A 56023-nucleotide genomic window follows, 5' to 3' on the forward strand; every position below is an offset into this window, starting at 1 on the left:
TGGGTTCTTCTTGGTCGATGAACCATCTACCGGAGACCTCACTGCGTCCGGCTCACAACACGCCGATGCTCACCCCACTTCGAAACACGCCCTAGCGGGCGATCTCCATCTCCTTCGAGAGGTCGCGCCGACCGGCGAACAAGTGATGCTTGACCGAGCCCGACGAAATCCCAAGGGCGTGAGCCGCCTCGGCGGTCGTGAAGTTCAGAAGGTAGTGCAGCACGACTCGGTCCTGCTTCGCCTGCCAGGAGGCTCGATCGTCGACCAATGGGCGCCATGTTGATCATTGATTCCTGGGCGACGTCCGTGGCGAGCCCGAGATCACTACTCAGGGGCGGTGTCGTGGCTGGTCGCGCAGGTCGGCCAGCGCGGCACCGGTCGTTGGAAGGGAGCCCAGCGGCCGCTCGGCCTTCGTGACGCCGTCCAGCCCGGCAACCACGCAGGCCGGATGCTCGCCCAGCGCCTTGATAAGAGAAGATCGAATGCTTCTGATCTCGGTTTTTTTTTCACGGAAATCGGGGTGCTGAGCGCCGAACGCGGCCGGCCTCATGCCGACGCCCCGGCCCGGTTTCACGGGGGCGGCGAGACGGCGAAGCGCCGCCCCCGCGCACTCGGCGGGCGGGTGCTCCGGCCGCGACTTCGGAGGAAGACGTCTGCAGGCCACGTCCGACCGGCGCGTTGCACCCGCGCATTTCAGGCAGCTTGGGGTTTTGGGCTTGGGGGCGTCACGTGTGTTCCTGCTGACCCCGGGAAGAAGCCCGGATGAAGCCCGCCTCCATCCGGCCTTCACGGGGCGTATGCCGAGTGGCGGGCGGCGGTCGCTCAGACGGGTGGCATCAGATCGCTCTCGCTGATGGTGTAGGTCAGCAGGGGGTAGACGAAGTCCGTTTCGCTGTTCTCACGGCGCCGCAGCCGGTAGAACTCGCGCCTCTGCTCCTCGTCGACCGTCGTGAGGCGCGCTCCCTGCGGGAGATAGACGTGTCCGTCGCGAAACCGGACGACGGTCTTCGACGTCCGGAAGGTCACACCCAGCCATGGGTTGTCCGTCGGCGGGGCGGACGCGTCCAGCACGATCCTGTGCTTGAATCGCCGATTCGAGTCGACGGAGAACGCGACGACACTGTTCTCGACGAGGGGCATCTCGAACGTTCCGCCACCGGAGACCTTCGATTCGAAGATCAGCTTCCTGCGCGGGTTCCCTTCGGGACGCTCGTAGCAGGAGAAGACGGCGATGAACGAACCGTCGGCCAGATCGAGGGCCTGGTCGGAGTGGCCGCCCATCGTCTTGTAGGCGTTCGTGTAGCTCTCGATGAGAGCGTTGTTGAAGGCGACCGGAAGCGCCGCACACTGCTGGATCCGCTGCGCCAGCCGTTCGTGCACCGCCCGGAAACGCTGAGCCGGACTGCTGTAGCGAGTGGTGGTGCGCACGAGAGGCACGCCGCCCGCCTCGTCGATCCTGGTGAGTGTGGCGCCGCGCCGCCCTTTTCCCACGTCCTCGAGGCGAGCCGACGCGGACAGTTCTGCGAAGAGATCCGTTTCGGCCGGCAAGGTGCACGAGAAGATTTCATCGGAGATGTCAGATGCGGGGGGCAACGTAGTCTCCCTTGTTCATGCTGAAAAGGAACTCGTCGCCGTAGTCGACGAAGGACGTGGTCCTGTTCTCCTCGGCGTACAGCCCGCGCAGCTCGTTCATGCCCTCCGCCGTCGGCGGTTCCAGCCTCACCAGCCCCTCGTCCAGCTTGAGGAACGTCTGGCCTTCTTTGTGGACGGCCTCGGCGCTGGAGCAGCGCACAACGTAGCCCAGGCGGGTCGGAAGCAGCCCGGCGTCCAACGCCGAGGGTCGGATCTCGTGCGTGTAGAGGCGGTTGGTGGACAGAGGCATGAAGAACACGGAGCCGGGGTGGAGAGTGAGGGTGAACTGCTGGGGGAGCGCGACCCCGTCGCGTTCCCCGGTCGGCTCCTTGAGGCGAAAGTGGAGCCTGGTCAGCCCGCTGGTGCCCTTCACGCCGTAATCGAAGGTGTCTTCGGCGAGAGGGCGCAATCGGTCGAGCCGGTCATAGAAGGTGCAGAAGGCCATGATGCCGTTGACGGGCATGTCCTTGGTCTTGTCGGCATGAGCCGAGATCTTGGCCTTGGACTGCTTGCGCTCGGTCGCGGCGGGAGTGTTGTGGTAGATCTGGGCGAGGACGTGATTCAGCGGCGCCTGGTTCCGGAAGACGGCGGCGGCCTCGCCGTTCAGGGCCTCGACGATGCTCGTGTCGGTAGGCCGGAAGCCCTCGGTCGGCCCCGAGAGGTTCGTGGAACAGCGGAGCAGGCGGAAATGCAGTCCGTCGCTTCTTTGGGTGACGGGCGTCAGATAGATTCCGCTGCGATGAGCTGTTCCAGGTTTCGTGGACTCCGTCAAAGACTGGAACTCGTGCTCCGCGCGGATCCGGTCGAAGTAATCGCCGTCGAGGTCGAAGAAACGGCGGTAGTACACACCGGCGCCGTGGACACGGAGGGGAAGCCTGCCGAGGCCGACGGGGACCCAAGGTCCGTCGGCACCCTCGCGGTAACCGTGTGACAGCTCCCGGACGACGAACACCCGTGCCGCCGCGTACAGCCGGGGGCCGCTGATCCCGGAGACGTCGCCGCACAGGTAGACGGTCTTCTGCGCAAGGTCGAGCGAACCCGAGGCAAGGTCCTCCGGCGTGATCGTTGAACCGAAGAAGCCTCTGATCGAGTCATCGTCGTGCAACGCCGCAGGTGCGACCAGGACGTTCCCCGCGTCCTCGATGCGGGCTTCCGTCGGCTCCTTTGCGTGCATTAACTCTGACCTACCATTCGCACCCTGCGCCACGAACCCGCAGAGCCGACCGGATGCCCGCCGGTCCGTGCGCCCATTCCATGAACTTCCGGACAGTAGAGCAGGCAAGGTTATCACCCTAAAGCCGACCCTGCCCTGGTCGTAGGGCGTCCACATCCTCGAGGTCTTTTCCTCCTACGAAGTCATCTCATTTGGCAAGTCGGTGGTGGCAGATGAGGGTTGCGGCGATGGCGACGAAGTGCTCGGGCTTGGGTTCGTAGCGGCGGTGCAGTCGGCGGCAGCCGCTCAGCCAGGACACCGTCCGCTCCACCACCCAGCGGTAGCGCCCGAGCCGGTCGGAGGACTCGATGCCACGGCGCGCGATGCGCGGGGTGATGCCCCGCCTGCGTAGCCAGCGCCGCAGGTCGGCGTAGTCGTAGCCCTTGTCGCCGTGCAGCGTCGGAGCGGGCGGAGGCCATCCATAGGCCCCCGGGCGAGGGAGCTACGGGGCGCACGACCCCTTGCTGTCGGCGACCCGCAGCCTCAGTGTCGTGCCGTAGTGCTGGCGCATGCTCTGGCCGGCGGGCGGGTCCTGGGTGCAGACGGTACGTTCCAGATGCGAGCTGTCGTCGTATCCCTCGGTCACGATGGGCTCACTGCTGACGAGCGGGAAGCCGAGCCGCAGGGCGGCTTGCTTTGCGTCAGTGCCGGTCTTGCCGACGAAGTTGGGCACGACGGGCCAGGTGGTCACGCGGCCGTCGGGTGGGCAGGACACCTGCGGGGGCAGGAAGCCCAGTTCCACCTTCTTCCCTTGGGGGTCCTCGACCTGCGTGCAGACGACCCAGGTACCGGAATAGGACTCGCCGTCGAACAGGTGACCGTCGGGCAGGGCTCTGAACGCGCTGGTGTAGGCGGGCCAGGAACGCTGCAACTCGCCGCTGACGGCGTCGAGCGTCTTTCCCCTGAAGGAGGGCAGTACAGGTGAGGGACGCTGCGATTCTGCGCCGCTCCCCGCGCTTCCTGCGGCGGAATTGCTGTCGCCGCCCGAGCAGGCCGCAAGGCCGAGCACGGGCACCATCAGCAGACCGAAAGCCAAGGGCCGGATCCCCACCATGCGCCGCTCCCGAACATGATCAGACATGAACGCGGTGATCGTAGCCGTCTCCCCGCCGCCGCGCAGACTCTCCGGCACTCGCCCGATGGATGTCGAGACTGCTGAGGCTCGGCGTAGTTGTGGGGGTGCCCTGGGTGGTGCCTAGAGCCCGCCGTCATCGAAACCGTTTTCAACCCGGTCCGCTACGCGAGGCGGCCAGCGGTGCCCAGCGCCGGGCTGGCCGCGTGGTGGCCTGGGTCGGGCGAGCCAGGGAGCTCCGCAGAACCCACGGAACCCACAGAAGGCCCAGCAGCCGGGTCGGTGGACGGCGGGGAGGTTGGGTCCTCCCCGCCGCAAATGCGGAGTCAGCCAGGTCACTTCCTGTGCTGACTGATCGCAGCGCCGACGCCGGCGGCCGTGACCATGGAAATGCCGATCCAGGACGCCCAGTTCAGCTGTTGACCTGCGATCAGTCCCAGGATGGCACCGCACGCAGGTTCGGTGGGATTCAACAAGGCCACGGCGAAGGGGCGGATTCCCCGCTGCCATGCCACGTTGGATAACACCGTCGACAGGAAGGTCAGCGCCCCTGCCGCCAGGAAGATCAATAGATCATTCCTGCCTAGACCGAAGACCGCGTCTGACCCCTCCCATAGTGAAGCCAACACGAACATAAGGAGAATATTAGGGATTCTTGCCAAAGTCGTGCAGGTGGTGATGTCGCTTTTCTTGATGCTGGACATCATTTTCATGCCGACCAAGAAATTCGCCGCCAAAACCGCAACGACAGCGAATCCCCAGTAGTTGATCTCGCCCTCCCAGGAGGGTGTGAGCACGACGACACCAGAGAAACCCGCCGCCGGCCACGCCAGGTCCCGCCACCGGCGGGACCTCAGGATCTCGATGGTGACGAGCAGCATCGGGCCTCCGACATAGAAGGCCGCCAGCGCGATCCCGAGGGGCAGCATGCGGATGGAATACTGGAATGAGACGAACCCCACGCTAAGGCAGAGCCCCAGAATCAGCGCCGATCGCCAGATCGGCCAACCCGCCCGCAAAGACGGCCTGTACGTGATCAACAATGGTGCGATGCCGACTATCGCGACCCAGAGAGCAGCCGTGAACGGGCCGACTCTGCCAACCAGTCCCAAGGCGATCTGAACGGTGCCCGCCGTCACGCCCAGGGCAATTGAAAAAATCAACGCAAAAACTGCAATATTAGAATTCCTTGGGAGTTCTGCTGCACACATGCACCTCTCCCCCTTCTTGTTTGAGTTGCCCCCGCATCCTTTGGATGCAGGCATAGAAGACCGTCCGTGTTCACCACGGAACGGCAAGTGGATACGCCGTCTCGGTGCCTGCTCTACCGGACGGGTCGCACCGTGCGCCTGCCGGCCCCGTGTTTCCAGGGCCGGCAGGTTCGCGGTCCAATTTCATTCCGCCCGGAGCGGAGTGCCTACGGATTCGCGGTCGTCCGAACCACGGAAGGCGATGGACCTTTCCGCTGGTCGGGAGCCGGAATCAGATTTTTGGCAGTGTGAGGGCCGAATGGGCTTGGGGGACCTCCGAAGTGATCCGGGCCCGACTGCCTGACGGCGGTTCCTCGATGAGCGCGGGGAAGATCCGGTCCATGGCCGTCGCGCCCTCGTCCATCGCGGGCCTGGTCTGCTGCCGGTAGACCTTCTCGGTGACGGTCGTGCTCTTGTGTCCGACCGGGGGGAGATGTGCTCGATCGGCACGCCGCGGTCCGATTCCTGCGGCGTCCGCTGCTCGGCATAGAGGCCGACCTGGGCGATGACGCGCCGGAACTCTCGCCGGACGTCCCCAGCGTTGAGCTGCGCGCCGGCTCGGGGCGCGAACGCTAGGCCATCGCGTGCTGACCCGCTTGGCCTTGCGGCTTCCGCTGCGACGGTCGACCGTGCCGAGATGCAGCCAAAGTAGGCTACAGATTGTGACGATTCAGAGACGTGCTGTCCTTGTGGGTGTCGCTGGCCTTGTCGGCGCGGGGGTCTGCGCGTCGGCTACCGCGGCTGCCTGTCCTCTGACGTGGAATTGCTGGACTTCGCCGATCTGGGCATGTCGGCCATCATTCGTTAAGTTCTCGGTGAGGCACGCGGCGGGTCGGTGGTGAGCATGCACCCCGGCCACACTGGAACGGTCGAGGCGTTGGCGGCGGTTCTGGACGGCCTGCGTCGGCGTGGGCTTCGGGCGGTGACCGTCGCTGAGCTGGTCCGAACATGAAGCGCCGATGGGCACCGGCTGTGACCGCCGGGCTGCTGGTCGCAGGGTGCTCTTCAGCTGGCCAGCCGGGCGGTGCTGATTCGCGGAAGCTCACGAGTCACGCTGTTGCCGGCCCGCTGACGTCGCCGACGGACCTCTACGAGCACGACCGGCCGGGCATGCTCAGCCCACAGGTGCGGGACCTGCCGGCGCGTGTGTATGTGCCGAATTCACAGAGCGACGACGTGATCGTGCTAGATCAGAAGACGTTCACACGGGTGGGGCGGTTTCGGGTCGGCCGTAAGCCGCAGCATGTCGTCCCGTCCTGGGACATGCGGACGCTGTGGGTCAACGACAACGACTCCAACGACCTTGTCCCGATCGACCCGCGCACCGGCCGCCCGGGCAAGCCGGTCTCGGTCGACGACCCCTACAACATGTACTTCACGGCGGACGGCCGGTTCGCGATCATCATGGCGGAGCGGCTGCAGCGCATCGACTTCCGGGACGCCCACTCGATGCGGCTGCGCAAGCACGTGGACGTGCCGTGCCGCGGCCCCAACCATGCCGACTTCTCGGCTTCGGGAGACTTCTTCCTCACCGCGTGTGAGTTCTCCGGCGAAGTGCTGCGCGTCGACACCCGTGGGCAGAGGGTCACCGGCGTGCTCAAGTTGGCGAAGGGCGCGATGCCGCAGGACGTGAAGACCTCTCCCGACGGCCGGACGTTCTACATCGCTGACATGGCCTCCAACGGCGTCTGGACGATCGACGCGTCGACGTTCCGCGTGACCGGCTTCATCCGTACCGGCAAGGGCGCACATGGGCTGTATGTGAGCCGTGACTCGACCACCCTGTACGTCACCAACCGGGCTGAAGGCTCTATCTCCCTGATCTCGTTCAAGACGGGGCGGGTAGCGCGGCGATGGCGGCTGCCCGGTGGCGGCTCGCCCGACATGGGCGGGGTGTCGGCCGACGGGCAGGTGCTGTGGCTGTCGGGTCGCTACCACAGCGAGGTGTACGCGATCTCTACGGTCACAGGCCGGTTGATTCGCCGCATCCGTGTCGGTGACGGCCCGCACGGTCTGTGCGTGTTTCCGCAGCCTGGCCGCTACTCCCTTGGCCACACCGGCGTTTTCCGCTGAACATGGACGTCCGCCCTGGCCGAGCTCGTCCTCGGCTTTGCGGCCTACGCGGATATCACCTACGGAGAGGCATGAGCGTAGCCGCGTTCGCGAGGTCCTAGCCGTCAGGGGCTGGCGATCCGGCGGAGGGCGTCGGCGTATCGGCGGACTGCCTGCGCCGGGAGCCGCCCGGCGGGGAGCTCGACCACGAACGCGCTACTGCGGACGACGGTGTTCTCCCAGCCGGTGACACTGCCTGGAAAGTGGGTGAGCGAGCGCAGCGGGAGCCCGACGTCGCGGGCGAAGCGCCGCTCGACGTCCTTGGGTCCTTCGGAGTCATCGACGACGGCCAAGTGCTGGTGGAACCAGATGCCGATGGTCGGGCGGATCCGCCGGATGAGGTCGGCGGCGTACCGCGATTCCGGCTCTGAGAGTGGCCGGGGGCCGGAGTAGGTGACTGAGCCGCGCGAGTCGATCGGTCGCCACCCAGCTGGGAAGTTGCGGTTGAGGTCGACGCCGTGCGCGTTTCCCCGCGTCCGGGCCGCCATCCCGTCCGGGTTGAACGTTGGGACAACCCACAAGTTCGTGTCCGTCGGCCCGGTTCTGGCGGCCAGTGCATGTGCCACCGGCACGCCGGCCGGCTCGTCTCCGTGCAGGCAGCCGACGACCAGCACTCGTCGAGCCGCTCGCGGGTTCCCCAGTTCGACGGCGACGATCGGGCGTCCCTGGACGGATCTGCCCAGTAACACCGTCCTGCGGGCCCCATATGTCGCCGCCGACCGACCGGCTTTCCCGGGCCTGCTGCACGCTGCCGAGAAGATCAGAGTGTTGAGGAGGGCAAGTCCAACGGCGAGCAAGATCGTCGGCCGCCGACCCGTCATGAAGTGTCCCCCCCAGACATGTGCCTCGACTGATCTGGGGGACGCAATACCAGATACCCAAGTCACGAATAGTGACACTTTGAATGCATGTAGTCGCCTAAGTGGCATGACGCTGTGCCAACCGCCTCGTGCCCGTGGGCAGGATGGGCGACGGGAGCCCTCGTTTGTTCGATCGGGCTGAAACCGCGTAAGAGCCGACGCGCCACGGCGCCCGCCGGCGCCCGTGCTCGCCTTACTCGCGTTCGGATGCGCTACGGCGTTGACGGCCCTCACCGTGGATGTCGCGGCCGGTGAGGCGGGTCGGTGGGAAGCGCCGGTCCACGCCTGGTTCCTCGGGCACCGTCTCGGGCCGGTGACCGTGTTGATGGAGACGGTGGCCTGGCTAGATTCGAGGATGCTTTTGGGGCGTCGCGCGCTGGCTTGGCAGATCGTCCGGACAAGGCGCACCGGCGCCGTCCGCCGATACGGCGGAAGCGCCGGACTCTGGGTGGTGCCGGGGGAGTGGTCTCGGTGGCACGCTGACCGGGGGCAGGGTGGCGTGGGCCACGGCAAGCGCAACGAGCTCAGCTCACCGGGCGCGGACGTCAGCTTCCGGCTGTGCGGCGGATGTACAGGGTGAGCCGGATGCTCCCGAACCGCCTTGAGCTGGTCGCTCGGAGACCTTTGTCGTTCTTGAGGATCGCGAGATCGCGCGGAGACGCTGCGCTGCGGTACCGGTGATCGTGGGGGAGTATCTGGACGAGCCAGATCCGGGACTCGGCTGCCAGAGCCGACCGGAAAGAGCCGGGCTGCAGGTTCGTCTCGTGGTGTTGCAGGGTCGTCGTGTTCAACCGGGCGAAGGCGTCGGCGTAGGCGGTCGCGAAAGCCTGCCGATCCGCGGGCAGGTACAGGACCGCGTCCCCCGGGTGCGAGTGCCGCCGCAGGGCGGCGGCCAGGGAGCGCAGGTCGTCCGGACGGCTCCGCGGTTCACGCTCAGCGAGTTGGGCGGGGAGCGTCACCAGCGCCAGGACCGCCAGCACGGTGACCGCGGCCGCTACGGGGAACCAGGATCGGCCAACAGGCAGCCGCCCGACCACGGTGTCCAGCGCTACCCCGCCCAGCAGCGCGAGAGCGCAGACGGAGTAGAGGATGTATCGGGGGTGATAGACGGGATGGACCTGGGACACGCTCCACGCCAGGACGAACGGTAAGCACATCCACGGGACGGTCAGCGCGGCGGCGTTGCGATGATCGCGAACGAGCAGTCGTGCCGTCCCCACCACGACGGCCGCCACCAGCACGAGCAGGAGGACGCGTCCGCCGCCGGTGACCCACAGGCCGAGGCTGTAAAGCGCCCTGGTTCCGGGGCGCTCCAACCAGGACACCTGGGCGGCCTCTTGGCCGCGCGCGACCACTGCGAGCGGTGACACCAGGAGTACCGCAGCCAGGGCGGCCAGCCCCCAGCTCGCGCGGTGGCGGCGCCGCCACCGGGGATGCCTCCACATGCCGACGGTCGCGGCGTGGGCGGGTAGGAGGAACAGCGCGTAAAGGTGAAGCCAGCCCACCAGGCCCATTGTCGCCGCGTATGCGGCGTACCATCTGATCTGGGGACGCGAATCCTGCAACGCCCGGACCAGGAAGTAGGTGGCCAGGACGGCGCCCGCGCTGACCATCGCGTACTGGCGAGCCTCCTGCCCGTACCGGCTGGTGATCGGCAGCAGGCCGTACAGCAGCCCGCCGTAGAGGCCCGCCTTGGCCGAGTACAGCCGCCCGCCGATGGCGGCGATCCCCATGGCCGTCACGCCGGAGGCCACCGCCGAGGGCGTGCGGGTGATCACCTCGCTCGTTCCCAGCCTGGTCACCAGGTGCATCAGCAGGTAGTACAGGCCGTGGACCGCGTCGATGCGGGAGATGAAGCTCGTCAGCGCGCCGAGCCCGCCGCGCCCGACGGTCACGCTGACCGACTCGTCCCGCCAGTACGAGGGCACGCTGATCCGCCACATGCACATGCCGAGCGTGACCACCCCTGGAATCACCAGGTACGGCCACGTCGCGGCACGATGCCCCGCAGTGTCGGACAGCGCGGTGGTCGTGCTCTGAGTGCCGGTCGGCGCCATGTCTCACCCCCCGTCGACCGAGTCGAGGACGTCAGGAAGGTCTTCACCATTTGTCACGACCCCTAACCGAAGGTCGCCGCCAAGGGTCCCAGGGCGACGTTCAGGGCGCGCCCACTCGCGGGGTGCCGGGATTCCGTGCCCACGAAGAACCGCGGGCTGAAACCTGATGAATTGACCAGAGTCGACAACCATCGAGCAGGCCCTCGGAGGCGGGTTCCCTGGTGGTCGACCTTCTCGACGGCGAGGGGCCGGTGCAAAGCGCAGGCTCGTCGGGATCGTCGCCGCCTGCGCCGCCCGCGAAGATCGCCTCAAGGCCCAGGACTGCTTCAACTGATCGGCCCAGGCATCGCGTCGTGCGACGCCTAGGCCGATCTCGCCGTCGCTCAAGGCCGTTCCGGCCGTGGGTTCCGAGGGCCGACCACATCATTTGCCTTCGGCTGTCTCCGTGGAGTCCGTGACGCGGTCGAGCCGGGCGACCAGATCGCGCAGGGCGGCCAACTCCTCTGCCAGCGCACGTGACCCCTTCGGGGTCAAACTGAGCCAGGTCCGGGGACGGCGTCCGTGGTAGCCCTTGTGGATCTCGACATAGCCGGCCTCGTCCAGCGTCCGTAGATGGCGGGACAGATTGCCGTCGGTGAGGTTCAGGGTGTCGCGCAGATACCCGAATTCGGCACGGTCGATCTCGTGCAGCACCGTCATAATGCCGAGACGGGTGCGATGGTGGACGGTGTCGTTGAGGCCTTGCGTGGGGTGCGGTGCCCCTGGCTGCCCGCTGGTCTCCCTCATGCCTGGACTGGGGCCGCTGCGGTGACCGAACGCAGTCGCGCCCACGCCCGCAACTGGACGACCAGCGCGCCGACCAGCAGGACGGCGGCCAGCAGGATCAGGTTCTGTGCCGGGTTGAGCATTCCATCGATCATGCCGCCGGACGGGGGCACGAGCCAAGCAGGGATTTGGCCGAGGCCGTAGCCGTTCATGATGACGCACAGCCCCCCGTACACGAGAGCGCAGACCGCGACCCCCAGGCTCCGCTCCACCTTGGCCAGGACCAGCAACCCGAGCGCGATCGCTAGCAAAGGACTGACCACGGCACTCGCCACGAAACTTTCTCCCAGGGGCGGAGGCGCCTTCTGGGCGCCGTGGTTCTGTGCGAATACGGCGAGCAAGAACACGGCGAACAGCGCCGTGCCCACGTACGCCCAGGGCTGCCACCGCGCGGTGAGGCCGACGCGGGCGGCCCGTCGCTGGTACCACAAGGCGCATGCCAGGTAGCTCAGCGGCCCTGTGATCAGCCAGAACGCGATCGAGAGGGCCCCCGATCGGTCGAACCCGTCCAGCCCCGCGTAGCCGCTGGTCGAACCGGGTCTGCTCACGCTGCCGCCGTCCGGCAGGGTCTGCATCGCGTGGAAGGGGTGGGAGTACAGGGGGATCGAGGCCAGCGTCAGCAGGCCGAAGATCATCAGCGGGACCGCCGCCCCACGCGCACGGGCACGGGTGAGCCGCCGCAGCCTGGCCACCTCGTCGAGCATCTGGTCGGGGGACTGTGAATCCACGATGCCTCCATCGTCTTGCGCTTGCGAAGTACTTTGCAACAGCGAGTACTTTCAAGTCAAGAGTGCGAGCGACGCTCCCGGAGCAGGAGGACGGTCAGGGCGGTAGGTCGCTCGCGCCGCCGCCCACGGAACCGCGCAGGTCAGCCCCAGCCAACGCCGGTCGTTCGGGAACTCGCTCCAGGCGCGGTTGTCGAACCCGATGACGAACAGGTCGAGGTTGCCGGGGGCGCGGGCCGGAACCGCCGGCTCGACCATGTCCGCGCGGGTGTTACAGGCCCGCGAACGGGAGCCGGACGTCCGGCCTGGGGGCCTGTTGCCGGTGACCGGCACCAGGCGCTCTGCATCGCCCTCCGCCAGGCGTCTTGACCAGCGTCCCGCAGGTCTTTCCCCTGATGCGATCGGGAGCATCGGAGCTGTATTTGCTCAGACCTGCGCAAAACCTGTCCATAGACAGGTGGGTAGCTCTCGGAGCGATATAGGGGTTTTCCCCCTCCCGGTTTCTCGGGTCCGCTGAGCATGCTGGAGAGGAGCCGGTTCCTATGGCGGAGCCAGGCGTCTTGTTCTAGATCTTTGGAGCGGTTCGATGAGTTTCGGAAGGGACGACTTCCCCCTGTGGGGTTCCTTGGCCACCGTGATGGTCGAGAGGCCCGAGTGCCTCGATGCGGCCCGGCGCGCTGTCGACTCGGTGGTCGCCGACTTCGATGCCGCGTTCGTCCAGGAGGGGTCGGATCTTGCGCGCGTCAACGCCGCCAGTGGCGCTCCAGTGCGGGTCAGCGCCACTTTCCTGGCCGTGCTCTGGACGGCGCTCCACGCGTTCGACCTGACGGAAGGGCTCGTCGATCCCGTCGTTGGCGATTCTCCCGCCGGAAACCGGAGTGTCGTGATCGACGAACCGCCCGGCACGGTGATGACGCCCCCGGGGACGACTCTCGACCTGTGGGGGATCGCGCAGGCGTTCGCCGCCGACAGGGCAGCCGAATCCGCGGCCGGACTGGCTGGATGCGGAGTCTGCGTCTGCCTTCCGGGCAGCTTCGCGACCGCGGGACCGGTGCCCGTCTCGGGCTGGCCGGTGCAGGTGACCAACGGTCGCCGTGAGCAGGACGACGGAGCTTTCCGTGGCATGAGCCTCGTGCTGCGGACGCCTGGCGGACTGGCCACCTCCGTCCTGGCGGCGCAGGCTCGCGAGCCCGGACAGGCACCGGCGCGGTCGCTGCCGGCCAGTGATCAGTCCTGGCATGCGGTGTCGGTCTTCGGTCTTCGCTGCGTCGCCGCCAAGACCGCCAGCATCGCCGCCCTCTCCTTGGGAGACGCTGCCATCACCTGGTTGGAGGCCCGGGAGTTGCGTGCCCGCATGGTGCACACGAACGGCACGGTGACCAACGTCGGATGCTGACCCAGGCGTACTCAGCCGCCAGGGCTCGCCTCGTCTCCCCGCCCTTGCCTCCAGACCCAGGACGCGATCTGCACGCGGGAGTTGAAGCCGAGTTTGTTCATGATGTGCTCTATGTGCCCTTCGACGGTGCGCGTCGAGATCACCAACCAGGCGGCGATCTCCTTGTTGCTCGCTCCCTCCGCCACCAGGCCGGCGATCTGCGCCTCCCGTGGGGTCAGCGGCGAGGACGTGCTGGGATCAGTGCTCTCGGTGCCAGCGGCCGAGGACTCGCCCAGGGCATAGGCGACCCCTTCCTCGAAGGGCATCTCCAGCCCGCGGTGCAACTCCTTGAGGAATTTCGAAGGGCCGAGTGCGCGCCGGACTTCTTCCTCGCAGGCGTCGTGGTATCGCACCAGGTGCCCGTACCCGGAGAGGGGAGCGCCGAGTGCGTTCCACAGGGCTTGGGCGATTCCCAAGAAGCTCGCCGCTCGCGCATGCCGCCCCTCGGTGGCGTCCACCCAGGCCAAGACCTCCAAGTTGAGGCCCATACCGAAAGGGTCCTCCAGGGAGCGGTTGGCGCGCAGGCTGTCCTGCTCCAGCGCGGTTGCGCGGGCCATGTCGCCTTCCAGCCATCTCTCGACCCCAAGGGCCATCATCGTGTACGACCGATGCCAGGTCTCCCCGTGGGCGTCACAAATGGCGAGCCCCTCTTCACCAAGCGAGACGGCGGCCGCCGTCTGGCCCAGATAGGAATAGGCGAGTGAGAGGCGAACCAGGGCGAGCACGTGGCCGACCGGGTCGCCCGTAAGGGTGTGCCGGTCGATGCCCTCCTGGTACAGGACGATCGCCGTCTTCACGTCCTGACGACCCATGGCGACCATTCCGGAGAACACGGCCACATATCCGAGCACGTGCTCGAGATCGAGTCGCTCTCCGATCGCCTTGCTCTCCTCCAGCATCGCGGCCGCGGTCTCGAGGTCGCTCTGGATGATCGCCAGCCAGCTGGCGCACCACAAGGCCCGGGCGCGAGGCTCGTCGGCAGCGGGGGCGCGATCCAGGGCCCGGTCGATCCAGTGTCGCCCTTCGGTCAGGTAGTAGCTTGTGATCCAGTGGTAGAGCAGGTCGGCGACCATGCCGAGTGCTGCGCGGCCGCCGGAGCGGTCGGACAGGTAGTGTTCCAGGGCGGCGCGCAGGTTGCTGTGCTCCACTTGGAGTTTGCTCAGCCATGCGATCTGGTCAGGGCCGAACAGGCTGGCATCCGCCTTGGCCGCCAGCTTCCGGTAGTAGTCGCGATGGCGGCGTCTCAGCTCGGCATCTCGCCCGGATTCGGCCAGTCGTTCTCGGCCGTACTGCCGGAGCGTCTCCAGCAGCCGATACCGGACCCTGCCCGCCTGCTCCTCACGGCTGACAATCGACTTCTCCACCAGCGCGGCGACCACGTCGACGACGTCCGCTCGCTCGACCCCCTCGCCCGAACACACCTCCTCGACGGCCTCCAGATCACAACCCCCGCTGAAGACCGACATTCCCGCCCACACGCTGCGTTCTTGCTGGTCGCAGAGTTGGTGGCTCCAATCCATCAGCGCCTGCAGCGTCTGGTGCCGCGGCAGTTCCGCCCGCGATCCTCGGGTGAGCAGCCGGAAGCGGTCGTCGAGTCGTTCCAGCACCTGCTCCACCGAGAGCCCGCGCAGGCGTGCCGCCGCCATCTCAATGGCCAGCGGCAACCCGTCCAGGCGCCGGCAGATCAACTCCACCGCCTCCTGGTTGGCCTCGGTGAGCGTGAACTCGGGCAGCACTGCCCGTGCGCGGTCGGCGAACAACTCGGCCGCCTCCGTGGCGCGCGGCGCGGCGGCGTTCCGATGTGAAGTCCGCTGGTCCAGCGGCAGTGGCGGGACGGGCAGGGTCTGTTCCCCGGCGATCCCCAGAACCTGCTGGCTGGTGGCGAGAATTCGCAACCCTGAGGCCGAGCGCAGCAAGTTCTCGGCCAGAAACGCACACGCGTTGTGAAGGTGCTCGCAATTGTCCAGCACCACCAGCATGTGCTTGTCGCGCAGATTCTCGATCAGCGCTTCCAAGGGCGGCCGGCCGGACCAATCCCTGATCTTGAGCACCTCCATGACCGTGGTGGTCAGCAGCTCGGGCTCATCGAGGTTGGCGAGTTCGACCATCCACACCCCGTCGGGGAACTCCCGCTCCAAGCTCGTGGCCATCCGACCGGCCAACCTGGTCTTGCCGACTCCACCCGCGCCCGTCAACGTCACCAATCGGGACGCGGACAGCAGACGCTTGACCTCGGCCGACTCTCGGCTTCGCCCAACGAAGCTCGTCGACTCCGCGGGGGGCTTGGACAGCTGCCATCTGGTCGCCTCGTTCGGTCCCGCTGAAGCCATCACCATCCCACCCGGCGTCGCCGCCCAGGTTGCTCTGACCGATGGCCACCCACACTATTGGCGTAAATCCCCATGCAAACCCATGAAAGGGTTAAGTTGCGGTCTGGTGGTGTTTGCCGGCCATCGGCCACCGGTCGGTGACGACTGGCCCGACCTGTGCGCGGAGGCAGCGACCGGAGCGCGGTCACCCCTGGAGCCCGACGCGCTGCTCCTGGCGCAGGCAGCGAGGCCTGCGCGGCGCCGAAGCCGACAATCCGCCGAGTCAAGATCGTCACCGGCTCCAGGTGACCTCGGCCGACCCCCACGGCACTGCCAAGCCCGCTTCGAGAGAAACGCGGAAGCCCGACCTGGCGGTCGGCGCGGACGGCCTCCGCTCCGCGGTACGGAAATCAACCGGCCTAGACCACGAGCGTTGGATTGCCCTCGACATGTCGCGGGTGGCCGCCATGTCGGCGGATCGCCGCTGGCAATGGTCGGTGACGGGCCGTTCCGGCCATCACCACCGGTCCAGCGCGACGCCATCTCGTCGTCGTCGCCATCCGCCTCGGTGGCGGTGACCGCCAGGGTGTAGGCGTCGGACATCGTGCAACCGGCTCCCTGCGCCAGAGCAGGGCACCTCGCCTGCGCCGAGTCGCCCACCAGGGCCTCCATCCGGACTTCACGGGTCGTACGCCGAATGGCGGAGTCGCTCAGACGGGCGGCAAGGGGCATCTCGAACATTCCGCCACCGAAGTCCTTCGCTTCGAAGATCAGCTTCCTGCGCGGGTTCATTTCGGGACGCCCCTAGCAGGAGAGACGGCGATGAACGAACCGTCGGCCCGCTGCGAAGGCGCCGTGGCGGACGCCGCGGGGGAGTCCGGCATGCGGGCGGTCGTCTGGGTCACGGCTGGGCACTCGCGGGACCGATTGGTGAGATCGGTCGCCAGGGTGGCGTCCACGGGCTGCGGCCCGCTCGCCGCCAGCGGCCCGCATCGACGCTTCCCGGCTCTGGTCGTGAGGCCGAGCGCCGTGACGGCGCTAAGGGCGGCGGCAGGTCGACGGTGGCGGCGGCGATCACGCTGGGCAGGGCCAAGCCGCTACCGACGCCTATGACAACCCAGCCGGGCAGGACCTGCGTGACTTAGCGCCCGTCAGGCGAGGCGCTGACGGCCAGCAACACCGCACCGGCGCAGAACAGCAAGGTCCCCAGTGCCACGAAAACCCCACCGGCATGCGCTTGGCCAGCCGCTGACCGACGACAACGAAGACCGGCCCCGTCAGCGGCCCGGACGGCATGGGACAGGACGGTGACAGCGGCGGTCAGCGCCTCGCTGTTGAAGGCTGGGCGGGGGCCGGCTCCGTGGCAGGTGTCGACTGGTGGGCACCGTGTGGACGTAGCAGCCCATTGACCCGCTGACCGGATCCTGCCGGGGCCTGGTGCGCAGGTCGACGGCTTGGTGTTACCTGGGCGGGACCCATTCCTCGAAAGGGACGCGGGTGCCGTCGGGCCGTAGGTGTAGCGCCTGCGGGCGTGGGTGCGCATGAACTCCTGAAGTCAGCCTGGGGGCCGCCCGGCGACGGGGACCCGAGATCCCAGCAGGCGAATGGCTTGAGCGTCGATGTCGGTCTCTCGGCGCCCGCCTTCGGTGCCTGCCCGGCGCGGCGGTTAGGTGTGGTCCGCCTCGTCGAATGCGTCCCGTGCGGCCTCGATGGCCGGCAGGTGCCGGTCCGCCCACGCCAGAAGCACGTCGACCGGGCCGCGGAGGGTCTTGCCTAGCGGCGTGATGCTATAGGTCACGGCGACCGGGCGGGTCGAGGTCACCTCGCGTTCGACGACGCCATTGCGCTCGAGCCGGCGGAGCGTTCCGGTGAGCGACTTCTGCGTGACCTCCGGGATGGCGCGCCGGAGCTCGTTGAAGCGGCAGGGGCGTTCGCACAGCTCGTTCAGGATGCTGAGCGACCACTTGTCGAGCACCTGGTCGAGGAGCTCTCGGTGCGCGGTGCTGATCCGCAGCTCTGCAGGGGTATCCATCGTGAAACCTGGTCTCGTTGAAGTGTCTTCTCGCACCTAAGTATCTTGACGATACCTAAGGAAGGGACATTCGTCATGACCGTTCAGCGCTTCACTCCCCTGGGGATGCTTCAGCCCGCCCCGTATCACCACGTGGCCGTGGCCACCGGAACCCGGCACGTCTACGTCGCAGGTCAAGTCGCCCACCAACCCGACGGTTCGCCGATCCCGTCCGACCTGGCCGGGCAAGTCGCGCAAGCCCTGCGGAACACGGCGACCGGACTCGCCGGTGCCGGTGCGACCTTCGACGACGTGGTGCGGTTGACGTTCTACGTGGCCCGTTGGAGCTCGGAAAAGATCGCGGAGTTCATGGCCGGCGTCGAATCTGTGGCCGACGAGATCGGCATCGGCTCGCCCATGCCGCCGGCGTCGCTCATCGGCGTTGAGGTGTTGTTCGAGCCGGGTGTGCTCGTCGAGGTGGAGGCCACCGCGGTTCTGGACTGAGCGCCGCGGCATGGCACGGCCCACGAGGTGCACGGAAGCGGCGGCGAGGGCCACCTCGCTCGCCGCGTTCGGCATGTCAGTCAGGCAGCGGAATACCGCACGGCGATGTCGAGCGCCCAGTTCACGCCGGAGCGGTCGGTGAGCTGTCCGTTGAGCGGAGCCCACAGCGAGGGATTCAAGGCTGGACGGTCCCGTCGTCGGCCAGATTCTCAGAGCCCTGCAGCGCGGTGGGACCCGGTCACGGAGCGAGCCGCCAGGCGAGCGAAGTGGGCCGGGACTTTGAAACACGGCCTAGTCGGAGGCGAAACCGGCCGATCGTCACGCAGCGCCCCGCGTCCAGCCGGGCCTCGCGGATGGCTCTTCCACTGTCTGGGCAGGGGAGCGCGGTCGGTCTTCCTCGCCGACGCCACACCCGAGAGCCACCTGCGCGTGCTGACAAGGTCCGCGCCACGCACATGCTGTGCGTCCCGGTGGCCGTCCAGACCCTTGTGCAGCGTCCGGCGCTGCGGGAGAGATATACGTCTGCTCTTTTGAAGGTCAGTTCGACTTCGATGACAACGTCTTCGCCCGGGTCGCGATGTCATCATCTTCCAGGCGTACATGGCGGATGGCGAGGTCCGATGTGATCCGGCGTAGTACTTTCAGCCACTCGGCTACGAAGGACTCGATCCTTACGGTCAACTGGCTTCTCTCGTTGAGAAGAAACTCGTAGCTTCCATGAATGCTGTCCCAGCGCGAATCGATTCTGAGGGAATCTCCATCGCGCGCGATGTTCCATTCGGTGGAAAATGTGTCGGATCCCCAATGGATCTGTGTCTGGGAAAACTCCGGGTTCTGGACCTCTTCTAGCAGCGGGACCAAATCATCAAGTAGGACGGCAATATCGTAACGGTATTCGAGTCGCACGGGGACCCGGTTCCAGAACAAGATGGCGTCTTCGGTGTCCATGGGATACATCTGCCCTGTTGCGTCCGCCATGTCTTCGGCCGACCCTACTTTCAGGGTCTCAGGGTTTCCGGTTTGCAGCCAAAAGTTCATGCATCTCCCTCTCGAGTCAGCGGGTAAGCGTGGACCTTGCCGTTGGGGTACACCTTGACGAAAATGCTGTCCGGTGTGCTTGTCGAGCCGTCTGGATGATACTCTATACAGTCATGCCCTTCAGGGAGTCTGAAGAAGCCCGTTTTCTTCGGTCCTAATTCGGCCCCGCACTCCGTCGCGTACCGGACGTCTGCTGCGCTGCCGAACTGCCCTTGCGGTCGACCATCTCTTACCGCGCGAGCCATTCCTTCAGACCAATCTACCCCGTGCTTCGCGGCCTTGAGGAGAGCAGCTTCAGGCTTGTATCTCTGGCCGTCTCTTTCGAAGCCTTTACCGACTTCCTCGGACTGTTTCTTCTTGCTGAGACCGTCGAGCTGCTGCTGGCTCTGCTCGAAGGATCGTTGTTGCTCCTCGGTTACGGGAATCGTTTCTTCCGACTTGGGTCGCGAGCCAGGGCTGCTCGCGGCGTCCGTCTTTTCCTCAGGCAGTCTGTCGTCCTTGCCGACATTGTCGCCCCCGTTGTTGTCGGTGCCTTCGGGTGGTGTCTCGGTGACAGGCGGCTGTGCTTCTGGCCCGGGTTCCTGCCCTTCCGTGTTCTCGTGTTGGGACGGGGCATGTTGGTCGCCATGTTCGGGGAGCGGTTGTTGTCCGGTGTCGTTGGGGAGTTGGGTGTCTTGGGAATTGGTGCGTAGCTGTTCTGCGTATTCGTGTTGTGCTTCGCGGGCGCGGGCAAGGCTTTCCAGGCGAGAAGGCGGTTGCTGGGGTGGTTGGGGGCCGTCGGCCTTGTCGCTGGTGGAGCCGCCGGTCTCTTGGGGGCGTGGTTCCTTGTTGTCTTGGTGGTCTTGGGAGCCGAGGTTGTCGGTTTCGGGTTGACCGGTTTTGCCTTCGCGGTCGTTCTTGCCGCGCTCGCCCTTGTCCTGGCCCGGGTCCTCGAGCTTGGCTTGGCCTGGCTTTTCCGCTTCCGAGCCGCCGTTGCTGGTCTGGGCAGGGTCGGTTTCGTCGTCGTCAGGTTCGGTCGGCGGGGGACCGGAGTCGGTTTCATCGGTCTCGGTGTCTTTCTGGGCGTCCGGCTTGGCCTCGGCCTGGGGGCCACTCTGTGTCTGTGGGTTGTCGCGAGGCGGGTCGGCGATGGATGCGTTGGTCGGATCGCGGTCGCCGGGCTGCCCAGCGCTGGTTTCGGGGCGTCCGGGAAATTTCCAGCCCGCTGCGGCGAGACTGTCCATGCGGGGCGTTCTACCGTCCGCTCCAGGATGGTCGTGCGATGACGTGCCGCCGGTGTCGGGTGGGGTGGGCTTGTCGGTGGTCTCCGGGCCTTTGCCCGGCCCACCAGGGGGATTGTCCACGCCCACGCTCTTCTGCCCTTCCGCTGGGGGAGGCGGGCCGGCTCCAGGGCATCGGTCAGGCGACCCGCCAGGCTCGGCCCTTGACGTGCAAGCTGTCAGGGCAAAACCGCGCCCCATGTAATCGTGCACGTGCGAACTTTGCACGTGCACGAGTCGATGATCTGAGGGTCGACCTACGTGCTAGGTGGCCCGGAGCTAACCAGGAACCCAGGTTTCTTCGGGATTGGAGGCTTGTGTAGGCGAATATTGGGCATCGGCAGCTTTATTCAAGTGATGCGAAATTTGTCTTTGTGAGTTTGCGGTGTCCTGCTGGGCGCCATCGCGGTCTGGGTCATCCGCTTGACGAAGTCACCCTGCGCGGACGCTTTCGGCACCCACCCGGACCACTCGTCGCCCCACAGCAGCAACAGGTCTGGAGGGACGTGCCGATCATGGTGCCCGTCCTGAGCGGGACCAGGCCGCGTCCGACGTCGATCAGCGGAGCTGCCTTGCGTGGCAGCGCCATGCGCGCAGTGACCGCCAACAACGTTGTGGCTCGGTGGTGACCATGGTGCGGCGACATGAGTTGACTGATGTGGTCTGGGCGCGGATTGGGCCGGTGTTGCCGGTCGCTTCCGGTCCTGGTGGGCGGTGGCGTGACCAGCGTCAGGTGGTCGACGGAATCTCGCGGAAGGTCCGGACCGGCGCGGACCGGCGGGACGTGCTCGAACGCTATGGGCCGTGTGGTTGACGCTCGGTCAGCGATTCTGTCGCTGGAGCGCGGCGAGACCTGGGAGCGGCTGCTGGCGCACGTCCAGGTGCACGACGGCGCGATGGGGTGGTGGACTTGACGGCGGACCAACTTGAAACGACCATCAGCCACCTCAGCGACGGCCGATCTCCCGCAGTCGAACGATCTCCCATAACGATGTCCGCAGGGGACTTGTTCGGGGGTGTTTCCGCTACGCGCCGGTAGGAGAGTGGGTGGGACGGCACCGGGTTTACGCAGGTGCGGAGGGGGCCGCGCCGGCCCGGACGCCCGGGGAGAACGCGATGAGAGTCATGCTGAGAGCGGTCATGGACACTCAGGTCTCGAACGGCGCGATCAAGACCGGCAGGCTGCCGGAGATCGTGAAGTCACTGATGGACCGGCTCGATCCCGAGGCGGCGTACTTCGGCCCCGGCGACGGCGGGCGGTGCTGCATCCTCGTCTTCGATCTCCAGGACCCCGCTGCGATACCCACCATCGCCGAGCCGCTCTTCCAGGAACTGGGCGCGAAGATCGAGATCAACCCGGTCATGACCCGCGAGGACCTGCAGAAAGGCCTTGCCGCGTTGCAGTAGCGCGGAACAGCGCCGCCGCCTCCTACCACCTGCCGGTTCGGGGCCGACCCAGGCTTGCTCAGCCGAGGATGAGGGGACCTGGTCCCCATCTCGGCCCACTCCGCGGCAGTCGGTGCCCGGCGTCCTTTCCGGACTAAGGGAAGGCGGCCTGAATCTAGGAGAGGCAGCTGCGGAGCCGCACAAAGGACCAGTGGGCCAACCGTCCCGGCTAAGTCTGCCACCGCACCGTCACCGTGGCTTCGATCGACCTTTGCTCAAGCCTTGATCACTTGGCCTGCGTGACAAGATCTGGGCGTGACGACGTTGTTCCTGACAGTCGGCTTGCCCGGGGCCGGAAAGACCACGAGAGCTCGTCAGCTGTCCGAGGAGCACAACGCGCTGCGGCTGACGCCTGATGAGTGGATGCGCCCGCTGTTCGGCGATCCGCAGCCGGCTGGGAAACGCGACGTGTTGGAAGGACGGCTGCTCTGGCTCGGTCTGGAGGCGCTGAAGCTGGGAACGAACGTGGTCCTGGATTTCGGATGCTGGTCTCGTGTCGAGAGGTCCGCGATCCGCTGGTTGGCGATGTCTGTGAGCGCGTCCTGTCAACTCGTGTACGTGCCGGTGGACCATGAGACCCAACGTGCTCGGATCGCCCATCGCCAGGCGACCACCCCTGATCAGACCTTCCTGATGAGCGAGACAGACCTCTTGCACTGGAGAACGCTGTTCGAGGAGCCCGACGCCACGGAACTCGATGGACAAGAGCTAGGAGGTCCACCTCCTGGATGGCCGGGATGGCTGGAGTGGGCCGCCGACAGATGGCCAACCCTCGCGTGAGCCCGACCTGAAGTCGGCCAGTAACGCAGCCGTGCCAGGAGCGCCGAGCCCGGAAAGATTCGCCGGACAGACCCTGGATTAGAGCGGGCCCTCAAGGGGCGGGGCTGGGATGCGGGGCCTCGGCGATCCGGTCGCGGAGATTGCCGATGATCTCGATGAGGCGCGGCTTCTGGCGAGGGTCGACCTGCGGGACGGGGCTGTAGCCCCCATGGCCCCCTGCTCGCTCTGCCGCGAGGCTTACTGAGGCAGCTGACCTGCTACGGGAGTCTCAAAGTCGTCTTTGCCCTCTGGTGCCGGGCTCTTGCCCTGGCGCAGGCTTTGCCTCACCGAACGATGCGTAGCGTGAAACTGTGTCGGATGAGATCGCGCGCTCACACGTCCTTGAGGTCGCCGCCCGCCTGTTCGGGCAACTCGGCTATGACGGGACCTCCTTGCAGCTGATCAGTGACGTCCTCGGCGTCGGTTCCGCGGTTGTCGCCGAGGTGGCTGGAGACAAGCGCGCTCTCTACCAGGAGGTCATGCGGCAGGCATTCGAGGCGGAGCGGGAAATGCTGGAAGCCGCCGTGTCCCGGGCGGACTCCGCGCGGTCGGCGGTGCACGAGATCGTCGACGCCTATCTCGATTTTCACGTGGCGAACCCGCAGAACCGTGCACTGTGGGCACATCGTTGGGTGGCCGACGCCGCCGACTTCTCCACCATGGAGGATCAGTACGCTCGGCCGCTGCTCCAACTCGCCGCCCGCAGGATAAAAGACGCGGTCCCCCCGGACGTCAACACCTACTACCTTCTCGGCACCATGGTCTGGTGCGTGCACGGCTTCCTGGGCTCGGGAATTCTCAGCCCCAACCAGGGAATGAGGGACGCGGCTCAGCCAGAGGTCGTCGAGTCATTCCGCGCGCACCTTCACGTCCTTATGGATCGGCTGCTCGCCCCGTGGTACCCGGCGCCCGATGCCCCGGGCTCACCGACCAGGCTGTGTGCCCCTCCTTCGGAATAGCCGACCGGGTTGGCGCACTCGCCGGCTCACTGGGCCGGGACGATTCGCAGCGCATCCTGACCATGGTCACCGAACTTGCCGTGCTGCGCTGACCCCGAGGACCACTCCAGCACGGGGCAGCCCGCCCTCGGCAAGGGCATCGACAACCGCGGCCCCGGGCTGGCGGCATCCGCGGGGTGCGGCGTCACTGCGGGACGGGTCCGTTGATCTCGACCAGTGGGGGTGCGACGAAGCAGGTGCAGGGCGAGGTCGTTCCGACGGCCCAGATCGAGGTGCCTACGCGGGTGAGTCCCTCGACGGTCCCCTCGGCCTCCTCGCTGGTGCCGGTGGTCCAGGCGGTGCCGTTCCAGTGCAGGAACAGCGGTCTGCTCGTCACCCCGCCGTCCGTCATGCGGTAGCCGCCGACCCAGATCCCGCCCCTGCCGTCCGGAGCCGCGGCGCTCAGCCACGACTCGGTCAGCGCGGGCTCCGGCAGGACGCGCCAGCGAGTGCCGTTCCAGTGCATCACCAGCGGTCTGCCCTCATGGTTGCCGACCGCCCACACATTGTTGGCTGAGACGGCGGTGACGCTTTGGAGTTCAGTGTTGCCCGACGGGAGGGTCACTGGGCTTCTGGTCCAGGCGCGGCCGTCCCAATGCAGGACGAGCGCGACATTGTTGCCCGCGTCGCTGAGGTACCACCCGACCGCCCACGCGTTCGTCGCCGAGAGGGAGGCAACACTTTGAAGAGTGTTGCTGAGACGACCCGGGTTCGGGGAGGTCATCCGCGACCACTTCGTCCCGTCCCAGCGTTCGACCAGGGTGACCGGGCCGGGGGTGTTCCGGTCGGAGAAGGATCCGACCGTCCATGCCAGCGTCTTGGAGACCGCCGCTATGTCGTTGAGCCGGTCGGCCCCGACATGCGCTCCGTTGGGTGGCGCGGCGGGCTGGACCGCTGTCCACGCGGCACCGTCCCAGTGCCGGATCACCGGTCCGAGACCGGTGCTGTCGCCGACGGCCCAGACGTCGTCGGACGCCACGGCGCTGACACCGTCGAGGCTGCCCGTGCCCGTCGGCGTGTCGGGAACCGTCACCTCCTTCCAAGACGTGCCGTCCCAGTGCTCGGCGACCGGATCGGCGGATTCGTACGGAGGATGCTTCTCCCCGACCGCCCACGCGTCGCTTCCGCCGAGCACGGCGACGTCCTTGAGAGTTCCCTCCGCGCTTGAGTGCGGCACCTTCCGCCAGTCCGCCTCCGCTCCTAAGACGGGCGGCGCTCCGGCGAGCACCACTCCCGCCACCGCCACCATGGGAATCGCGAAACGCTTCACGAACCGCATATGAACTCCTCCCCGCTTCCGCGCTGTGCAGTGGGGACGCCCCGGCGATCACCTCGGTTGCCGTGGTCGGCCAACCAATCCGACCGAAACCGGCCCCCGCACCACGCATGCCGCTTCGCGCCCCAGGACGCGGAACGGGGAGAGAGAAGGACACGGCTCCGTCGGAGCCAAGAGGGTGGGCGAGGTTCCTGCATCCTCCGACCGGAAGCGGTGAGCTATCGCGGGTGCAACGGTCACTGCCACCAGCGCGCGCCTTGTCGTCGCCGGCGGCATCTTGATGCGCAGGGTGACCTACGGGTAGTCGATCGTGTTCACACCAGCTCGTTGACCTCTGGGAGGACGGCGTCGGCCACTCTGACCGGACGCTCGATCAGGCCGTTGGCGTGGAACAGGTCGGCGGCGTGCTGCTGCTCGGCGACGAAACCGTCGTCCACCGGCAGCAGGCCCCATGGGCGGGTGCGCAGCGCGTGCTCCCATGCGTCGAGGCTCCCTCCGTCGTCGGAGGCGAAGAGTTCGGCCGCCTCGCGGGGGTTCTGCCGCACCCACGCGTCCGACTCCTGCAGCGCGGAGACGATGGCGGCGAGCTCGTCGCGGCGCTTGGTGGCGAACGCCCGGCTGGTGAACCAGAGCGAACGGTGGCTGAACAGACCGTCGGTCTCGATGACCGTGCGTACCGGGACGCGCCGCTCCACGCCGGTCAGGTACGGGTAGGAGCCGACCCAGGCGTCCACGTCGCCCTTCAGGAACAGCTCAGCGGCGTTGCCGTAGGCGTCGACCGGTTCGATGTCGCTCCAGTTGAGCCCGGCCTTCTCCAGCGCGAGAAGGACGAGGGTCGTCTGCCAGGAGCCGTGGCCGAGGGCGATTCTGCGTCCCTTGAGGTCGGCGGGCGAGGTGACGGGGGAGTCCTCCCGGACGACGAGCCGCCCGTTCTCGATCCGCGGCCCGGACACCGCGACGTACACCACGTCGTGCCCCTTGGCCTGCGCGGTGACCGGCGGCGTGGAGCCGGTGCCGATGAAGTCGTAGCCGCCGTCGAACAGGTGGTCGCCGTGCGCGGACGGCAGGCCGCGGGTGGGGTCGGGCCGTTCGCCGGCGGGCAGCGAGCGCAGGTCGACCCACTCCACGTCAGGGACGGCGCGCTCGAGGATGCCCCGGTGCCGCAGTACCCAGAGCGAGTTGTTCTGCGGGAAGTAGCCCACACGCAGGCTCATGACTTGTTTCCTTTCAGCAGTGGGAGGACGTGGCGGCCGATGCGCCGGGCCTCTTCCAGGTGCGGCACGCCCGCGAGGATGAAGGCGTCCACACCGAGGCCGATGAGCTCGTCGAGCCGTTCGGCGACCTGGTGGTAGTCGCCGACCAGGCCGAAGAGGGGGCCTGGCCGGAGCCGGTTGAAGCCGCCCCAGACACCCGGTTGGACCTCCAGGTCCCGGTAGTCGACGGCGCCGGCGGTGAAGGAACGCCCGCGCTGCCAGCCGACGGACTCGCTCGCGTCCGGAGTGCGCTCGGCGTCACCGGCCCGTGCCCAGCCCTCGCGGATCTCCTCCCAGGCCTCTTCCTCGGTCTCCCGGGCGAGGACGTCCACGCGCACCGCGAACTTCGGCGGCGTGTCGCTGTGCTCGCGGACGAGCGCGAACTTCTCCGCCAGGGCGTCGAACGGCTCCAGCCATGAGAGGTAGTAGTCGGCGTGGCGTCCGGCCGCGGCGATCGCCGCGGGGGAGGAGCCGGAGAAGTAGACCTCCGGGAACGGCTGCTCGCGCAGATCGGGCGGCAGCGCCGCGCCCGCGACGCGGTAGAACCGGCCCTCATGGTCGTAGGGGCCGTTCCACACGCCTTTGAGGACGTCCAGGAACTCGGACGTGCGGGCGTACCGGTCGTCGTGGTGGACCTTGTCGCCCCACCAGAGCTGCTGCGGCCCGCCCCCGCCGGAGATGATATTGTACACGACCCGCCCGCCCGTCGCGGCCTGAAGGGACGCCGACATCCGCGCGGCCTGCACCGGATGCAGGAAGCCCGGCTGGAACGCGATCATGAAGCGGTAGGCGGAGGTCTCACCGGACAGCGCAGCGGCGGCCGCCCACGGGTCGTCGGTCACCGGGAACGAGGGCATCAGGCCGCCGACGAAACCGGCTCCCTCGGTGGCGCGCGCCACCTCCGCCATGTAGTCGAGCGGGCCGTGGCCGTCCGGCTCGCCGCCGCGCAGCCCGGGACCGAGCGCCCCCGGCAGGTACGGCCCGAAACCGCCCCGAGTGATGTCGCCCAGGCGAAGCGCCGGAGCGTCCCCCTCCATGGCGATCCGCCAGTAGACGTCAACGGACATGCCCGGCCCCCTCCTTCTCCACGAGCGGCAGGACGCGCTGCGCCAGCCTGTAGACGTCGGCCACCGGATCGGCCGGGTCGAGGAAGAACTCCGAGACGCCCTCCTCTCGCCGGCGCGCGATGGCGCGGGCCAGTTCCAGGTCGTCGTCCTCCGAGGCGAGATGGAACGGCAGGCGGAGGGCGGCGTCCACGCCGTCCGGTACCAGCGAGACGTCGCCGTCCGGGTCCAGCAGGTGTGCGTCGGCGTGACGGGCGGACAGGTCGAGCGCCTCCGGTGACGTGCCGGAGAGATAGACCCGCGGGAACGGGCTCGGCGCGCGCGAAGCGAGCAATCCGCCGTCCTTCACCTGGAAGTACTCGCCTTCACGGCTGTAGCCGCGCTGGTTCCAGACGCCCTTGGCGATCGTCAGGAACTCGTCCGCGCGCGCGTACCGGGCGGGGCCCTCCAGGAAGTCGCCGTGGGCGCGGGCGACCGCCGGAGGCAGGTCGACGACGAGCCGCCAGGCGAGCCGGCCGGCCGCGTAGCGCTGCAGCGACGCCGACAGCTTCGCCGCGTAGACCGGTGTCGCGGTCCCCGGGTGGAACTCCGCGGTGACCTGCAGATGGCGCGAGTCGCGCAGGAGCGCCGGCGCGAGGATCAGGGAGTCGTGGCCGTCCGGGGCGAACGGGACGAAGGCGCCGTCCAGCCCGCCCAGTTCGGCCGCGCGGGCGGTGAGCCGGTGCTCGGGCCCGCGTGCCGGCGGCCGGATGTCGGTGACGAAGCCCGGCAGGGCCGACCGTTCCGGCACGCGGGTGGGGACGACCACGTGGAAGCGGGTCATCGCATCGCTCCTTCCGTCGGCTGCCGGACGCCGTCCGGCTCCGGGGCACCGCCCGGCTCTTCGGGGAGGCGCACGCCGAGATCGGTCAGCAGGCGGCGGCGCAGGGCGGTGAGGGCCGGGTCGGCGGGGTCGCGGGGGTGCCGCGCGCCGACGGTCTCGTCGGTGATCAGCGTGCCGTCCCGGAGCACGGCGACCCGGTCGGCGAGCCGCACGGCCTCGTCCACGTCGTGCGTGACGAGCAGGACGGCGGGCCGGTGGGTGCTGACGAGGTCGCCGACGAGGTCCTGCATGCGCAGCCGGGTCAGCGCGTCGAGCGCGGCGAACGGCTCGTCCAGGAGCAGCAGTTCCGGTTCGCGGACGAGGGCCCGCGCGAGGGCCACGCGCTGCGCCTCGCCGCCCGACAGCGTGTGCGGCCACGCGTTCGCGTGCTCGGTCAGACCGACCTCGGCGAGGGCTCGCTGCCCGCGCTCGCGCGACGCGGCGCCGCGCGGCAGCCCGACGAGCACGTTCCCGAGGGCCCGCTTGGACGGGACGAGCCGCGGCTCCTGGAAGACGATCGTCCGGGCCTCGGGCACGAGGACGGTTCCCGAGTCCGGGCGGTCGAGCGCCCCGAGAATCCGCAGCAGGGTCGTCTTGCCCGTGCCGCTCGCTCCGAGCAGGGCCACGAACTCGCCCCGCTCGATGTCGAGGTCCAGGCCGTCTAGGACGGCGCGGGTCCCGAAAACGCGGCGCAGGCCGCGGATGTGCACGGCGACGCTCATCGGGCGGCCTCCCTCGGACGCCACGGCATCAGCACCCGTTCGGCGCCGCGGGCGACGAGGTCCGCGAGGAGCCCGAGGATCCCGTAGATGAGGACGCAGAGCGAGAGGATGTCGGTGCGGGAGAAGCTCTGTGCCTGCGTCATGAGGTAGCCGATCCCGGACGTCGAGTTGATCTCCTCGGCGGCGATGAGCGCGATGACGCTGAGGGTCATCGACAGCCGGAACCCCGCGAGCAGTGACGGGAGCGCCCCCGGCAGCACGACCTCGCGGACCAGCGGCCAGCCGCGGAGCCCGAAGGAGCGCATCGCCTCCAGCAGCCGCCGGTCGACGTTGCGGACGCCGCCCGCCGTCGAGACGTACATCGGGAACGTGGTGGCGACGGCGATGAGGACGATCCGGGCGGTCTCCCCGATGCCGAACCACACCATGAACAGCGGGACGAGCGACAGGAAAGGCAGGGCGCGCAGCAGCTGCAGCGGCGAGTCGAGCAGTTCCTCACCGAGCCGGGAGAAGCCGGTGACGACCCCGAGCATCAGCCCGGCGGCGAGGCCGCAGGACAGTCCCAGCACGGCGCGGGTCAGCGACACGCGCAGCGCGTCGGTGAGCTGGCCGTCCGACCACAGCTCCCCGGCGGCCCCGAGGACCGTCGCGGGGGAGGCGAGCACGTCGGGGCTGAGCACACCGGCGGCCGAGGCGGCCCACCAGCCGCCGAGCAGCGCCAGCGGACCGAGCGTCCGCAGCGCGAGCGTCACCTCGCGGCGCCGCGGCTTCGGCAGCCGCGGCCGCGGCACGACCAGGTCCGGGTACGCCGCCGGGCCGGCCGAGGGCGCCGGGCCGACAGGGACGGCGGTCATGATCCGTCCTCTGCCAGGTCCAGGACGTGCGGCTTCACGTCCACCACCGTCGGTGTGATCTTCTGGTCGGCGAAGAACCGCGCGACGGCGGCGAAGTTCGCGAGGTCCGCCGCGCCGATCGGCGCGGCGGCGGCGCCCTGGCGGACGTTGGCGATGGTGAGCTGCTCGGCGGTCCCGGTCACCGCCTGCGGCCCGGACCTCGTGAACACGTTGACGAAGGGGGCCGGGTCCTGGATCTGCCGCAGACCCTGGTCGTGCACGTACCGGTAGAACGCCTTGACGACCTGCGGGTGCTCCTCGGCGAACTTGGCGCGGACCGCCCAGACCGAGTAGTTCTGCGAGTCGATTTCTCCGCCCTTCACCAGGAAGCGGGCTCCCGTGGACGCGATCTCCGGGATCGTGTACGCGGCCCACGCGGCCCACGCGTCGACCTTCCCGGAGTTGAAGACCGGGGCGGTCTGCGCCGGGTTGAGGTAGACGCGGGTGACCCGGTCCGGCTTCACCCCCGCCGACTCCAGCGCCTTGAGCAGCAGGTACTCCGCCGTGCCGCCCTTGTTGACCGCGACCTTCCTGCCGACCAGGCCCTGCACCGAGGTGATCGTCGAGTCCTTGCGGACGAGGATGCCCTCGCCCGCCTTGTCCGGCGCGACCTGGGCGAAGAGCGCGAATCCCGGCTTCTGGGCCAGTGCGGCGATCGCCGAGGTGATCGAGCCCTGCGCGAAGTCGAGCTGGCCGGCGTTCATCTGCTGCGCGGCCGGGGCGAACGGTCCCGTGCTCCCCGTCCAGGCGACCTTCGCGTGGACGGCCGACAGAGCCTTGGCGAGGCTGCCGTCCTTCTTGCCGAGCGCCAGCACCCCGGAGTTGCCGGGATCGGGGATCCGGAGGACGACCGTCCCGTCGGCGGCCGCCTTCGAGCCCGAGCCGCCGCAGCCCGCGACGGCCAGCAGGACCGCGAGGGCGCCCGCGGAGAGCAGGGGCCTGCGGGAGAGGAAGCGCGTCATGAATACTCCTGGGAGAAGGCGGGGCGCGGCACGAGGCCGCGGGCCTCGGCCAGTGGTGTGGGATCGGCCCAGGCGGACACGTCCACCCGGGCGTCGTGGAAGCCGTGCCGGCGCAGGAAGTCCTCCTGCTCGGCCAGCAGGTCGAGGCGGTCGGCGCCGAGTTCCGCGTGCAGCCTCCGGTGGTAACCCGCGCCGTAGGCTCCGGCCACTCCGGCCGGGCCGGACCCGGTCTCGGCCTGCAGGACCCGGGCCAGCTCCTCCGGGTGGTCGTGGGCCCAGTCCGCCGCGCCCAGCAGGACCGCGAGGAACCGCACGACCAGGTCCGGATGGTCGTCCAGCAGCCGCTGATCGACGGTGATCGGACGGGGCGTGCCGTTGTTGACCCGCGCCCGCCGGTCCGGGAGCGAGTCGAGGTCGATGCCGACCTCGGCGCCGTAGCGGGCCGCGGTCTCCACGGCCACCGAGCCCTTCGTGTAGACGGCGTCGACCCGCCCGTCCCGCAGGGCGGCCAGTTCCGCCTCCCACTGCCCCGGCAGGGCGTCGCCGTCGAGTTCGACCCGCTCGGCGTCGGACAGCGTCAGCCCGGCCTGGCGCAGCGCCCCGTCGAAGCCGCGCAGCGCCATGGCCCGCCAGAAGTCGATCTCGATGGCGCGCCGCGGGACGGCCAGCCGCCGGCCCTTCAGGTCCCCGGGCTCGGTGATGCCCGAGCCCGGCCGGACGGCGATGACCTGCCGCTCCTCGAACCAGGTGAGCCCGATCAGCCGCGTGGGCGCGCCGTTCGACCTGGCCCACAGGGCGGGAACGTTCCCACCCTCCCGGACGAGTGTGGCGAGCCGGTGCCGGTAGTGCTCCCCGCGGACGTCCTCGGTGCCCGCGTCCTGCAGCGAGCGGACCGCGATTCCGTCGGCGGCGAACTCGTCCGCCAGCCATCCCCGGTCGGCGGCGATGCCGGTCGCGGTGGGGACGGGACAGCGGGTGAACCACAGGTTCGCCGGATGCGTGGTGACCATGGCCGGGAGTATTCTCGGTAAAACCTACCAACTCAACATGGATTTCACATGATGGGAAACTTCCTGGTCGATCAGCGTCCTGGCCAGGGTGTTCGCCAATCGACGGCTCCGGTCAGGATTACTGCATCGTGGGCCCCGGCCGGAGGTCTTTGATGCCGACGACGAACCGCGCGCCGGGCAGCCAGACGGTGCTGCGCGCGCTCGAGGTCCTGCTGTGCTTCCGGGACGGCGGTACCGCGCTCACCGCGTCCGACATCGCCCGGCGCCTCGGGCTGAGCACCTCGACCGCCCACCGGCTCGCCCGGGCGCTCACCTCGTCCGGCTTCCTCGCGCAGGATGCGGTGACCGCCCGCTACCGCATCGGCCACTCGGTCACCGAACTCGGCCTGCTCTCCTACCACCAGCACGGGCTTCACCGCGCCGCGCCCGAACTCGACCACCTGACCCGGCTCACGGGCGCGACCGCCGACCTCGCGATCCGCAGCGGCGACCAAGCCCTGCTGCTGGCCGGCGGGACCGTGCGGCGCACCGACACGGGCATCGGCCTGCGCCGGCCCCTGTACTCCACGGCCCTGGGCAAGGTGCTGCTGGCCTGGGCGCCTCCCGGTGAGGACGACCTGGCCGAGCTGGGTCCGCTCCGGCCCCTGACCGACCGGACGATCGCCGACGTGGGCCTGCTGCGCGCGGAGATCGAGAAGGTCCGGGCCGCCGGCCACGCCATGAACGACGGAGAGTCGGCGGAGGGCGTGCGCACGCTGGCCGTGCCGCTGCTCGACCGCGCCGGGTACGTCCGCTACGCGCTCGCGCTGCGCTCCACGCCCGAGGTCATCACCGACACGCGCATCCCCTGGTTCCTGGCGCACGCCCAATCCTGCGCGCAGGCACTGGAGGTCCTTCTCCTGGAGCCCGCAGAACGCCGCCGCCACTGAAGGTCTCCGCGGGCGGGCGGCCACCGGTGACAGGTCCCTCTCGGCCTGTCACCAGCGCCGCATTGACCGGCGGTGGGGCGGGACTTCATAATCTCAACTATGTCAGTAGGAAATATCGACAACAGGGCCGCCGGGCCGGTGAAGTTCGCCTACTGGGTGCCGAACGTGAGCGGCGGCCTGGTCGTGAGCAAGATCGAGCAGCGCACGGACTGGGGATACGACTACAACCGGAAGCTCGCCGTCCTGGCGGAGGAGAACGGTTTCGAGTATGCGCTCAGCCAGGTGCGCTACATCGCGTCCTACGGCGCCGCCTACCAGCACGAGTCGACCGCGTTCAGCCTCGCGCTGCTGCTCGCCACCGAGCGGCTGAAGGTGATCGCGGCGATCCACCCGGGGCTGTGGCAGCCCGGCGTGCTCGCCAAGTTCGTCGCGACGGCCGACCAGCTCTCGGGCGGACGGGCCGCGGTGAACGTCGTCAGCGGCTGGTTCAAGGACGAGTTCACCAAGCTCGGCGAACCGTGGCTGGAGCACGACGAACGCTACCGGCGCAGTGAGGAGTTCATCCGGGTGCTGCGGGAGATCTGGACGTCCGAGCACGCCGAGTTCCGCGGCGACTTCTACCGCCTCCACGACTTCGACCTGCGACCGAAGCCGGTCGAGAGCCCAGGCCGCCCGCACCCGGAGATCTTCCAGGGCGGCAACTCCACCAGCGCCCGGCGGATGGCCGGTCGGGTCTCCGACTGGTACTTCAGCAACGGCAGGGACTTCGACGGCGTGACCGAGCAGATCACCGAGGTGCGCGCGGAGGCCGCGCTGCACGGACGGCGGGTGCGGTTCGGCCTGAACGGGTTCCTGATCGCTCGGGACACCGAGGCCGAGGCGCGCGAGGTGCTGCGCGAGATCGTCGCCAAGGCCGACCGGGACGCCGTCGAGGGCTTCGGGACCGCCGTCAGGCAGGCCGGGCGGTCGACGTCCGACGGCAAGGGCATGTGGCAGGACTCAGAGTTCGCCGATCTGGTGCAGTACAACGACGGCTTCCGCACCGGGCTGATCGGCACGCCCGAGCAGATCGCCGAGCGCATCGTCGCCTACAAGCGCCTCGGCGTGGACCTCTTCCTGCTCGGCTTCCTGCACTACCTGGAGGACGTCGAGTACTTCGGCAAGCGCGTCCTGCCGCTGGTGCGGGAACTCGAGGCCGCGGACGCCGACCGCGGCGAGCCGGCGCGCACCGGGTCCTGACGCGGTCATGCGCCTCGTCCGCCGCCGCCACATCGACCTGCAGAGGACCTGCAGCGCGTTGTGTCGCGACGCCGCGTCCACGACACGTCCGCAGCCCCCTTGAGGAGACACAGCAGCATGTCCGTCGACACCGAACAGCAGACCGCCACCGAGCAGCAGACCGCCACCGAACAGCAGACCGCCAACGAGCAGAAGAGCCGGGACGAGCGTTTCGCCGCGGCCCTGGAGCGCGCAGACCTCGTCTCCGCCGAGCTGCGCGCCACCGCCGCCGAACGCGACCGCGCCAACGGAACTCCCCGCGCCGAGGTCGAACTGCTGCGCGCACACGACCTCCTGCAGGTCCAGGAACCAGTCGAGTACGGCGGCGACGGGCTGTCGTACGCGCAGGCGTCCCTGATCACCCGCCGGATCGCGCGCGGCGACACCTCCATCGCCCACCTCATCGGCTACCACTACGCCCAGACCCGCATCGCGCCGCTGTTCGGCACCCCGGAGCAGGCCGACGCGCTCTCCCGCCGCAACGGCGAGGAGAAGCTCTTCTGGGGCGGTGTGCAGAACCCGCGCGGCGGCTCCGGCATCGTCCTCACCCGCGACGGGGACGGCTTCAGGCTCGACGGGCGCCGCTCGTTCGCGTCCGGTGCGAGCCTCGGCGACCAGCTGTCGGTGACCGCCTCCTACGAGGGCGAACTGGTCTTCGTCTCGCTGCCGGGAGGGCGCGCGGGCTTTCGCGCCCTGGGCGACTGGGACAACATCGGCCAGCGCCTCACCGACTCCGGCGGCGTCGAGTTCGACGGAACCCGCGTCGAGCGCTCGGAGATCCTCGGGCCCGATCCGCTCACCGGCCGGGAGCTCAGCCCGTACCAGACGCTCGTCACACCGCACTGGCAGCTCGCGTTCGTCAACTTCTACATCGGGACGGCCGAGGGCGCGCTCCGCGAGGCCCTCGACTGGACGCGCCTGCACGCGGCCCCGTGGGAGACATCGGGCGTGGACGGCGCCACCGACGACCCTTACGTTCTGCAGACCGTGGGCGAGCTGCGGAGCGAGATCCGCGCCGCCGCCCTGCTCGCCGACCGGGCGGGCGAGGCGCTCCAGGCGGCCCTGGACACCGGCCCGTCGCTCACCGAGGAGGAACGCGCCGAGGCCGCCGTCGCCGTCTACGAGGCCAAGTACCTGACGACGAAGGTCGCGCTCGGGGCGGCGTCCCGGCTGTTCGAGATCCAGGGCGCACGGGCGACCACCAGCGACTACGGCTTCGACCGGCACTGGCGCAACCTGCGCACCCACACGCTCCACGACCCCGTCGCCTACAAGGCGCGCGAGGTCGGGGACTGGACGCTGAACCGCCGCGCCCCGCAGTTCTCGCTCTATCGCTGATCCCGGCGACGCCGGCAGGAAATGCGGGGCGCCGCCCTGGAAACGCACTGATCCGTCCCCCCGGTCCCGCGGCGGTCCCCCTTCCGCCGCGGGACCGGGTCCGCGAAGGGAGACCCATGACGACGACCGCGCTCGTGCACCCCGGACCGGGCCGATGACGACCCCGCACGTGATCCGCTCCGGCGGCGAGGCCGTGGAGACCGCACGCAAGCTCGCCGCCTCGTTCGCCGAGCGGGCGGGCGACCGCGACCGCGACCGGCGACCGCCCGCCGCCGAGGTCGCGGAGCTGTCGGAGTCCGGACTCCTCGGCGTCACCGTCCCGGCGCGGTTCGGCGGGGCGGAGGTGGACGTGGCGACCCTCGCGGAGGTGTTCCGGACGCTCGCCGCGGCCGACGCGAGCCTCGCCCAGATCCCGCACAGCCATTTCGTGTTCCTGGAGGCCCTGCGCCGCCAGGGCACCGAGGAGCAGCAGGCCCGGTACTTCGCCGAGGCCCTGGCCGGCGCCCGCTTCGCCAACGCCCAGTCCGAGCGGGGCGGGCGGACGGCGGCCGAGGACGCGACGACGCTGCGCCGCCGCGAGGAAGGCGGGTACACCCTCGACGGCGAGAAGTACTACAGCACGGGAGCGCTGTTCGCGGATTGGCTGGTCGTGCGGGCGGTTCTCGCCGACGGACCGCCGCTACCGGACGGCCTCCCGCGCAAGGCCCTGGCGTACATCCGCCGTGGCGCCGAAGGCGTCACGGTCGAGGACGACTGGGACGGCATGGGCCAGCGCACCACCGCGAGCGGAACGGTCCGGCTCGTCGGCGTGCGCGTGGACAGCGACGAGGTCGTCCCTTACAGCACGCTGTTCGACGGGCCGACGACCTACGGCGCCCGCGCCCAGGTGCTGCACGCGGCGCTCGACGCCGGCATCGCCCGCGGCGCGCTGGACGCCGCGGTGACCACCGTGGCGAAGGCACGACCGTGGTTCGAGAGCGGCGCTGAGACCGCGGCCGCGGACCCCCTGACCGTCCAGCAGGCCGGCGAGCTGGAGATCACCGTCCGGTCCGCCGAGGCGCTGCTGCGCGAGGCCGCGGAAGCGATCGACGCGGCCGAGCGCGAGCCCACCGGCGACGCCACCGCACGGGCGTCGGTGGCGACGGCCGTGGCGAAGGTCGCCGCGTCCCGAGCCTCGCTGGAGGCGTCGTCGGCGCTGTTCGAACTGGGTGGGACGCGGTCGGCGGCCGATGCGCTGAACCTGTCGCGCTACTGGCGGGACGCGCGCACGCACACGCTTCACGACCCGGCCCGCTGGAAGGTGCAGCACGTCGGCCGCTGGCTGCTGTCGGGCACTCCGCCGCCGCGCCACGGCCAGATCTGACCCGGTTTCCCGGGCGGCGCCCGAGACGGGGCGGAAGGAAGGAAAGACACTGTGACCCTCACTCTTCACTGGTTCCTGCCCACCTACGGCGACTCGCGCTTCATCGTGGGCGGCGGGCACGGGCAACTCGCCGGCGCGGCGGCCGGCGACCGCCGCGCTTCGGTCGGCTACCTGTCGTCGATCGTGCGCGCCGCCGAGGAGTTCGGCTTCGCCGGCGCTCTCACCCCCACCGGGGCCTGGTGCGAGGACGCGTGGCTGACGACGGCGATGCTGGCGCGCGAGTCGGAGCGGCTGGCGTTCCTCGTGGCGTTCCGTCCCGGGCTGGTCAGCCCCACGCTGGCCGCGCAGATGGCCGCGACTTTCTCCGCGCACGCTCCCGGACGGCTGCTGCTCAACGTCGTCACCGGCGGTGAGGATCACGAGCAGCGCGCCTACGGCGACCACCTGTCCAAGGACGAGAGATACGCCCGCTGTGACGAGTTCCTGTCGGTCGTGCGGCGGCTGTGGGCCGGCGAGACCGTCACCCACCGCGGCGCCCACCTCGACATCGACGCGGCCCGGCTGCCGACGCGGCCCGATCCGGTACCGCCGCTGTACTTCGGAGGCTCGTCCGCCGCGGCGGGACCGGTCGCGGCCGAGCACGCCGACGTCTACCTGACCTGGGGCGAGCCGGTGGACGCGGTGGCCCGCAAGATCGAATGGATTCGCGGGCTCGCAGCCGCCCGGGGCCGCAAGCCGCGCTTCGGCATCCGGCTGCACGTCATCACCCGCGACACCGCCGAGGAGGCATGGCTGCAGGCGGGACGGCTCGTCGACGCGCTCGGCGAGGAGACGGTCGCCGCCGTACAGTCCGCTCTGGCCCGCAGCGAGTCGACCGGCCAGCGGCGCATGCGCGACCTGCATGAGCGCAGCCGCGCCGACGGCACCTGGCGCGACCCCCGAGCGCTGGAGGTGGCGCCCAACCTGTGGGCCGGGGTCGGGCTCGTCCGCGGCGGCGCAGGGACGGCGCTAGTCGGCTCGCACGCCGAGGTCGCCGACCGGATCGCCGAGTACGCCGGCATCGGCATCGACGAGTTCGTCCTGTCCGGGTACCCCCACCTGGAGGAGCTGTACTGGTTCGGAGAGGGAGTGCTTCCCCACCTCGACCGGCACGGGCTCTTCCATGTCGGGGGCGGTACCGGCACCGGGCACAATGCCTTCCTCCCGAAGGGAACCGCACGATGACGTCCGTGGAACTCGATCTGCGCCGCGTCTACGGCGCCTACCCGACGGGTGTGGCGGTGGTGGCGGGGCTCGTGGACGACCGGCCCGTCGGGATCGCCGCCAGCTCGTTCGTCCCGGTGTCGCTGGACCCGCCGCTGGTGTCGGTCTGCGTCGCGCACACCTCGACCACCTGGCCGCTGCTGCGCCCCCTTCCGCGCATCGGGATCAGCGTTCTCGGCGCGCACCAGGAGCACGCGGGGCGGCGGATCGGCTCGCGCGCCCCGGACCGCTTCGCCGGGGTCGACTGGCGCGCCACCAGTGACGGCTGCGTCCTGCTCGACGACGCCGCCGCCTGGTTCGACTGCTCGATCGAGCAGCAGGTCCGGTCCGGCGACCACGACATCGTCGTCTTCCGCGTGCACGACCTCGACGCCGTCCCCGGCACCCCGCCGCTTGTCTTCCACGCCGGCGCCTTCCGGCGCCTGACCTGACGCGGGACCCTTCCCGCCGACCGACCGAGACCACTTCCAAGGAGAACAGGTGACCAACAACATCATCACGCTCGTGGGCAATCCACGAGCGCGGTCCCGCACGCACCGGGCGGCCCTGCAGGCCGCGCAGGCCATCGCCGACCGCATCGAGAACGCGGCGCTGGGGGAGACGATCGACCTGGCGGCCCTGGCGCCGGAACTGCCGACCGCCTCCTCCGCCGCCGTCGAGTCGGCTCTGGACCTGGTCACTGCCGCGGACGTGCTGGTAGCCGCCAGCCCCACGTACAAAGGCACCTACACGGGGCTGCTGAAGACCTTCCTTGACCGCCTGCCCGGTTACGCGCTCACCAGGACGATCGCAGTGCCCCTGCTGGTCATGGGCGACGCCAAGCACGCGTTGGCCGTGGAGACCCATTTCCGGCCGCTGCTCGTGGAACTGGGGGCGCACGTCCCCACTCCCGGCATCGTCCTGCTCGAATCCCAACTTCCCGACGCCGAGCAGCTCCTCGACGCCTGGGCCGACCGTGCCGCACCCCAGATCGCGGCTCTCCTCACCGCCTCGGCGCCGACCCCCGCCTTTGAGGGCTGACTCGTCCGAATCGCCGGGCCCGGCGAGGATCATCTTCACCTCTTCCGCTTTCCGTGCTTCCCCTTGCTCTTCTTGGTGTTGTGGTGCGCCCGGCCGCCGGCCGCGTCCGTCCGCTGTCGCCGACGGGTCTGGGCCACCCAGTCCAGCCCTTCCTCGGACTCCTGCGCCAGCGGCGTGTCGAGTCGGCTAAGGATCTCCTGCGCCGCCTCGGTCGCCGCTGGTGGTCTGCTTTCCGCCGACCTGGTTCACCCGGCCCTGGCCCGACGCCGTGGCCCGCTGCCACACCTGATGTCCACCCGGTGCGAACAACCCGTACGCCGGGCCAACCCGATCGATGCGGCGAGCGCACCGACCACACTGGTCTCCCAATCCGCCCGGCCGTTCGTCTGGGGCCGGTCAGTCCTGCTCGGCGGCCTGGGCGATGCGGACGCCCGCTTCGACGGCCTCCTCCCAGGTCGGGTACTCATCGTCGAAGTCGGTCGGGCCGTCCAGGCTGCCGTCGACGTACATGCCGCCTTGCCACTCGGTGTTTGCGATCTGCTCCTCGAACTCCGCGGGGCGCTGTACCCATTCCAGCGGCCAGACCGGCATCATGACGCGCACCAGCCACCGATTCGCGATCTTGAGGCGGAAGGACCACTCCTCCGCGCCGTCGGCGTCCGGCTCGTGTTCCACATCGGAGACGATGACGCCACGCCGCTCCAACTCGGCCACATAAGCGAGCACGTTGGCGGCCACGTCGGTGTTCACATCGGCCGACGCCATGAAGTCCTCAGCTCTCAGCATGATCCTTACGACGTCCACCCGGCGATACCAGTTCCGGGCGCGGGAGGTGAAACCTCCGATGGCCAGCCGGGTCGTCGATTGCCCGAAACCGAGGAGATGGACCGGCCGCCCGGTCATCAGGCGGCCAAGTGCTCTGATACGAGAGCTCCGGCTTTGATCCGTAGGTCGGGGGTTGATCCTCGAATATCGTTCGAGCGAGTAGGGCACAGGATCGGTTGGTGACCATGCGAACGGCTGAGCTCACCGTCCTGTCCCCGTCCTTTCGTCCTGCGAAGGAGTGGTGGTGACGTGCTGCCGCATGTCTACCGGATTACCAAGTACAACCCGGCAGACCGCGATGAGCGTGGTCACTATGTCGGCGGCGAGGACTCGATAAGCGATCACGGGCCGGTTGAGGCCGCCTATCTGGAGGCCGTGGCCGCCTTCGCGCACGACACCGGAGTCGAGCGTCTTGACATCCGCGAGCCGGAGGTGGTCGGCCTGGCGCATTTCGGGCTTGAGGCTCCGGTCGACGGATACGGATTGGCCGGGCTGTTTCCGGCCGACCTCTCGGGCTATCACGACGGCGCGCAGGAGCCGGTGGCCGTCGGGCTGGAACTGGTCCGGGCGATGTTGCGCGACAACGGCGCCTGGTGTCGGCTGGAGGTCCAAGACCGGTTCTTCGTCCACGTCGGGTACGACCAGTACGTGTACGTTGGGAGCATCGTGCCATGTGAGCGGGCGCAGGCCCTCACCGGTGAACTGGGGCTGTTTCCCGAACGGATCGACGCATCTCCCTACGAACTGGAAATAGAGCCCGGCGAACAGTGCCTTGCTGACGATGACTTCTGGGCTGCTGTGTCCCTGAAGATTCCCGGGGAAGGGGCGCTTCTCCTGCAGGAGTGCTACGTCGGCAACGCCTCCCGGTGGTATCGCCTCACTTTCGCGGACATTGACCGAGTACGTGCCGGGCTTACCCCGCGCGCCCGGGTGACCGTGTGGCCGGCCCTGTCCACCGACCTAGAGGCGGTTGCGGCCGCGTTCCCCGAGGAGGATTCGATCGAACTTGTCTGGCAGGACCCGGCAGGACACATCGCGAGCCGGATCGGTGGCGAGGAGCAGTTCGCCGAACTGGCCGCGCTACTGGCCCATGCGCGCGCCGCGGCGGTGATCCCCCTGACCGCGGGTGACCATCACCCGCTGTTCGCCGCGGTGCTGCCCGACACCGACGGGGTCCTGCGTGCCCGCTGGCGAACCGAGCCGACATCGAGCGAGTAAGTCGGCAACCGCAAACCGCGAGCCCCGCTCACGCCTGCCTGGCCGCGATCGGGGGCGTCGATAGGCAGCCCGCCGTTCGGCCGAAGCCACCGAGCAGGCGCAGCCGATGCAGGTTCAGCCGCGGGTGGGTGCCATGCGCGCACAAGGAAAATCCGCGTGGCGTGCCTACAGTTGAGCTCCCCTCAGAACGCGATCGAGCGCTGCTCGGCCTGCGGGTCCCCAGGTCGGCTTGCCGCCAGGAATGCCTCGGTCTCCGTTCTGGCCTATCAGCATGAGGATCAGGCTTTTCAGAGCAGCGAGCCCCTGAGCGCGTCGGATCGTCGCCTCGTCGGCATGCGCATAGACGTCGAAGAAGCGTGCGGCGGCGCCCGAGGGAAGGATGACCCATGCGGCCGCGAGGTCCCACGCCGGGTCGCCGGCGAACATGTCACCGAAGTCGATCACTCCTGAGAGCGTCCCGTCCGAGATGACGACGTTCGCGGGATGAAGGTCACCGTGCACCCAGACCGGCGGACTCTCCCGCTCGGGCGCCGCGACGGCGTCATCCCAGACGGCCTGGACATCGTCGGCGATATCACCAAGGGCAACGGAGTCGAGGACGTGGTGGAAGTCGTCCGTGTACTTGCTGAGGTGAGCGCCGCGGTCCGAACTGATCGGCGCCTCGGAGGGCGCCTCCACGTGCAGCGCCCTGAGGAAGCCCGCCAGAGTGTCGGTCGCGTGGTCGACGCGGTTGATCGAGGTGGAGTCCAGTGGCTCGCCGGGAACCCACGTCATGACGGTCCAGGGCTTCGGGAAACGCTCGGAGGGCTCACCGAGCCGTACCGGGTTAGGGACCGGGAGCGGCAGGCGCGGGGCCAGGACGGGCAACCAGCGGCGCTCCTTGCGCTGCAGGTCCGGGGCACGCTCCGTGCGCGGCATGCGCACGGCCAACTCGTCCCCCAAGCGCCACTGCTGGTTGTCCCACCCGCCCGCCACCTCGCGCATGGGCAGCTCCGCAAGGTCGGGATGCTGCTCCTGCAGCAGCTCATGGACCAGATCCGCGGTGACCTCGATCTCGGAGTTGGTCATACGCCCCGACAGTACTAGGGCAAGCGCTGACTCTGGCTCCACTCGTGGTCGACGTGGGCGCGGCCGCCCGAGCCGGGAGCCGACCCCGATCACCCGGCTGAAGGCAGAGAACACCGAACGTGCTCTGGCCCGCTGGCCGCACCGCGCGAGGAGACACCGCCGCCGACGGTTACCGCTGCCGTCGGGACGACCTTGGCTTGAGCATCCGCCGCGCTCGCCCGCGCCTGTCTCGCCCACGTTTTCACGTCAGAGGCTTGTTCGAACGAACGGCAGGCCTCTTTGGTGTGGTCGCAGTGACCAGTAGGTCACCGGGGCTAACCGGCAGCGCGCGCGACCCCCGTTTAGAGCGGGGCCTTCTTCGACTCTGGGCCAGGCCCTCAGCGATTCAGTGGGAGGGATCCGGGAGATCATCTTTCTTCCACCGCGAAGGAGGTCACGAGAGGAGCGCGCCGCCGGTCACTCTGCGCGGTCGAGGACGGGCTCGAGAGCTCGCAGCATCCTTGTTCAGGTGCCTCGAGCTGGGTTGCGGCATCGCCTCCTGAGCGGCGGGCCTGACCTGTCGGGCGTCCAGGGCGAACGCCCGCAGTCTCCCGTCCTGCAGGGATGTTGTTCACCTCGGTGGCTGGGGTGGGGGGTGTGGCGTCTCTTGCATCTGGCTGCTCAGTTGTCGTAGCTGCGTACTGCGGCGGCGATCGGTTCGAGTCCTGCGGCCAGCTCGTCGAGCTCGTCCGCGCTGAGCACTTCGAACGGCGGTGCCGCCAGCTCGTCGGTGAGGGCTTCGATCCGCTCCTTGGTCTCCCGGCCGGCGTCGGTGAACCCGCCGTCGGCGTTCACGAGGCCGCGGCCGCGTAGCCCGTCGACGACAGCGGCCAGCTGAGCCTTGGGCAGGTGGTGGATCCGGCCGAACTCCTCGGCCTTCATGCCGAGGGAGAGGGCCATGAGGACGTGGGCTTGGGTGCCGCCGATGCCGTGGGCGACGAGGGCGGCGTTGTGGCCGTCCCCGCGGTGCTCGCGCAGCAGTGTCGCCGCGTGCCAGAGCCGGGCCACCGGCTCTTCGGGGACGTCGAGCGCCCGGAGGGCGGCGTACAGCACTCGGCCCTCGGTCGGTGCGCTGACCGCTGCCCGGGTGGCGAGGTCGGCGGCCCGCACCAGGCCGGGGGAGTCGGCGAGTTGTCCGATCATCTGCCGCAGCGCGGTGGCGCTGCCCCGCTCGCGCACGGCGATCGCCTCCTGCGGGGTGATCTTCCCCCAGACCCACGGGATGTGCCGCGCCACCTCGCCGTCGGCGAAGTTGTAGAAGACCGCGTGCACCACCTCGGCCGGTGCCAGCCCCAGCGGCGCGGCTCGCCCGGCGAAGTATCCGTCCCAGTAGTTGCGCATGCCGAGGGCCAGGAACGCCTCGTTCGGGACCTCGGAGAAGGTGACGGTGGCGATCGGCTCGACGAGCTCGAACATCTTGTGGATCTTGGACTGTGCGTGCGACATCGGTCGGCATCTCCTGTGATCGTCACAGCCGCCCTCGTGGGCGGCGTCTCACCATCGCTACGAACGGCGCGGCCCGGATCCGACAACTCCGGTCCGATTTTCCGCCGACAACCTCGGGGGAGTCACACGGCCTCGGCCGCAAGTCGGTTGCCGTGCTCTGGCTACCGACTCGGTTCGTGCCCACCACCAGGAGCTCCCGATGAGGACGGCTCGCGGCCGATCATTCAGATCGTCGTCTTTCCCTGGCCCGAGGTAAGAGGCGTACCGGCCGACCAAAGTCGGTAGCGCGTTGCCTTCTTTTGGAGGCTGCGGGCGTACCGGGCATGGCGGGAGCCTGGGATCATGAGCGAATCGAAGGTTCCCCTTGCGGAGGGCTCGTACGTCGGTTCCCCGGCTGACGAGCTCGCGGGGCGCAAGAGAGGTCACCGGATCGCCGCGGGGGTGGACCAGCGGGTGCTGTTCCCGCGGTCCGGACGGCTGGAGCTCCATCCCGACCGCCTCGTGATCGGCGGCTGGCATGGTGGGTCCGATCTCGTGCTGCGGCCGGAGGAGGTGAGATCGGTGGCCAATGAGTACACCGACCTGTACGGGCGGTTCGTCGGCGGGCTGCTGAACTCGGGCAGGCCGCTCATCATGGAAACGGTCACGGCCGGCGAGATCTACCTGATGGTGGATCACAAGACGTTCCTGGAGACCACCGCCAACCGCAAGTGGACCCGCCTGCTGAAGAGCTGGCTGGTGTCGGGCCATGGCTGAGCCGGGCATGGGACGAAGGTGGCGGACGGCCAAGCCGGTTTGGGCCGTGACGGCCCTGATGACGGTCTCCCTGAGCGTCCCGGCGGTCGGCGCGTCGGTCACGACGGGCGAGGCGGACCCGGTGGTGCAGACTGATCTGGGTCCGGTGCGCGGAGTCGCGACAGGACGCACGGAGCTTTATCAAGGCATTCCCTACGCCCAGCCGCCGACGGGGGCCAGGCGCTGGCGCCCGCCGGTCCGTCCTCGTCCCTGGACGGCGGTACGGGACGCGAGCAAGCCCGGACCGGCATGCGCGCAGCTGGACGACACCGGTGGCGTCGCGGCGCATTCCTCCGAGGACTGTCTCTACCTCAACGTCACCGGCCCCCGCCGGAACCGTTCTGAGCGACGGCCGGTCGTGGTGTACCTGCACGGCGGAGCGTTCAGCTCGGGTTCGGGCAGCGACTTCGACGCCCGCCGCATGGCCGCCACGGGCGATGTTGTGGTGGTCACCGTCAACTCCCGGCTCGGCGTGTTCGGGTTCTTCGGCCATCCCGGGATGGCCGGGTCGGGCACCTACGCTCTGGCCGACCAGCGGGCCGCGTTGCGCTGGGTACGGGCGAACGCGCGGGCGTTCGGCGGCGATCCGGGGAACGTCACGCTGATGGGAGAGTCCTCGGGCGGGGCGAGCGTCTGTGCCCAACTGGTCTCGCCTCCGGCGGCCGGGCTCTTCCACCGCGCGATCATCCAGAGCGGATCGTGCCTGCAGAGCTGGCCCAAGAACGTGATGGGCCCCGGGCTCGACGCCATCTCCTATTGGGCGCCCCGAACGGCCGTGCAGGCTCGGGGCGCCGCGGCGGCAGCGGGGCTGGGCTGCGCGGGACCGGACGGACCGGCATGCCTGCGCCGGACGGACACCAGGAAGCTCCTGGCGTTGAACGGCCAGTTCGTCACCCCGGCGTTCGGGACCCGGGCGCTGCCCACCGACCCCGTCAAGGCACTGCGGACCGGCGCCTTCCATCGGGTACCGGTGATGCAGGGCAACACCCGGGACGAACACCGGCTGTTCGGGAGCCTCTTCGAGGCGGAGGAGCCCATCGATGACGCCCGTTACCGAGCTCTGCTGGCGACGTCCTTCGGAGAGCGCATGGCCCGTCGCGTCTACGTCAGGTATCCGCCCCGGGCGTACTCCGGCCAGTCGGGTTCCCCGGCCGCGCTGGCCTGGGCCGCGGTCGGCACCGACGTCGGATGGGTGTGCCCGACCCTCGCCGCCGACCGTCTTATGGCCCGGCACGTGCCCGTCTTCAGTTTCGAGTTCGCCGAGCCGAACGTCCCGGACTTCCTCGGCATCTTCCCCGAGGGTTACCCGCCCGGCGCCTTCCACGGCTCGGAGCTCCCCTTGCTCTTCGACATCGAGGGCACGTCCGTGCCGCTCGACCCCGCGCAGCGGAACCTGTCCGAATCGATGATCATGTATTGGGCCGCGTTCGCCGCCCAGGGCGATCCGAACAGGGCGGGGCTGCCCCGCTGGCCGGGGTTCCCGGCGACCCAGTCGCTGGACTCCGCGCGCGGCGGAATCTCCCAGACCGACCTGGCCGCCGGTCACCACTGCCGGTTCTGGGCGTCACGGACATGAGGACTCCGAGTTGGGCGGTGCCGGGGGCGCGCCGGGCCGAGCCGGATCGCGACCCGGCCGCCGAAACGCCGGCAGGGTCGGCGTCGGCCCTCGTGGTCATCGCCGTCGCGGTGGTGATCGGCGCGCTGAACCTCTGGCCTAGTTACGCGCGGGGAGCGGACACGCTCGCCAACGCCGACCTGGCGGCCGGGCTCGCCTGCTGCGCAGCCTTGGTGATGCGCCGCCGCCGGCCGGTCGGGCTGGCACTGGTCGTCACGGCGGTCTCGGCCGTGTCCCTGGCGGCCGGCGGCGCGGCGTTCGTGGCGACGCTGACGGTCGCCGTGCGGCGGCCCTGGCCCGTGGCGGTGGGGATCGGCGCGCTCGGCGTGCTGACCGGCATGATCGCCGTGGCGCTGCGTCCCCCTCCCGAGCTGCCCTACGCGGTGAGCGTGGCGATCGTCGCCCTGCTGACCGCCGCGACGGTCGGCTGGGGGCAGGCGATCCGCGCGCGACGCCAGCTCCTGGCCTCCCTCGCCGAGCGGGCCCACCGCGCCGAGAGCGACCGGCACCTCCGGGAGGTCGAGGCCAGGCGGCTGGAACGGGTGCGGATCGCCCGCGAGATGCACGATGTGCTCGCCCATCGCATGTCCCTTCTCAGCGTGCACGCCGGCGCGCTGGAGTTCCGCCCGGACGCCTCGCCGGAGGAGATATCGCGCGCCGCCGGGGTGATCCGCAGCGGCGTCCACCAGATGCTCGTCGACCTGCGCGAAGTGATCGGGCTGCTGCGCGAGGACCCGGTCGACGGCGCGGACGCCCCGCCGCCCTCGCTCGCCGGCGTGGCCGGGCTCGTCGAGGAGTCGCGGCGTGCGGGCGCACAGGTCACATTGGACATGGACGTCGGGGACGTGGAGGCGGTGCCCACCCTGGCCGGGCGCACCGCCTACCGGGTCGTCCAGGAGGGATTGACGAACGCGCGCAAGCACGCGCCGGGCATGCCGGTCACCGTCACCGTGCGGGGTGAGGCCGGGCATGGGCTGGAGGTCCAGGTGCATCAGCCGCTGCCCGGCCCCGATCGCGGGCGTCCGGCGATTCCGGGGACCGGCACCGGCCTGACCGGGCTTTCCGAGCGTGCCACGCTGGCCGGCGGGCGGCTGGAGCATGGCCCGGTAGCGGACGCCCACCTGCTGCGCGCGTGGCTGCCATGGGAGGCGTGATGCCGGAACCGATCAGGGTGCTGCTGGTCGACGACGAATGGCTGGTGCGGGCGGGCCTGGCCACCATGCTCGGCGGCGTTGAGGGGATCGAGATCGCCGGCGAGGCCGCCGACGGCTCCGCGGTGCCCGCGGCGGTGCGTGCCGCCCGCGCCGACGTCGTTCTCATGGACATCCGGATGCCGGGGACCGACGGCCTGACGGCGACCCGCCTGCTGCGCGCCGCCGCCGACGCCCCCGAGGTCATCGTCCTGACCACCTTCGACACCGACGAGCACGTTCTGCATGCCCTGCGCGCGGGCGCCGGAGGGTTCCTGCTCAAGGACACCCCACCGGCCGAGATCGTGACCGCGATCCGTCGGGTGGCCGCCGGCGAGCCCATGCTCTCCCCGTCGGTCACCCGCAAGCTCATCACCCATGTCACCGGCCGGGATCACCAGACCCGCACGGTCGCCCGCACCCGGCTCGCCTGCCTCACCGACAGCGAGCGCCGGGTGGCAGAGGCCGTCGGCCGCGGGCTGTCCAACGCCGAAGCCGCCGCCGAGCTGTACATGAGCGTCACCACCGTCAAGTCGTACGTGTCACGCATCATGCGCAAGCTCGACCTGAACAACCGCGTCCAGATCGCCCTGCTTGTCCACGACGCCGAGTGAGCGTCGCTGGAGGAGGGCGCCCGGGCGGCCTCGGCCATCCGCGCCCAGCGCGCGGGCCGACCTGCGAAACACCCGGGCGGCTCGCCGGTGGCCTGGCACGATGAGGCTCTGTCGAGGTCGAAGCCGTACTGCCAGCGGCCAAGCCGTCTGAGCGAACGTCAACCGGGGGTCCGCATGGCCGGCGTTATCTATCGTGTCGCGGACGCCACGGAGCGGCCAGCCGTGGCGGAACTGTGGCGGAAGGTCGAGAGTGACGCCGAGTTCATGCTCGCGGAACCCGGCGAGAGGGCTGCCCCCTTGGAGGACCGGTCCTTCGAGGTCGTGGCCGGCCGTAACCCGCTGCTTGGCACGCTGCGCGTTGCCGTCGGGCGGTTCCAGCGGGTCGCGCACTGCGGGCATCTCGTGCTCGGAGTGCTGCCCTCAAACCGAGGACAAGGAATCGGGACGGGTCTGCTGCACACGCTCATCAATCACGAAGCCCCCGAACGGGGCCTGACCCGGCTGCAGTTGAACGTCGCCGTCGAGAACCCGGCGTACCGGCTGTACCAGCGCCTGGGGTTCACGATCGAAGGCGTACGCAAGCACGCAGTGATCGTGGATGGGAATCCGCGCGACGAGTACGCGATGGCTCTCCTGCTGTAGCCAGCCGGCTCTTGCCGGGTCGTCGCGGAACCGCAGTTGGTGGGTGCGGACGGTGCCCAGTCCGAGGGCGGTGCGACAGTGCTGTTGCGCTGCACGTCGCCTCATCTGGCAACGCGCGGGGTGGCGAACATGTGCCGCCCCGCGCGTGCCGGTGTCTCGACGGAGGTTCGGCTCTCAGTGCCGAAGAGAAGGGGCCTGCCCTGACCTGTCATTCAGGCCATGTGCCAGCGGGGTCAGGCGCGGAAGGCGACGTGGGCGGAGAGCCGTTCGCCGCTGAACAGGAGGACTCCGACGCTTCCCGTGGTGGTGACGGACCAGTTCTGGTTGCCGGAGGGGTTGTTCACCCACCCCTTGACCGAGCAGGACTGGACGTCCCGGCACAGATGCTGGGCGATGGCCGGCTTGCCCGGGTTCACGCCGGACACCACGTCGATGATCGCGGTCTTCTTGTTGCACTCGATCTTGCCGTAGTGCCAGACGCGGCCTCCGACGGTACCGGCGCTGGCGTAGGTGCGGCACTGCAGACTCTGGTTGGCGAAGTGGCCGCTCCAGGGGCCGTAGTCCGTCTTCTTGATCGTTGTCGCGGCGGCCTGGCCTCCGGCGGCCGCGACCGACCCCGTGTCCGCGACGCGCGCCGCGGGCTTCGGCGATGACGTCGACTCGATGGTGAGGCCGGAGACCACCGCTCCGCCGGCCAGGGCGACGCCCAGGGCGCCCGCCGCGACGAGTGCGTTCTTCCGTTTCATGGCTGAACCCTTTCTGGGGGACGGGCACATCTACTGAGCGATTCAGTCCCGTCGTTGACAATCAGCGAAGTTAGCGAGCCGACTCGTTCGCGTTTCAGGGCCTTAGGGCCCTGAAACCGGAGAGCGGGGACCTCAGTCCGGCACCGCGTGCAGTGGCGGCCGACCAGAAGTACGCGCGAGCGCGATCCGCTCCAGCCGCCCATTGAAGAGGCATTCTGACTCAATGCGCTCTTTCGCCTTCATCGAGGACTTGGCGACGGTACTGCCGGGGAGATATGGCGTAGGCAATCCCGAAAGCGCGGTGAAGTGGGCTGCGTCGCTCGTAAGTGACGCGGACTCGCGTTATGAACGCTGGATCAGTGGGTGGGCCTTCAGCGGTCAGTGGTGCCTGCTGCAAGCAACGCCCCGAGTGCCGCGGACACCGATGACGTGAAGGGCACCTCGGGTGGGAGACGGTCACGGTCCCAGCCCGGGCCTCCCACCACCACCTGGAGCGCAGGATGCGTGGTGCGCAGGTCTGTGAGCCAGGACGGGTCACCGGTCTCGGAGGTCTGCGACCACACGAACACCGTGTGCGCCCCGGTACGGGCTACCGCGGCTGCCAGGGCCGATGCCGGCACTCGCGCACCCAGCATGAGTCTCGCCGCGCCGATCTCGGCCAAGGCGGCGGCCAGCACGAGGACCGGCAGGGCGTGCTCCTCTTCTGGGGCGCATGCCAGCACCACGGGACTACGAATCCGCCCGGCTGGAAACTGCGTCTGAGGCGACGTCACCGCAAGTAGACAGCGCGATACCACGGCCGACAGTAGATGCTCCACTTCCACGTACTCGCCAGTGGCCGCATGCTTGCGTCCGAGGTCGACGAGCAGCGGTACGATCACCTGCTCCCATGTCGCAGTGACGCCCTCGTGTCGCAGAGCCGATTCCAGGATGCCGGTCATCACAAGCTCGTCCAGCGCCATCGCCGCATCCGCGAGGTTCCTGATCCGCGTGACCTGCGATTCGGCATGCTCGGCGGCAGAGATCTCAAGCTCTTTGTGGCTGTCGGCGGCACTGTGGCTCTGCGGCCCCTGGTCCTGCCCGTGCGGCGTGTGCAGGACCGCCTCAGCGGCCTCCGCCGGAGGCGCTCCTGCGGAGATCATCTGCTGCATGGTCTCCAGCCGGGCGACGTCGGCCTGGGTATAGCGGTGATGCCTGCCAGGGCCGCCGCCCGTCGGGCCCACGCCGTACTGGCGATCCCAGACGCGCAGCGTGGAAGGCGCCACGCCCAGCCGACGCGCCACCTCCGCCACCCCCAGCCCGCCTATTCGGGGACCGGCCTCCCCGGGTGTCAGGTCGTCCATGCTCATCCCCTACCCAGGAAGGACCGCGAAGAGTTAGTGGAACCGTCGGCTGCAACCCACGCTTGCCGCCCAGAGGCGTGGGTCTCGCTCTTTGCCGCACCGCCTATCCGACTGGCAGGGGATTAGGAGATCCGAGAAGCCTGCGTCCTGCGGCCGGGGTCAGGCGAAGGAAAAGAGTGCGGCGGCTTGAACGGGCGTGCTCCCTTGGCGACGTCCGGGAACATCGTGGACGGTGGCCGCGCCTTCGGAGCGGAGCTGGCCAGCCCCGGCATCCCGGGCCATGACGGCGGCGTAGGCGCGGATCTGCGCGGCGGTGAGATCCGTGCGGCCGCGCTCGGTGTACTGCTGCAGGAGTTCGGTGACGTCCGGATCGAACCGCAGCATGGTCACCGGTGCGTCGAAACGCCTGGCCATGGCGATGAGTCGCGCGCGTGCCCGCGGCGTGACGTTCGTCGACTCGGCGACCGCGGTGCGGCCCGTGGCGAGCCTGGCGACGATCCTGCGGTCACGTTCCTCGAAGATCGCTGCGTCCGCCGCGTCGGATCCCGCTTCCGCAGGTGAGCCGCCGAAAAGCTCCGCGCGGATCTCGTCGCTGGACACCACGGCCTCCGCGTCGATCTGCCGGCGCGCGATCAGGGCCTGGACGAAGCTGGTCTTGCCCGAGGCTGGTGGGCCGACGAGGACGACGAGTCCTGCCGGCACCCGGATCACCGGTGCGAGAGGGGTGCGAGGTGAAGGCTCCTGCGCGGTCGAGGGCCTCGTGTCGGGAGTCGACGGGCACTCCGCTGGGCAGTCGCTCCTCGCCGGGCAATCCGGCTGCCATGGAGGCGGATCCTGAGCGGAGATGAACCGTGAACAGCCAGCATTCGTCTTCGTCGCCGCCTCCGCTGCGATGCTCTTCTGGCGGACGCGCGGCCTCTCACGCGGTCCCGCAGCGGCCGCACCGACCGGCCGCCGAGGGACGACCCTACTAATAGTCGCCGTGGCCACGCGTGCGGGTGCTTGCCGTCAGACGTCCCGTGCCATGGCCGCCAGGTGTTCCAGTCCTCCGCGCGCTTCGATCGCCGGTTCGAGAAACCGGAATGACACGTGGCCGACGGGACTGCGATCATGCGCGCCATGATCTTGTTGTGGGCGGGGGTGCACCGTGCAGCCACTGCGTCCGGCTGATCCGGCCGCGATCGGCGGATATCCGCTGCTCGGCCGGCTGGGCGAGGGCGGGATGGGGCTGGTCTACCTGGCGCTGGCCGGAGGGGGCCGCCACATCGCGTTGAAGGTCGTGCGCGAGGGGTTGGACGATCCGCAGGTGCTGGCGCGGTTCCGGCGGGAGGCGCAGACCGTGGCGCGGGTGCGCAGCCGGTACGCGGCGGCGATGGTCGCCTCTGGCCTGATCGAGGAGCCGTTCTGGCTGGCCACCGAGTTCGTGCCCGGCCCGACGCTGCGCCAGGCCGTGCAGCGGTACGGCCCGCCTCCCGTCAGCACCTGTGTGCGGCTGCTGGCCGCGGTGGCCACGGGGCTGGCCGAGGTGCACGCCCAGGGGGTGGAGCACCGCGACGTCAAACCCTCCAATGTGGTGCTGGCCCCGGACGCCCCCAAACTGATCGACTTCGGGATCGCGCGGGGCGAGGACCAGACGCAGATCACCCGCACCGGGGGCTGGAACGGCACCCCCGGCTATGTCGCGCCCGAAGTGCTGCGCGAGCAGGCGTTCGGGCCGCCCGCCGATGTGTTCTCCCTCGGGGTGACGATCGCCTACGCCGCCACGGGCCGTCCGCCGTTCGGGTCAGGTCCGGTCGAGGCGGTGCTGCTGCGCACCATCAACGACGAACCCGACCTGGCCGGGCTGCCCGCCGAGCTGGCGGCACCGCTGGCGGCGGCGATGGCCAAGGACCCCGCTGATCGTCCAACCGCACAAGAACTGGCCGCGGCATGCGGGGCACCTGCGCGAACGGTCAAAGCCGATACCGGCGACCGCCCCGTCGCTCCCCACGGCCTGCAGGATGGGTTCGCCAGTGACTCCGCGTACCAGCACATCACTGCGCTGGCAGCGCAGCCAGTTCCGGCGGACGTGGCAACAGCGGTGCGGCAGGGGCTGGTACCGCACGGCCACGGGAGAACGAGAAGGCTACGCCGCACAGGCGTCATCGCCGGTGCCGCGGCCGCCGTCCTGGTCCTGGGATCGGCGGTCGCTTTCCGCTACCTCGACAGCGGGGACGGCGACAACAGTGACCGGGCGCCCACCGGCCGCCCCGCCGCCGGCGCGACGGTGACGGCCGCCTCCCGGCCGTCGTTCGAGGGGTCGGTCTCCGATCTGAGCGAGGGCCGCTCCGGCTTCGGCTCGTTCCTGAAGAACAACATCGGCCGCAAGGTGCGGCTCAAGGTCGGCCTCAACATGGACCTCAAGATCACCGACGGGAAGGGCGCCGCCATCGACACGAGCGGCGCCGAACACGACAACGTCATCTTCCAGGTCTGGTCCACCTGCGAGGGCGGCCTTCCCGAGAACGAGAAGCCCGAAATCGGACGTTGCACCGCCTACCACGTGAACATCGGCAATGACGAGCGCCCCTGGAGAGGGCTCAATTTCGTGCACGGCGAGTTCGTCTTCCAGGGCAACTTCGAGGTGTCAGGCGGAGACGACTACCAGGGCCTGACCCTCTACTCCCTGCTCCCCGTGGCGGCCGACTGACCTCCGCCGCCCAGACCGGATACCCCCGTATCGCCCAGACACCTGAGGCCCGGGCCGACTACGTCCCCCACCACGACGCCGTGGGGAACCGGCCGGCCCACTGCGTCGTCGATTACTGACGTGACTGAAGTGACCCCCGCCCTGTCCGACGACCACAAAGAACTGATCTCCGACCTCTGCGGGATCGTCAGCGACTACCCCCACGGGAGTCCGTCGGCGACCCTTGGTCTGCTCGCCGACGACGCGGCGGACGCGCTCGCCCGCATCGGCACTCCGCAGGGGCGTCGGGAACGGACCGGGTACACAATCCTGCTCCACACCACGTGCTGGTATGTCGCCGCACGCGTCTTCAGCAAGTCCCTCTTCGCGTCGTACACGCAGGCCCTGGAAGGGGTGCGGGCCACGCTCGACCCGGCGTCCTGCACCTGCCCGGACGGAGCCCACCCCACGGACGTGGACGACGAGTACGGCGTCGAGGCCGGGGTGAGCATGCTGTCCGAGGCCGGCCGTGCCGTGTTCGCCGAGGAGTACGGGCTGGAGGGCGAGGAACTGGCGGCGTTCGACTGCGAGGCGTTCCTCGCCGGCCTCGCCGACGGGGCCACCGTCCGCATGCGCGAGGCCCACGAGGAGCTCTTCGGCAGTGTGGACGTCTCCCACCTCGACGCGCGGTTCCTCCGGGACGGCGGCGGGATCGACATCGTCGCCCTGCAGGAGGCCATCCGGCGTTCCTGGGAGGACAACACCGGCCCCGTCGCAATGTGGTCCGCCCGCCGCTGGCTGGCCGGGCAGGTGCGCGACGAGGAACGGATCGGCCTGTTCCTGTCCCTGTGGATGGGCATCGCCCAGACCTACGAAGGTCTGCCTCCCTCCTACACCCGCGAACTGGTCGCGGCCCTGGACACCATCGACCCGGACGCCTCGTGCGAGCACCCCCAGCACCCCTGGTCCGCGACCACGCACGTGGACTCCCGGTACAAGGCGGTGGTGCATCTGTACGCGCCCGAGGACTACCCGGCCACTCCGGTGCCCGTCGAGCTCTCGGCCCGCGAACTGTGGGTATGCCCGGCGCACTACGCCGAGCTGGCACGCGGTGCGCGGGAGGTCGTCGAGCAGTGGCGTCACATGCGCGGCGGCGAGGAGGAGGACCGGTAGGTCCTGATGCGTGCCGCCCCGCGGTCCCCGACACTCACCCGCCTGGGCTCTTTGTGGTGGTGATCCGCGTAGATCAGGGCTGCGCCAGCAATCGGTCGACCAGCCCGGCGATGTAGTCCGGGGTGAGCGGGCCCGCGCCGAACAGGACGCGGATGTACATCGGGGCCATGATGTGGTCGAGCACGCCCAGCACGTCGGGTGGATTCTCGCCCCGTTCTCCGGCGCGGTCGAGCATGGCCTGCATGAACCGGGTGCGTTCGGCGAGAAAGTCGTCGCGCGCCCGCAAACCCTGTTCGCCCCTGTTCGACAGGGCGACGGTCAGGCGCAGCACCGCCAGACCGTCGGGTCCCGTGATCTCGCGCGCCACCTGACTCGCGTAGGCGTGCAGGTCACCGGCCAGACTTCCGGTGTCGGGCATCGGCGACTGCGCGTTCAGGCGCGTGAGCACCACGTCGGTGAGCAGGGCTTCCAGGGTGCCCCACCGGCGGTAGATGCTGGTATCGGCCACGCCCGCGCGGGCCGCGACGTCGCCGACCGTGAACTCGCCGTAGCCGCGCTCGCCGACCAGGTCCGTCACGGCCTGGTGCACCGCCGCCCGGACACGGGCGCTGCGCCCGCCGGGCCGCCGGACCGGTCGTCGCTCTTCCATGCCCTCACCTTAGCGCAGCTCGTGGTTGCGTTAACGACGCCTGCCGTCTACTCTCTCCTAAAGCAGTTAAGAGCTGCTTTAGGAGGAACGATGAAGTCTGCACCGCCGGTGGCCGTGCCGAACAGGGCGGCGTTGCTCACGGTGACCTGCCTGGGGCAGTTCATGGTGCTGCTCGACAACACGATCGTCGGGGCGGCGCTGCCCGACATGCAGCAGCGGCTGCACATCGAGTTGACCGGGCTGCAATGGATCGTCGACGCCTATGTGCTGCTGGTCGCCATGCTGTTGCTGTCCGGCGGCGTCTTCGCCGACCGCTTCGGCCGCAAGAGGATGTACCTGGCCGGCGTCGTGGTGTTCACCGCCGCGTCCGTCGTGTGCTCCGCGGCGCCCTCACTCGGCTGGCTGGTCGTCGGGCGGGTTCTGCAGGGCATCGGGGCCGCGGCGCTGAGCCCCGCCTCGCTGACCCTGCTCGCCGCCGCGTATCCGGTTCCGCAGGAGCGGGTCAGGGCGATCGGGCTGTGGGCCGGATTCAGCGGAATCGGTCTGGCCGCCGGACCACTGGCCGGTGGCGTTCTGGTGGAGGCCTTCGGCTGGCCCGCCATCTTCCTCGTCAACGTGCCCGTCGGCGCGGTCCTGCTGGTCGCCGGGCTGCGCGTGCTGGACGAGTCCCGCAACCCGAACGCGCCCTCGATCGACGTCCCGGGAACGGTCCTGTCCGTCCTGGGCGTGGGGGCGCTCACCTACGGGCTGATCGAGGGCGGCGCCCGTGGCTGGACCTCGCCTGTGATCCTGAGCAGCTTCGCCGCAGCGGCCGTGCTCCTCGCCGTCTTCGTGGTCGTCGAAGGACGGGTATCGGCGCCGATGCTGCCATTGCGCCTCTTCCGGCAACGGCTGTTCACGGTCTCCAACACGGCGATGATCGTGGTCGGTTTCGCGCTCATGGGCTCGTCGTTCTTCTTCTCCCAGTTCTTCGTCTACGTCCAGGGCAGCTCGATCCTGCGAGCCGGGGTGCAGACCCTGCCCGCCACGCTCGCGATGGTCGTCATCAGCCCGTTCGCGGGCCGGTTCGCCGCCCGGTACGGCTTCCGGATCATGGTCACCCTCGGCCTGATCCTGGCCGGGCTGGGACTGCTGGCCGTAGGTTTCGTGCACGCCGACACCGGCTACGCGAACGTGTGGTGGCGGCTGGCCGTC

52 protein-coding genes and 2 pseudogenes (1 of these 54 cut by a window edge) are annotated in these 56023 nt (G+C 69.3%); 23 read left to right on the top strand and 31 right to left on the bottom strand.

Going from position 1 to position 56023, the window contains the following annotated elements; all coding sequences use genetic code 11:
• Window positions 1-91: 91 nt before the first annotated feature.
• The 7 genes and pseudogenes from AB0C87_RS14865 to AB0C87_RS14895 form a co-directional block, all read right to left on the bottom strand.
• The gene (locus AB0C87_RS14865) at window positions 92-223 is read right to left on the bottom strand and encodes a sigma factor-like helix-turn-helix DNA-binding protein (RefSeq protein ID WP_360577864.1); all 132 of its coding nucleotides are present in this window, start codon (window positions 221-223) and stop codon (window positions 92-94) included.
• Between the two features lie 105 nt (window positions 224-328).
• Window positions 329-550 carry a hypothetical protein gene (locus AB0C87_RS14870; protein ID WP_360577866.1) on the bottom strand — a complete coding sequence of 74 codons (222 nt, stop codon included), beginning with the start codon at window positions 548-550 and terminating at the stop codon, window positions 329-331.
• 272 nt (window positions 551-822) lie between these two features.
• A complete protein-coding gene (locus tag AB0C87_RS14875; protein WP_360577868.1) occupies window positions 823-1593 on the bottom strand; it encodes a hypothetical protein in 771 nt (256 codons plus the stop codon).
• Window positions 1577-2839 (bottom strand): hypothetical protein, encoded by a 1263-nt coding sequence (locus AB0C87_RS14880; protein ID WP_360577870.1) that lies wholly within the window; start codon window positions 2837-2839, stop codon window positions 1577-1579. Before AB0C87_RS14880 ends, AB0C87_RS14875 begins: the two co-directional genes overlap by 17 nt.
• A gap of 154 nt (window positions 2840-2993) precedes the next feature.
• Window positions 2994-3242, bottom strand: a pseudogene (locus AB0C87_RS14885) (transposase); the annotation flags it as partial.
• Window positions 3243-3287: 45 nt separating this feature from the next.
• On the bottom strand, window positions 3288-3926 hold the full coding sequence (locus tag AB0C87_RS14890; protein ID WP_360577871.1) for a PASTA domain-containing protein: 639 nt from the start codon (window positions 3924-3926) through the stop codon (window positions 3288-3290).
• 326 nt (window positions 3927-4252) lie between these two features.
• Complete coding sequence (locus AB0C87_RS14895) at window positions 4253-5128, bottom strand: hypothetical protein (RefSeq protein ID WP_360577873.1); 876 nt, start codon at window positions 5126-5128, stop codon at window positions 4253-4255.
• 1011 nt (window positions 5129-6139) lie between these two features.
• Between AB0C87_RS14895 and AB0C87_RS14900 the strand changes: the two genes are divergently transcribed.
• Complete coding sequence (locus AB0C87_RS14900) at window positions 6140-7240, top strand: YncE family protein (protein ID WP_360577875.1); 1101 nt, start codon at window positions 6140-6142, stop codon at window positions 7238-7240.
• A gap of 104 nt (window positions 7241-7344) precedes the next feature.
• Here the strand turns inward: AB0C87_RS14900 and AB0C87_RS14905 are convergent, their stop codons facing one another.
• From AB0C87_RS14905 to AB0C87_RS14925, 5 genes are all read right to left on the bottom strand, one after another.
• A complete protein-coding gene (locus AB0C87_RS14905; protein WP_360577877.1) occupies window positions 7345-8100 on the bottom strand; it encodes a DUF2817 domain-containing protein in 756 nt (251 codons plus the stop codon).
• A 584-nt stretch (window positions 8101-8684) separates the two neighbouring features.
• Window positions 8685-10196 carry a glycosyltransferase family 39 protein gene (locus tag AB0C87_RS14910; RefSeq protein WP_360577879.1) on the bottom strand — a complete coding sequence of 504 codons (1512 nt, stop codon included), beginning with the start codon at window positions 10194-10196 and terminating at the stop codon, window positions 8685-8687.
• Between the two features lie 423 nt (window positions 10197-10619).
• Window positions 10620-10982, bottom strand: a complete 363-nt coding sequence (locus AB0C87_RS14915; RefSeq protein WP_360577881.1) for a transcriptional regulator — start codon at window positions 10980-10982, stop codon at window positions 10620-10622.
• Window positions 10979-11749 (bottom strand): hypothetical protein, encoded by a 771-nt coding sequence (locus tag AB0C87_RS14920; protein WP_360577883.1) that lies wholly within the window; start codon window positions 11747-11749, stop codon window positions 10979-10981. The genes AB0C87_RS14915 and AB0C87_RS14920 overlap by 4 nt, the downstream gene beginning before the upstream one ends.
• A 51-nt stretch (window positions 11750-11800) precedes the next feature.
• Window positions 11801-12004: a hypothetical protein gene (locus AB0C87_RS14925; RefSeq protein ID WP_360577885.1), complete on the bottom strand. Its 204-nt coding sequence runs from the start codon at window positions 12002-12004 to the stop codon at window positions 11801-11803.
• 328 nt (window positions 12005-12332) lie between these two features.
• Here AB0C87_RS14925 and AB0C87_RS14930 point away from each other — a divergent pair, with 328 nt between their 5' ends.
• A complete protein-coding gene (locus AB0C87_RS14930; protein ID WP_360577887.1) occupies window positions 12333-13142 on the top strand; it encodes an FAD:protein FMN transferase in 810 nt (269 codons plus the stop codon).
• Window positions 13143-13153: 11 nt separating this feature from the next.
• Here AB0C87_RS14930 and AB0C87_RS14935 read toward each other — a convergent pair whose 3' ends face one another.
• On the bottom strand, window positions 13154-15517 hold the full coding sequence (locus tag AB0C87_RS14935) for a LuxR C-terminal-related transcriptional regulator (protein WP_360577889.1): 2364 nt from the start codon (window positions 15515-15517) through the stop codon (window positions 13154-13156).
• Between the two features lie 1639 nt (window positions 15518-17156).
• The gene (locus tag AB0C87_RS14940) at window positions 17157-17522 is read right to left on the bottom strand and encodes a helix-turn-helix domain-containing protein (protein WP_360577891.1); all 366 of its coding nucleotides are present in this window, start codon (window positions 17520-17522) and stop codon (window positions 17157-17159) included.
• Window positions 17523-17597: 75 nt separating this feature from the next.
• Between AB0C87_RS14940 and AB0C87_RS14945 the strand changes: the two genes are divergently transcribed.
• Window positions 17598-18005 (top strand): RidA family protein, encoded by a 408-nt coding sequence (locus AB0C87_RS14945; RefSeq protein ID WP_345173958.1) that lies wholly within the window; start codon window positions 17598-17600, stop codon window positions 18003-18005.
• A 537-nt stretch (window positions 18006-18542) separates the two neighbouring features.
• On the opposite strand, the gene AB0C87_RS14950 is transcribed toward AB0C87_RS14945, so the two are convergent.
• Window positions 18543-19043: a hypothetical protein gene (locus tag AB0C87_RS14950; RefSeq protein WP_353831181.1), complete on the bottom strand. Its 501-nt coding sequence runs from the start codon at window positions 19041-19043 to the stop codon at window positions 18543-18545.
• Window positions 19040-20266 (bottom strand): hypothetical protein, encoded by a 1227-nt coding sequence (locus AB0C87_RS14955; protein WP_360577893.1) that lies wholly within the window; start codon window positions 20264-20266, stop codon window positions 19040-19042. The genes AB0C87_RS14950 and AB0C87_RS14955 overlap by 4 nt, the downstream gene beginning before the upstream one ends.
• A 667-nt stretch (window positions 20267-20933) precedes the next feature.
• Here AB0C87_RS14955 and AB0C87_RS14960 point away from each other — a divergent pair.
• The 4 genes and pseudogenes from AB0C87_RS14960 to AB0C87_RS14975 all read left to right on the top strand — a co-directional run.
• Window positions 20934-21189: pseudogene (locus AB0C87_RS14960) on the top strand (transposase); the annotation flags it as partial.
• 238 nt (window positions 21190-21427) lie between these two features.
• Window positions 21428-21709, top strand: coding sequence for a DUF3303 family protein (locus AB0C87_RS14965; RefSeq protein WP_360577895.1), 282 nt, complete (start codon window positions 21428-21430; stop codon window positions 21707-21709).
• Between the two features lie 294 nt (window positions 21710-22003).
• Entirely contained in the window at window positions 22004-22528 is a 525-nt protein-coding gene (locus tag AB0C87_RS14970; RefSeq protein ID WP_360577897.1) for an AAA family ATPase, read from the top strand.
• Between the two features lie 350 nt (window positions 22529-22878).
• Window positions 22879-23526 carry a TetR/AcrR family transcriptional regulator gene (locus AB0C87_RS14975; RefSeq protein ID WP_360577899.1) on the top strand — a complete coding sequence of 216 codons (648 nt, stop codon included), beginning with the start codon at window positions 22879-22881 and terminating at the stop codon, window positions 23524-23526.
• 184 nt (window positions 23527-23710) lie between these two features.
• On the opposite strand, the gene AB0C87_RS14980 is transcribed toward AB0C87_RS14975, so the two are convergent.
• From AB0C87_RS14980 to AB0C87_RS15015, 8 genes are all read right to left on the bottom strand, one after another.
• Window positions 23711-24844 (bottom strand): hypothetical protein, encoded by a 1134-nt coding sequence (locus AB0C87_RS14980; protein ID WP_360577901.1) that lies wholly within the window; start codon window positions 24842-24844, stop codon window positions 23711-23713.
• 311 nt (window positions 24845-25155) lie between these two features.
• Complete coding sequence (locus AB0C87_RS14985) at window positions 25156-26055, bottom strand: ABC transporter substrate-binding protein (RefSeq protein WP_360577903.1); 900 nt, start codon at window positions 26053-26055, stop codon at window positions 25156-25158.
• The gene (locus AB0C87_RS14990) at window positions 26052-27161 is read right to left on the bottom strand and encodes an LLM class flavin-dependent oxidoreductase (protein ID WP_360577905.1); all 1110 of its coding nucleotides are present in this window, start codon (window positions 27159-27161) and stop codon (window positions 26052-26054) included. Before AB0C87_RS14990 ends, AB0C87_RS14985 begins: the two co-directional genes overlap by 4 nt.
• A complete protein-coding gene (locus AB0C87_RS14995) occupies window positions 27151-27981 on the bottom strand; it encodes an LLM class flavin-dependent oxidoreductase (RefSeq protein ID WP_360577907.1) in 831 nt (276 codons plus the stop codon). The genes AB0C87_RS14990 and AB0C87_RS14995 overlap by 11 nt, the downstream gene beginning before the upstream one ends.
• Complete coding sequence (locus AB0C87_RS15000; protein ID WP_345173936.1) at window positions 27978-28742, bottom strand: ABC transporter ATP-binding protein; 765 nt, start codon at window positions 28740-28742, stop codon at window positions 27978-27980. Before AB0C87_RS15000 ends, AB0C87_RS14995 begins: the two co-directional genes overlap by 4 nt.
• On the bottom strand, window positions 28739-29596 hold the full coding sequence (locus AB0C87_RS15005; RefSeq protein WP_345173934.1) for an ABC transporter permease: 858 nt from the start codon (window positions 29594-29596) through the stop codon (window positions 28739-28741). Before AB0C87_RS15005 ends, AB0C87_RS15000 begins: the two co-directional genes overlap by 4 nt.
• Window positions 29593-30597, bottom strand: coding sequence for an NrtA/SsuA/CpmA family ABC transporter substrate-binding protein (locus tag AB0C87_RS15010; RefSeq protein WP_345173932.1), 1005 nt, complete (start codon window positions 30595-30597; stop codon window positions 29593-29595). Before AB0C87_RS15010 ends, AB0C87_RS15005 begins: the two co-directional genes overlap by 4 nt.
• Entirely contained in the window at window positions 30594-31607 is a 1014-nt protein-coding gene (locus AB0C87_RS15015; protein WP_360577910.1) for an ABC transporter substrate-binding protein, read from the bottom strand. The genes AB0C87_RS15010 and AB0C87_RS15015 overlap by 4 nt, the downstream gene beginning before the upstream one ends.
• A gap of 152 nt (window positions 31608-31759) precedes the next feature.
• Here AB0C87_RS15015 and AB0C87_RS15020 point away from each other — a divergent pair, with 152 nt between their 5' ends.
• From AB0C87_RS15020 to AB0C87_RS15050, 7 genes are all read left to right on the top strand, one after another.
• The gene (locus tag AB0C87_RS15020) at window positions 31760-32536 is read left to right on the top strand and encodes an IclR family transcriptional regulator C-terminal domain-containing protein (RefSeq protein ID WP_353831170.1); all 777 of its coding nucleotides are present in this window, start codon (window positions 31760-31762) and stop codon (window positions 32534-32536) included.
• 99 nt (window positions 32537-32635) lie between these two features.
• Window positions 32636-33775, top strand: a complete 1140-nt coding sequence (gene sfnG, locus AB0C87_RS15025) for a dimethylsulfone monooxygenase SfnG (protein ID WP_360577912.1) — start codon at window positions 32636-32638, stop codon at window positions 33773-33775.
• A 117-nt stretch (window positions 33776-33892) separates the two neighbouring features.
• On the top strand, window positions 33893-35152 hold the full coding sequence (locus tag AB0C87_RS15030; protein ID WP_360577914.1) for an acyl-CoA dehydrogenase family protein: 1260 nt from the start codon (window positions 33893-33895) through the stop codon (window positions 35150-35152).
• 154 nt (window positions 35153-35306) lie between these two features.
• Entirely contained in the window at window positions 35307-36515 is a 1209-nt protein-coding gene (locus tag AB0C87_RS15035; protein ID WP_360577916.1) for an SfnB family sulfur acquisition oxidoreductase, read from the top strand.
• 51 nt (window positions 36516-36566) lie between these two features.
• Window positions 36567-37739 carry an LLM class flavin-dependent oxidoreductase gene (locus tag AB0C87_RS15040; protein WP_360577918.1) on the top strand — a complete coding sequence of 391 codons (1173 nt, stop codon included), beginning with the start codon at window positions 36567-36569 and terminating at the stop codon, window positions 37737-37739.
• Window positions 37736-38209 carry a flavin reductase family protein gene (locus AB0C87_RS15045; protein ID WP_360577920.1) on the top strand — a complete coding sequence of 158 codons (474 nt, stop codon included), beginning with the start codon at window positions 37736-37738 and terminating at the stop codon, window positions 38207-38209. Before AB0C87_RS15040 ends, AB0C87_RS15045 begins: the two co-directional genes overlap by 4 nt.
• Before the next feature lie 49 nt (window positions 38210-38258).
• A complete protein-coding gene (locus tag AB0C87_RS15050; RefSeq protein WP_360577922.1) occupies window positions 38259-38798 on the top strand; it encodes an NAD(P)H-dependent oxidoreductase in 540 nt (179 codons plus the stop codon).
• A gap of 396 nt (window positions 38799-39194) precedes the next feature.
• Here AB0C87_RS15050 and AB0C87_RS15055 read toward each other — a convergent pair whose 3' ends face one another.
• Window positions 39195-39701, bottom strand: a complete 507-nt coding sequence (locus AB0C87_RS15055) for a hypothetical protein (RefSeq protein WP_360577924.1) — start codon at window positions 39699-39701, stop codon at window positions 39195-39197.
• Between the two features lie 171 nt (window positions 39702-39872).
• On the opposite strand from AB0C87_RS15055, the gene AB0C87_RS15060 reads away from it, so the two are divergent.
• Window positions 39873-40841, top strand: coding sequence for an RNA-binding protein (locus AB0C87_RS15060; protein ID WP_360577926.1), 969 nt, complete (start codon window positions 39873-39875; stop codon window positions 40839-40841).
• 165 nt (window positions 40842-41006) lie between these two features.
• Here AB0C87_RS15060 and AB0C87_RS15065 read toward each other — a convergent pair whose 3' ends face one another.
• The gene (locus tag AB0C87_RS15065; protein WP_360577928.1) at window positions 41007-41909 is read right to left on the bottom strand and encodes an aminoglycoside phosphotransferase family protein; all 903 of its coding nucleotides are present in this window, start codon (window positions 41907-41909) and stop codon (window positions 41007-41009) included.
• A gap of 660 nt (window positions 41910-42569) precedes the next feature.
• Window positions 42570-43394, bottom strand: a complete 825-nt coding sequence (locus tag AB0C87_RS15070) for a hypothetical protein (protein WP_360577930.1) — start codon at window positions 43392-43394, stop codon at window positions 42570-42572.
• Between the two features lie 342 nt (window positions 43395-43736).
• Between AB0C87_RS15070 and AB0C87_RS15075 the strand changes: the two genes are divergently transcribed.
• The 5 genes from AB0C87_RS15075 to AB0C87_RS15095 all read left to right on the top strand — a co-directional run bounded on the left by AB0C87_RS15075 (window position 43737) and on the right by AB0C87_RS15095 (window position 48250).
• A complete protein-coding gene (locus tag AB0C87_RS15075; protein WP_360577932.1) occupies window positions 43737-44150 on the top strand; it encodes a hypothetical protein in 414 nt (137 codons plus the stop codon).
• A gap of 46 nt (window positions 44151-44196) precedes the next feature.
• Window positions 44197-45765, top strand: coding sequence for a carboxylesterase family protein (locus AB0C87_RS15080; protein WP_360577934.1), 1569 nt, complete (start codon window positions 44197-44199; stop codon window positions 45763-45765).
• On the top strand, window positions 45762-46958 hold the full coding sequence (locus AB0C87_RS15085; RefSeq protein WP_360577936.1) for a histidine kinase: 1197 nt from the start codon (window positions 45762-45764) through the stop codon (window positions 46956-46958). Before AB0C87_RS15080 ends, AB0C87_RS15085 begins: the two co-directional genes overlap by 4 nt.
• Window positions 46958-47608: a response regulator transcription factor gene (locus AB0C87_RS15090; protein WP_360577938.1), complete on the top strand. Its 651-nt coding sequence runs from the start codon at window positions 46958-46960 to the stop codon at window positions 47606-47608. The genes AB0C87_RS15085 and AB0C87_RS15090 overlap by 1 nt, the downstream gene beginning before the upstream one ends.
• Window positions 47609-47782: 174 nt before the next feature.
• Entirely contained in the window at window positions 47783-48250 is a 468-nt protein-coding gene (locus AB0C87_RS15095) for a GNAT family protein (RefSeq protein WP_360577940.1), read from the top strand.
• Window positions 48251-48483: 233 nt separating this feature from the next.
• Here AB0C87_RS15095 and AB0C87_RS15100 read toward each other — a convergent pair whose 3' ends face one another.
• From AB0C87_RS15100 to AB0C87_RS15110, 3 genes are all read right to left on the bottom strand, one after another.
• The gene (locus tag AB0C87_RS15100; protein ID WP_345173889.1) at window positions 48484-48996 is read right to left on the bottom strand and encodes a hypothetical protein; all 513 of its coding nucleotides are present in this window, start codon (window positions 48994-48996) and stop codon (window positions 48484-48486) included.
• A gap of 371 nt (window positions 48997-49367) precedes the next feature.
• Window positions 49368-50339, bottom strand: coding sequence for a MerR family transcriptional regulator (locus AB0C87_RS15105; RefSeq protein WP_360577942.1), 972 nt, complete (start codon window positions 50337-50339; stop codon window positions 49368-49370).
• A gap of 159 nt (window positions 50340-50498) precedes the next feature.
• A complete protein-coding gene (locus tag AB0C87_RS15110; RefSeq protein ID WP_345173885.1) occupies window positions 50499-51050 on the bottom strand; it encodes an ATP-binding protein in 552 nt (183 codons plus the stop codon).
• A gap of 436 nt (window positions 51051-51486) precedes the next feature.
• On the opposite strand from AB0C87_RS15110, the gene AB0C87_RS15115 reads away from it, so the two are divergent.
• Both AB0C87_RS15115 and AB0C87_RS15120 read left to right on the top strand, forming a co-directional pair.
• Window positions 51487-53028, top strand: coding sequence for a serine/threonine-protein kinase (locus AB0C87_RS15115; protein ID WP_360577944.1), 1542 nt, complete (start codon window positions 51487-51489; stop codon window positions 53026-53028).
• 120 nt (window positions 53029-53148) lie between these two features.
• A complete protein-coding gene (locus tag AB0C87_RS15120) occupies window positions 53149-54180 on the top strand; it encodes a hypothetical protein (RefSeq protein ID WP_360577945.1) in 1032 nt (343 codons plus the stop codon).
• 73 nt (window positions 54181-54253) lie between these two features.
• Here the strand turns inward: AB0C87_RS15120 and AB0C87_RS15125 are convergent, their stop codons facing one another.
• Window positions 54254-54829 (bottom strand): TetR/AcrR family transcriptional regulator, encoded by a 576-nt coding sequence (locus AB0C87_RS15125; protein WP_345173876.1) that lies wholly within the window; start codon window positions 54827-54829, stop codon window positions 54254-54256.
• Between the two features lie 90 nt (window positions 54830-54919).
• Between AB0C87_RS15125 and AB0C87_RS15130 the strand changes: the two genes are divergently transcribed.
• A protein-coding gene (locus AB0C87_RS15130) for an MFS transporter (RefSeq protein WP_360577947.1) crosses the window boundary here: on the top strand, window positions 54920-56023 show its 5' portion. Its footprint extends 333 nt past the window's final position; 1104 of the gene's 1437 nt are visible here — the first part of the coding sequence; the start codon lies at window positions 54920-54922; its stop codon lies off the right edge, out of view.

This window comes from Actinomadura sp. NPDC048021 (genome assembly GCF_040653135.1).
Lineage (GTDB): Bacteria > Actinomycetota > Actinomycetes > Streptosporangiales > Streptosporangiaceae > Spirillospora > Spirillospora verrucosospora.

Excerpts from the sequence above, each read along its gene's own strand:
- AB0C87_RS14870 (WP_360577866.1), bottom strand. The coding sequence starts at position 550 with ATGAGGCCGGCCGCGTTCGGCGCTCAGCACCCCGATTTCCGTGAAAAA.
- AB0C87_RS14890 (WP_360577871.1), bottom strand. The coding sequence starts at position 3,926 with ATGTCTGATCATGTTCGGGAGCGGCGCATGGTGGGGATCCGGCCCTTG.
- AB0C87_RS14895 (WP_360577873.1), bottom strand. The coding sequence starts at position 5,128 with ATGTGTGCAGCAGAACTCCCAAGGAATTCTAATATTGCAGTTTTTGCG.
- AB0C87_RS14905 (WP_360577877.1), bottom strand. The coding sequence starts at position 8,100 with ATGACGGGTCGGCGGCCGACGATCTTGCTCGCCGTTGGACTTGCCCTC.
- AB0C87_RS14910 (WP_360577879.1), bottom strand. The coding sequence starts at position 10,196 with ATGGCGCCGACCGGCACTCAGAGCACGACCACCGCGCTGTCCGACACT.
- AB0C87_RS14915 (WP_360577881.1), bottom strand. The coding sequence starts at position 10,982 with ATGAGGGAGACCAGCGGGCAGCCAGGGGCACCGCACCCCACGCAAGGC.
- AB0C87_RS14925 (WP_360577885.1), bottom strand. The coding sequence starts at position 12,004 with ATGGTCGAGCCGGCGGTTCCGGCCCGCGCCCCCGGCAACCTCGACCTG.
- AB0C87_RS14930 (WP_360577887.1), top strand. The coding sequence starts at position 12,333 with ATGAGTTTCGGAAGGGACGACTTCCCCCTGTGGGGTTCCTTGGCCACC.
- AB0C87_RS14935 (WP_360577889.1), bottom strand. The coding sequence starts at position 15,517 with ATGGTGATGGCTTCAGCGGGACCGAACGAGGCGACCAGATGGCAGCTG.
- AB0C87_RS14940 (WP_360577891.1), bottom strand. The coding sequence starts at position 17,522 with ATGGATACCCCTGCAGAGCTGCGGATCAGCACCGCGCACCGAGAGCTC.
- AB0C87_RS14945 (WP_345173958.1), top strand. The coding sequence starts at position 17,598 with ATGACCGTTCAGCGCTTCACTCCCCTGGGGATGCTTCAGCCCGCCCCG.
- AB0C87_RS14950 (WP_353831181.1), bottom strand. The coding sequence starts at position 19,043 with ATGAACTTTTGGCTGCAAACCGGAAACCCTGAGACCCTGAAAGTAGGG.
- AB0C87_RS14955 (WP_360577893.1), bottom strand. The coding sequence starts at position 20,266 with ATGGACAGTCTCGCCGCAGCGGGCTGGAAATTTCCCGGACGCCCCGAA.
- AB0C87_RS14965 (WP_360577895.1), top strand. The coding sequence starts at position 21,428 with ATGCTGAGAGCGGTCATGGACACTCAGGTCTCGAACGGCGCGATCAAG.
- AB0C87_RS14980 (WP_360577901.1), bottom strand. The coding sequence starts at position 24,844 with ATGCGGTTCGTGAAGCGTTTCGCGATTCCCATGGTGGCGGTGGCGGGA.
- AB0C87_RS14985 (WP_360577903.1), bottom strand. The coding sequence starts at position 26,055 with ATGAGCCTGCGTGTGGGCTACTTCCCGCAGAACAACTCGCTCTGGGTA.
- AB0C87_RS14990 (WP_360577905.1), bottom strand. The coding sequence starts at position 27,161 with ATGTCCGTTGACGTCTACTGGCGGATCGCCATGGAGGGGGACGCTCCG.
- AB0C87_RS14995 (WP_360577907.1), bottom strand. The coding sequence starts at position 27,981 with ATGACCCGCTTCCACGTGGTCGTCCCCACCCGCGTGCCGGAACGGTCG.
- AB0C87_RS15000 (WP_345173936.1), bottom strand. The coding sequence starts at position 28,742 with ATGAGCGTCGCCGTGCACATCCGCGGCCTGCGCCGCGTTTTCGGGACC.
- AB0C87_RS15005 (WP_345173934.1), bottom strand. The coding sequence starts at position 29,596 with ATGACCGCCGTCCCTGTCGGCCCGGCGCCCTCGGCCGGCCCGGCGGCG.
- AB0C87_RS15010 (WP_345173932.1), bottom strand. The coding sequence starts at position 30,597 with ATGACGCGCTTCCTCTCCCGCAGGCCCCTGCTCTCCGCGGGCGCCCTC.
- AB0C87_RS15015 (WP_360577910.1), bottom strand. The coding sequence starts at position 31,607 with ATGGTCACCACGCATCCGGCGAACCTGTGGTTCACCCGCTGTCCCGTC.
- AB0C87_RS15020 (WP_353831170.1), top strand. The coding sequence starts at position 31,760 with ATGCCGACGACGAACCGCGCGCCGGGCAGCCAGACGGTGCTGCGCGCG.
- sfnG (WP_360577912.1), top strand. The coding sequence starts at position 32,636 with ATGTCAGTAGGAAATATCGACAACAGGGCCGCCGGGCCGGTGAAGTTC.
- AB0C87_RS15030 (WP_360577914.1), top strand. The coding sequence starts at position 33,893 with ATGTCCGTCGACACCGAACAGCAGACCGCCACCGAGCAGCAGACCGCC.
- AB0C87_RS15035 (WP_360577916.1), top strand. The coding sequence starts at position 35,307 with ATGACGACCCCGCACGTGATCCGCTCCGGCGGCGAGGCCGTGGAGACC.
- AB0C87_RS15045 (WP_360577920.1), top strand. The coding sequence starts at position 37,736 with ATGACGTCCGTGGAACTCGATCTGCGCCGCGTCTACGGCGCCTACCCG.
- AB0C87_RS15055 (WP_360577924.1), bottom strand. The coding sequence starts at position 39,701 with ATGACCGGGCGGCCGGTCCATCTCCTCGGTTTCGGGCAATCGACGACC.
- AB0C87_RS15065 (WP_360577928.1), bottom strand. The coding sequence starts at position 41,909 with ATGACCAACTCCGAGATCGAGGTCACCGCGGATCTGGTCCATGAGCTG.
- AB0C87_RS15070 (WP_360577930.1), bottom strand. The coding sequence starts at position 43,394 with ATGTCGCACGCACAGTCCAAGATCCACAAGATGTTCGAGCTCGTCGAG.
- AB0C87_RS15075 (WP_360577932.1), top strand. The coding sequence starts at position 43,737 with ATGAGCGAATCGAAGGTTCCCCTTGCGGAGGGCTCGTACGTCGGTTCC.
- AB0C87_RS15085 (WP_360577936.1), top strand. The coding sequence starts at position 45,762 with ATGAGGACTCCGAGTTGGGCGGTGCCGGGGGCGCGCCGGGCCGAGCCG.
- AB0C87_RS15090 (WP_360577938.1), top strand. The coding sequence starts at position 46,958 with ATGCCGGAACCGATCAGGGTGCTGCTGGTCGACGACGAATGGCTGGTG.
- AB0C87_RS15095 (WP_360577940.1), top strand. The coding sequence starts at position 47,783 with ATGGCCGGCGTTATCTATCGTGTCGCGGACGCCACGGAGCGGCCAGCC.
- AB0C87_RS15100 (WP_345173889.1), bottom strand. The coding sequence starts at position 48,996 with ATGAAACGGAAGAACGCACTCGTCGCGGCGGGCGCCCTGGGCGTCGCC.
- AB0C87_RS15105 (WP_360577942.1), bottom strand. The coding sequence starts at position 50,339 with ATGGACGACCTGACACCCGGGGAGGCCGGTCCCCGAATAGGCGGGCTG.
- AB0C87_RS15125 (WP_345173876.1), bottom strand. The coding sequence starts at position 54,829 with ATGGAAGAGCGACGACCGGTCCGGCGGCCCGGCGGGCGCAGCGCCCGT.